The organism is Leptospira johnsonii, assembly GCF_003112675.1.
GTDB lineage: Bacteria > Spirochaetota > Leptospiria > Leptospirales > Leptospiraceae > Leptospira_B > Leptospira_B johnsonii.
The window spans coordinates 230,687-287,372 of record NZ_BFAY01000005.1 but is presented as its reverse complement, the minus strand read 5'-3'; the positions used below and the strand labels follow the sequence as shown (position 1 = coordinate 287,372).

At 41.2% G+C, this 56,686-nt stretch carries 59 protein-coding genes and 2 tRNA genes (2 of these 61 cut by a window edge); 26 read left to right on the top strand and 35 right to left on the bottom strand.

Annotation, left to right across the window (positions count from 1 at the left end; genetic code table 11):
* Positions 1–368: the 5' portion of a homoserine kinase gene (thrB, locus tag LPTSP_RS02585; protein ID WP_108927277.1), read on the bottom strand. It extends 607 nt beyond the left edge of the window; only the first 368 of its 975 coding nucleotides appear in the window; the start codon lies at positions 366–368; the stop codon falls past the left edge of the window.
* 120 nt (positions 369–488) lie between these two features.
* Here thrB and LPTSP_RS02580 point away from each other — a divergent pair, with 120 nt between their 5' ends.
* On the top strand, positions 489–1,946 hold the full coding sequence (locus LPTSP_RS02580; protein WP_108927276.1) for a sodium:solute symporter family transporter: 1,458 nt from the start codon (positions 489–491) through the stop codon (positions 1,944–1,946).
* On the opposite strand, the gene LPTSP_RS02575 is transcribed toward LPTSP_RS02580, so the two are convergent.
* The 5 genes from LPTSP_RS02575 to LPTSP_RS02555 form a co-directional block, all read right to left on the bottom strand.
* Positions 1,921–2,736 carry an alpha/beta fold hydrolase gene (locus LPTSP_RS02575; RefSeq protein WP_108927275.1) on the bottom strand — a complete coding sequence of 272 codons (816 nt, stop codon included), beginning with the start codon at positions 2,734–2,736 and terminating at the stop codon, positions 1,921–1,923. The two genes, LPTSP_RS02580 and LPTSP_RS02575, sit on opposite strands and share 26 nt — an antisense overlap.
* Complete coding sequence (locus LPTSP_RS02570) at positions 2,721–3,710, bottom strand: SH3 domain-containing protein (protein ID WP_174704415.1); 990 nt, start codon at positions 3,708–3,710, stop codon at positions 2,721–2,723. The genes LPTSP_RS02575 and LPTSP_RS02570 overlap by 16 nt, the downstream gene beginning before the upstream one ends.
* A gap of 4 nt (positions 3,711–3,714) precedes the next feature.
* Entirely contained in the window at positions 3,715–4,932 is a 1,218-nt protein-coding gene (locus LPTSP_RS02565) for a pyridoxal phosphate-dependent aminotransferase (RefSeq protein WP_108927274.1), read from the bottom strand.
* Between the two features lie 18 nt (positions 4,933–4,950).
* Positions 4,951–6,645: a DNA repair helicase XPB gene (locus LPTSP_RS02560; protein ID WP_108927273.1), complete on the bottom strand. Its 1,695-nt coding sequence runs from the start codon at positions 6,643–6,645 to the stop codon at positions 4,951–4,953.
* Positions 6,646–6,721: 76 nt separating this feature from the next.
* Positions 6,722–7,594 (bottom strand): aldose epimerase family protein, encoded by an 873-nt coding sequence (locus LPTSP_RS02555; RefSeq protein ID WP_108927468.1) that lies wholly within the window; start codon positions 7,592–7,594, stop codon positions 6,722–6,724.
* A gap of 169 nt (positions 7,595–7,763) precedes the next feature.
* On the opposite strand from LPTSP_RS02555, the gene sppA reads away from it, so the two are divergent.
* The 6 genes from sppA to LPTSP_RS02525 all read left to right on the top strand — a co-directional run bounded on the left by sppA (position 7,764) and on the right by LPTSP_RS02525 (position 13,538).
* On the top strand, positions 7,764–8,759 hold the full coding sequence (gene sppA / locus LPTSP_RS02550; RefSeq protein WP_108927272.1) for a signal peptide peptidase SppA: 996 nt from the start codon (positions 7,764–7,766) through the stop codon (positions 8,757–8,759).
* 23 nt (positions 8,760–8,782) lie between these two features.
* Complete coding sequence (locus LPTSP_RS02545; protein ID WP_108927271.1) at positions 8,783–10,201, top strand: MBOAT family O-acyltransferase; 1,419 nt, start codon at positions 8,783–8,785, stop codon at positions 10,199–10,201.
* Between the two features lie 103 nt (positions 10,202–10,304).
* Positions 10,305–10,922 carry a hypothetical protein gene (locus LPTSP_RS02540; protein ID WP_108927467.1) on the top strand — a complete coding sequence of 206 codons (618 nt, stop codon included), beginning with the start codon at positions 10,305–10,307 and terminating at the stop codon, positions 10,920–10,922.
* Positions 10,919–11,899 carry a PP2C family protein-serine/threonine phosphatase gene (locus LPTSP_RS02535; protein WP_108927270.1) on the top strand — a complete coding sequence of 327 codons (981 nt, stop codon included), beginning with the start codon at positions 10,919–10,921 and terminating at the stop codon, positions 11,897–11,899. The genes LPTSP_RS02540 and LPTSP_RS02535 overlap by 4 nt, the downstream gene beginning before the upstream one ends.
* Before the next feature lie 50 nt (positions 11,900–11,949).
* Positions 11,950–12,240, top strand: a complete 291-nt coding sequence (locus tag LPTSP_RS02530) for a hypothetical protein (protein ID WP_108927269.1) — start codon at positions 11,950–11,952, stop codon at positions 12,238–12,240.
* 17 nt (positions 12,241–12,257) lie between these two features.
* Positions 12,258–13,538 (top strand): hypothetical protein, encoded by a 1,281-nt coding sequence (locus LPTSP_RS02525; RefSeq protein WP_108927268.1) that lies wholly within the window; start codon positions 12,258–12,260, stop codon positions 13,536–13,538.
* On the opposite strand, the gene glpK is transcribed toward LPTSP_RS02525, so the two are convergent.
* Both glpK and LPTSP_RS02515 read right to left on the bottom strand, forming a co-directional pair.
* Positions 13,539–15,032, bottom strand: a complete 1,494-nt coding sequence (glpK, locus tag LPTSP_RS02520; RefSeq protein ID WP_108927267.1) for a glycerol kinase GlpK — start codon at positions 15,030–15,032, stop codon at positions 13,539–13,541.
* Between the two features lie 31 nt (positions 15,033–15,063).
* The gene (locus LPTSP_RS02515; protein WP_108927266.1) at positions 15,064–16,020 is read right to left on the bottom strand and encodes an MBL fold metallo-hydrolase; all 957 of its coding nucleotides are present in this window, start codon (positions 16,018–16,020) and stop codon (positions 15,064–15,066) included.
* 275 nt (positions 16,021–16,295) lie between these two features.
* Between LPTSP_RS02515 and LPTSP_RS02510 the strand changes: the two genes are divergently transcribed.
* The 9 genes from LPTSP_RS02510 (at position 16,296) to LPTSP_RS02470 (ending at position 21,913) form a co-directional block, all read left to right on the top strand.
* Positions 16,296–16,610, top strand: a complete 315-nt coding sequence (locus tag LPTSP_RS02510) for an STAS domain-containing protein (RefSeq protein ID WP_100766781.1) — start codon at positions 16,296–16,298, stop codon at positions 16,608–16,610.
* A gap of 28 nt (positions 16,611–16,638) precedes the next feature.
* The gene (locus tag LPTSP_RS02505; protein WP_108927265.1) at positions 16,639–17,454 is read left to right on the top strand and encodes a hydroxyacylglutathione hydrolase; all 816 of its coding nucleotides are present in this window, start codon (positions 16,639–16,641) and stop codon (positions 17,452–17,454) included.
* 165 nt (positions 17,455–17,619) lie between these two features.
* Positions 17,620–18,999, top strand: a complete 1,380-nt coding sequence (locus LPTSP_RS02500; protein ID WP_108927264.1) for a dihydrolipoyl dehydrogenase — start codon at positions 17,620–17,622, stop codon at positions 18,997–18,999.
* Positions 19,000–19,061: 62 nt separating this feature from the next.
* Complete coding sequence (locus LPTSP_RS02495; RefSeq protein ID WP_108927263.1) at positions 19,062–19,979, top strand: ABC transporter ATP-binding protein; 918 nt, start codon at positions 19,062–19,064, stop codon at positions 19,977–19,979.
* Positions 19,976–20,749, top strand: coding sequence for an ABC transporter permease (locus LPTSP_RS02490; protein WP_108927262.1), 774 nt, complete (start codon positions 19,976–19,978; stop codon positions 20,747–20,749). The genes LPTSP_RS02495 and LPTSP_RS02490 overlap by 4 nt, the downstream gene beginning before the upstream one ends.
* A 5-nt stretch (positions 20,750–20,754) precedes the next feature.
* On the top strand, positions 20,755–21,027 hold the full coding sequence (locus LPTSP_RS02485; protein ID WP_108927261.1) for a BolA family protein: 273 nt from the start codon (positions 20,755–20,757) through the stop codon (positions 21,025–21,027).
* Positions 21,028–21,092: 65 nt separating this feature from the next.
* The gene (locus LPTSP_RS02480) at positions 21,093–21,314 is read left to right on the top strand and encodes a BolA/IbaG family iron-sulfur metabolism protein (protein ID WP_100705987.1); all 222 of its coding nucleotides are present in this window, start codon (positions 21,093–21,095) and stop codon (positions 21,312–21,314) included.
* A gap of 25 nt (positions 21,315–21,339) precedes the next feature.
* Entirely contained in the window at positions 21,340–21,651 is a 312-nt protein-coding gene (grxD, locus tag LPTSP_RS02475; protein ID WP_108927260.1) for a Grx4 family monothiol glutaredoxin, read from the top strand.
* Between the two features lies 1 nt (position 21,652).
* Positions 21,653–21,913, top strand: a complete 261-nt coding sequence (locus LPTSP_RS02470; protein WP_108927259.1) for a glutathione S-transferase N-terminal domain-containing protein — start codon at positions 21,653–21,655, stop codon at positions 21,911–21,913.
* Here LPTSP_RS02470 and gshAB read toward each other — a convergent pair.
* From gshAB to LPTSP_RS02435, 7 genes are read right to left on the bottom strand one after another with little or no spacing between them, the layout of a single operon-like run.
* Positions 21,896–22,927, bottom strand: coding sequence for a bifunctional glutamate--cysteine ligase GshA/glutathione synthetase GshB (gene gshAB, locus LPTSP_RS02465; protein ID WP_108927258.1), 1,032 nt, complete (start codon positions 22,925–22,927; stop codon positions 21,896–21,898). The genes LPTSP_RS02470 and gshAB overlap by 18 nt on opposite strands.
* The gene (gshA, locus tag LPTSP_RS02460; RefSeq protein ID WP_108927257.1) at positions 22,924–24,465 is read right to left on the bottom strand and encodes a glutamate--cysteine ligase; all 1,542 of its coding nucleotides are present in this window, start codon (positions 24,463–24,465) and stop codon (positions 22,924–22,926) included. Before gshA ends, gshAB begins: the two co-directional genes overlap by 4 nt.
* 28 nt (positions 24,466–24,493) lie before the next feature.
* Positions 24,494–26,257, bottom strand: coding sequence for a gamma-glutamyltransferase (ggt, locus tag LPTSP_RS02455; RefSeq protein ID WP_108927256.1), 1,764 nt, complete (start codon positions 26,255–26,257; stop codon positions 24,494–24,496).
* Positions 26,257–28,500 (bottom strand): ATP-dependent Clp protease ATP-binding subunit ClpA, encoded by a 2,244-nt coding sequence (clpA, locus tag LPTSP_RS02450; RefSeq protein ID WP_108927255.1) that lies wholly within the window; start codon positions 28,498–28,500, stop codon positions 26,257–26,259. Before clpA ends, ggt begins: the two co-directional genes overlap by 1 nt.
* Complete coding sequence (gene clpS, locus LPTSP_RS02445; RefSeq protein ID WP_108927254.1) at positions 28,497–28,820, bottom strand: ATP-dependent Clp protease adapter ClpS; 324 nt, start codon at positions 28,818–28,820, stop codon at positions 28,497–28,499. The genes clpA and clpS overlap by 4 nt, the downstream gene beginning before the upstream one ends.
* Positions 28,817–29,989 carry a GNAT family N-acetyltransferase gene (locus LPTSP_RS02440; RefSeq protein ID WP_108927253.1) on the bottom strand — a complete coding sequence of 391 codons (1,173 nt, stop codon included), beginning with the start codon at positions 29,987–29,989 and terminating at the stop codon, positions 28,817–28,819. The genes clpS and LPTSP_RS02440 overlap by 4 nt, the downstream gene beginning before the upstream one ends.
* A gap of 3 nt (positions 29,990–29,992) precedes the next feature.
* On the bottom strand, positions 29,993–30,580 hold the full coding sequence (locus LPTSP_RS02435; RefSeq protein WP_108927252.1) for an RNA polymerase sigma factor: 588 nt from the start codon (positions 30,578–30,580) through the stop codon (positions 29,993–29,995).
* Positions 30,581–30,704: 124 nt separating this feature from the next.
* Between LPTSP_RS02435 and LPTSP_RS02430 the strand changes: the two genes are divergently transcribed.
* Positions 30,705–31,331, top strand: a complete 627-nt coding sequence (locus tag LPTSP_RS02430; RefSeq protein ID WP_108927251.1) for an NrsF family protein — start codon at positions 30,705–30,707, stop codon at positions 31,329–31,331.
* Between the two features lie 3 nt (positions 31,332–31,334).
* On the opposite strand, the gene LPTSP_RS02425 is transcribed toward LPTSP_RS02430, so the two are convergent.
* The 9 genes from LPTSP_RS02425 to LPTSP_RS02385 form a co-directional block, all read right to left on the bottom strand.
* Positions 31,335–33,218 carry an AAA domain-containing protein gene (locus tag LPTSP_RS02425; protein ID WP_108927250.1) on the bottom strand — a complete coding sequence of 628 codons (1,884 nt, stop codon included), beginning with the start codon at positions 33,216–33,218 and terminating at the stop codon, positions 31,335–31,337.
* Between the two features lie 5 nt (positions 33,219–33,223).
* Positions 33,224–34,225 carry a PLP-dependent cysteine synthase family protein gene (locus LPTSP_RS02420; RefSeq protein ID WP_108927249.1) on the bottom strand — a complete coding sequence of 334 codons (1,002 nt, stop codon included), beginning with the start codon at positions 34,223–34,225 and terminating at the stop codon, positions 33,224–33,226.
* Positions 34,226–34,258: 33 nt separating this feature from the next.
* Positions 34,259–34,885, bottom strand: coding sequence for a 3-isopropylmalate dehydratase small subunit (gene leuD / locus LPTSP_RS02415; RefSeq protein WP_108927248.1), 627 nt, complete (start codon positions 34,883–34,885; stop codon positions 34,259–34,261).
* A gap of 15 nt (positions 34,886–34,900) precedes the next feature.
* Complete coding sequence (gene leuC / locus LPTSP_RS02410) at positions 34,901–36,298, bottom strand: 3-isopropylmalate dehydratase large subunit (RefSeq protein WP_108927247.1); 1,398 nt, start codon at positions 36,296–36,298, stop codon at positions 34,901–34,903.
* 125 nt (positions 36,299–36,423) lie between these two features.
* Positions 36,424–37,899, bottom strand: coding sequence for an FHA domain-containing protein (locus LPTSP_RS02405; protein ID WP_108927246.1), 1,476 nt, complete (start codon positions 37,897–37,899; stop codon positions 36,424–36,426).
* Complete coding sequence (locus tag LPTSP_RS02400) at positions 37,883–38,671, bottom strand: ATP-binding cassette domain-containing protein (RefSeq protein WP_108927245.1); 789 nt, start codon at positions 38,669–38,671, stop codon at positions 37,883–37,885. Before LPTSP_RS02400 ends, LPTSP_RS02405 begins: the two co-directional genes overlap by 17 nt.
* A gap of 3 nt (positions 38,672–38,674) precedes the next feature.
* Entirely contained in the window at positions 38,675–39,262 is a 588-nt protein-coding gene (gmhA, locus tag LPTSP_RS02395) for a D-sedoheptulose 7-phosphate isomerase (protein WP_108927244.1), read from the bottom strand.
* A gap of 2 nt (positions 39,263–39,264) precedes the next feature.
* On the bottom strand, positions 39,265–40,044 hold the full coding sequence (locus tag LPTSP_RS02390; protein ID WP_108927243.1) for an LBBP_01157 family protein: 780 nt from the start codon (positions 40,042–40,044) through the stop codon (positions 39,265–39,267).
* 1 nt (position 40,045) lies between these two features.
* A complete protein-coding gene (locus LPTSP_RS02385) occupies positions 40,046–40,945 on the bottom strand; it encodes a glycosyltransferase family 2 protein (RefSeq protein ID WP_108927242.1) in 900 nt (299 codons plus the stop codon).
* A 106-nt stretch (positions 40,946–41,051) separates the two neighbouring features.
* On the opposite strand from LPTSP_RS02385, the gene LPTSP_RS02380 reads away from it, so the two are divergent.
* Entirely contained in the window at positions 41,052–43,028 is a 1,977-nt protein-coding gene (locus LPTSP_RS02380) for an O-antigen ligase family protein (protein ID WP_108927241.1), read from the top strand.
* A 2-nt stretch (positions 43,029–43,030) separates the two neighbouring features.
* Here LPTSP_RS02380 and LPTSP_RS02375 read toward each other — a convergent pair.
* Together LPTSP_RS02375 and LPTSP_RS02370 are read right to left on the bottom strand one after the other, a co-directional pair.
* Positions 43,031–43,117, bottom strand: a tRNA-Leu gene (locus LPTSP_RS02375).
* A gap of 17 nt (positions 43,118–43,134) precedes the next feature.
* A tRNA-Cys gene (locus LPTSP_RS02370) sits at positions 43,135–43,205 on the bottom strand.
* A gap of 59 nt (positions 43,206–43,264) precedes the next feature.
* Between LPTSP_RS02370 and LPTSP_RS02365 the strand changes: the two genes are divergently transcribed.
* A complete protein-coding gene (locus LPTSP_RS02365; protein ID WP_108927240.1) occupies positions 43,265–43,708 on the top strand; it encodes a DUF4505 family protein in 444 nt (147 codons plus the stop codon).
* Positions 43,709–43,712: 4 nt separating this feature from the next.
* Here the strand turns inward: LPTSP_RS02365 and guaA are convergent, their stop codons facing one another.
* Complete coding sequence (gene guaA / locus LPTSP_RS02360) at positions 43,713–45,524, bottom strand: glutamine-hydrolyzing GMP synthase (protein ID WP_108927239.1); 1,812 nt, start codon at positions 45,522–45,524, stop codon at positions 43,713–43,715.
* Between the two features lie 96 nt (positions 45,525–45,620).
* Here guaA and queF point away from each other — a divergent pair, with 96 nt between their 5' ends.
* Together queF and LPTSP_RS02350 are read left to right on the top strand one after the other, a co-directional pair.
* Positions 45,621–46,034: a preQ(1) synthase gene (gene queF, locus LPTSP_RS02355; protein ID WP_100710043.1), complete on the top strand. Its 414-nt coding sequence runs from the start codon at positions 45,621–45,623 to the stop codon at positions 46,032–46,034.
* Complete coding sequence (locus tag LPTSP_RS02350) at positions 46,034–46,297, top strand: SemiSWEET transporter (RefSeq protein WP_167396402.1); 264 nt, start codon at positions 46,034–46,036, stop codon at positions 46,295–46,297. Before queF ends, LPTSP_RS02350 begins: the two co-directional genes overlap by 1 nt.
* Before the next feature lie 56 nt (positions 46,298–46,353).
* Here the strand turns inward: LPTSP_RS02350 and lsa33 are convergent, their stop codons facing one another.
* The gene (lsa33, locus tag LPTSP_RS02345; RefSeq protein WP_108927237.1) at positions 46,354–47,283 is read right to left on the bottom strand and encodes a surface adhesin Lsa33; all 930 of its coding nucleotides are present in this window, start codon (positions 47,281–47,283) and stop codon (positions 46,354–46,356) included.
* Positions 47,284–47,538: 255 nt separating this feature from the next.
* Here lsa33 and LPTSP_RS02340 point away from each other — a divergent pair, with 255 nt between their 5' ends.
* Entirely contained in the window at positions 47,539–47,757 is a 219-nt protein-coding gene (locus tag LPTSP_RS02340) for a ferredoxin (protein ID WP_100766811.1), read from the top strand.
* A gap of 104 nt (positions 47,758–47,861) precedes the next feature.
* Here the strand turns inward: LPTSP_RS02340 and fliM are convergent, their stop codons facing one another.
* The 6 genes from fliM to LPTSP_RS02310 all read right to left on the bottom strand — a co-directional run bounded on the left by fliM (position 47,862) and on the right by LPTSP_RS02310 (position 53,387).
* Positions 47,862–48,887: a flagellar motor switch protein FliM gene (fliM, locus tag LPTSP_RS02335; protein ID WP_020768525.1), complete on the bottom strand. Its 1,026-nt coding sequence runs from the start codon at positions 48,885–48,887 to the stop codon at positions 47,862–47,864.
* Entirely contained in the window at positions 48,884–49,870 is a 987-nt protein-coding gene (locus LPTSP_RS02330; RefSeq protein ID WP_108927236.1) for a hypothetical protein, read from the bottom strand. The genes fliM and LPTSP_RS02330 overlap by 4 nt, the downstream gene beginning before the upstream one ends.
* 131 nt (positions 49,871–50,001) lie before the next feature.
* Positions 50,002–50,610, bottom strand: a complete 609-nt coding sequence (locus LPTSP_RS02325; protein WP_108927235.1) for a hypothetical protein — start codon at positions 50,608–50,610, stop codon at positions 50,002–50,004.
* Positions 50,610–51,479: a peptidylprolyl isomerase gene (locus tag LPTSP_RS02320; RefSeq protein ID WP_439956979.1), complete on the bottom strand. Its 870-nt coding sequence runs from the start codon at positions 51,477–51,479 to the stop codon at positions 50,610–50,612. The genes LPTSP_RS02325 and LPTSP_RS02320 overlap by 1 nt, the downstream gene beginning before the upstream one ends.
* 29 nt (positions 51,480–51,508) lie before the next feature.
* Positions 51,509–52,930: an argininosuccinate lyase gene (argH, locus tag LPTSP_RS02315; protein WP_108927233.1), complete on the bottom strand. Its 1,422-nt coding sequence runs from the start codon at positions 52,928–52,930 to the stop codon at positions 51,509–51,511.
* A 22-nt stretch (positions 52,931–52,952) separates the two neighbouring features.
* Positions 52,953–53,387 (bottom strand): heme-binding domain-containing protein, encoded by a 435-nt coding sequence (locus tag LPTSP_RS02310; RefSeq protein WP_108927232.1) that lies wholly within the window; start codon positions 53,385–53,387, stop codon positions 52,953–52,955.
* A gap of 72 nt (positions 53,388–53,459) precedes the next feature.
* On the opposite strand from LPTSP_RS02310, the gene LPTSP_RS02305 reads away from it, so the two are divergent.
* Genes LPTSP_RS02305 through LPTSP_RS02295 form a run of 3 tightly spaced genes read left to right on the top strand, consistent with a single transcriptional unit; the run spans position 53,460 to position 55,833 of the window.
* The gene (locus LPTSP_RS02305; protein ID WP_108927231.1) at positions 53,460–53,930 is read left to right on the top strand and encodes an NfeD family protein; all 471 of its coding nucleotides are present in this window, start codon (positions 53,460–53,462) and stop codon (positions 53,928–53,930) included.
* A gap of 32 nt (positions 53,931–53,962) precedes the next feature.
* On the top strand, positions 53,963–54,898 hold the full coding sequence (locus LPTSP_RS02300; RefSeq protein WP_108927230.1) for an SPFH domain-containing protein: 936 nt from the start codon (positions 53,963–53,965) through the stop codon (positions 54,896–54,898).
* An 8-nt stretch (positions 54,899–54,906) separates the two neighbouring features.
* A complete protein-coding gene (locus tag LPTSP_RS02295) occupies positions 54,907–55,833 on the top strand; it encodes an SPFH domain-containing protein (RefSeq protein ID WP_108927229.1) in 927 nt (308 codons plus the stop codon).
* A gap of 49 nt (positions 55,834–55,882) precedes the next feature.
* Here the strand turns inward: LPTSP_RS02295 and fliN are convergent, their stop codons facing one another.
* Positions 55,883–56,401 (bottom strand): flagellar motor switch protein FliN, encoded by a 519-nt coding sequence (gene fliN, locus LPTSP_RS02290; RefSeq protein WP_108927228.1) that lies wholly within the window; start codon positions 56,399–56,401, stop codon positions 55,883–55,885.
* Between the two features lie 81 nt (positions 56,402–56,482).
* Between fliN and LPTSP_RS02285 the strand changes: the two genes are divergently transcribed.
* Positions 56,483–56,686, top strand: partial view of an AAA family ATPase gene (locus LPTSP_RS02285; RefSeq protein WP_174704414.1) — the 5' portion only. 1,092 nt of this gene lie beyond the right edge of the window; 204 of the gene's 1,296 nt are visible here — the first part of the coding sequence; the start codon lies at positions 56,483–56,485; the stop codon falls past the right edge of the window.

Sequence of the window (56,686 nt, the reverse complement as noted above, 5' to 3'; positions counted from 1 at the left end):
ATACCTTGTGCAAACCTTGCTGCGGAAAATCCAGCAACGACAGCGCTCGCACTAGAGCCCAACCCTCCTTTTAAAGGAAGTCCAAGCTCCATAGTCACAGAATAAGGAATGGGAGAAGCACCCGACTTTTGTGAGGAAACAAATACTGAAAAATACGTTTTATAAGATTGTAAAACTAGATCCTCATCATCGGTAAACGTAGGAGAGGAAGATCCTTTGATCTTTCTAGTAAACTCGGAAGTTTTTCCGAATTCAAAACTGAACTCGTTGTAAATCTGAAAGGCCAATCCCAATAGATCGAAACCAGAACCTAAATTTGCGGAAGTTCCGGGGACCTTGATCTGGAATTTGTATTTTGGAGTGCTCATCTAACCGAGTATCCGGATTTTCTGCCATCTTTTGGGAAATTCTCCGATCGTCATTTGCTTTTCTAAAACAAAAAGAATTCTGATTTGCGCTTAGGTTCCTGGAAGAAAGAATGTTCGCGTATGCATTTTGGTTGGTCTGACGCTCTGGTTTTATTTTTCTACTTTGGGATCGTTCTTTATTCCGGTTATAAATCCGGGCGTAAAAGTTCCGAATCTAAGGAATTCTTCTTAGCGAACAGATCTCTTTCTTGGGTTCCACTTTCACTTTCCATTGTAGCGACGGAAACCTCTGCATTGACCTTTCTTTCCGTGCCAGGAATTGCGTATTCAGGAAATTTTACATTCTTACAAGTGGTGTTCGGATATATTTTAGGAAGAACTGTTGTTGCCTTAGTTTTAATCCCACTCACCTACCATCATAATTTTCTTTCGGTATACGAATGGGTCGGGACCAGATTCGGAAGAAAGTCCCAAAAGACAATGTCCGGTTTATTTTCTGTGACTCGAATTTTAGGAGATGGAGTCAGGCTTTACGCATCTACACTTCCAGTAGCAATGTTACTCGAGTTAGGACTTCCTAAAATTCTACCCTATTCATTCGGTCAATACTCGATCGGGGTCTGGACCCTAGTTATAGTCACCTTAATCACTGTTTTATATACCATGCAAGGTGGATTCAGATCTGTTGTCTGGGTGGATACACTACAATACTTTGTATATGTATTCGGAGGAGTATTCGCCTTAGTTCTTTTATACCAAGCAAGTCCAGAGCCGTTAGCTATTCTCTCTTCTGCTTGGGAAGGTAACAAGCTCAAGTTTATAGAATGGGAGAATAGTTCCGCAACTTACTTTATGCCATGGGCAGTGCTCGGAGGGGCCTTACTTAGCTTAGGAACTCACGGTGCGGACCAGATGTTTATCCAAAGATCACTCGCTGCCAGAAACGTAAAAGACGCGCAAAAAGCGATGATCGGCTCGGGGATTGCAGTATTCTTTCAGATGATCCTTTTCTTGGGAATCGGAACTTTCTTATTCTACAAATTTAACGGACAAACAATCGCTCAAGACAAGGTATTTTCCAAATTTCTAATAGAAGAAGTTCCTGCTCCGTTTTTAGGACTTTTACTCTCCGGGATATTGGCCTCTACTATGTCTACATTATCCAGTTCCATTAATTCACTCTCTTTGACTGCAAAAGCTGATTTTGGTTGGAATTTAGGCGGACAGAAGCTCTCTTCTGTATTCTTCGGGATCTTACTATTTTTTAGTTCCTTTTTCTTCTTCTCCCTTCCTGAAAATTATACAAAGGGACTCTTGGAATTAGGACTCAAAATTTCTTCTTTTACTGTGGGCTCTATGGTAGCGGTCTTTCTAACAGAAGTCATCCCGTTCTTGAGAAAAAGGATTACTGTTTCCGATCTGGGACTCGCTCTTTCTTTGGCTGGTTCAATCCTAGTGACTGGAATTTCCGGAACAGTGAAAAACTATAATTTTACAGTTCTTGTTCCGCTTGGAATGTTACTATTCTGGACTTTTGCGTTAATTGCAGGATTTATTTTTCCGAACCGGAAACAATAGAATCCATAAAGGAAGTTAGTATCTTACGAAACTCTTCTGCTTTTGTAAAATGGATATAATGATCCCCGCCAGGAATGGTTTCGAATTTTGCATTCGGAAAATATTCTAAACAAACGATCTTATCGCTTGTACGAAAATATTCAGAATCCCCACCTATTATAAATATTACCTTTCCGGAATATTGTTTGTCGGTACCTGAAAATTCGGATTGGAACATATTTTTAGAATTAGAAATAGCTTCCACATTCAGTTTCCAACGATATCCTCCGGATTCAGTCCTATCCAAGTTCATGAGTAGGAAATTCCGAATAAACGGATTTGTTACGAATTTAGAAGTAGCCGAATCTATCTCTTGCCTATTCTTAAAAGTAGAAAGATCCGTTCTTAAAACTGCGAGTTCCCCTTCGTATTTGAATTCGTAGTCTCTGGGGGCTATATCCTGGATGATCAGATCTTCTACCATTTCAGGATATCTAAGTGCAAATGTCATGGAGACGAGTCCGCCCATGGAATGACCGAGGAGGATTACTTTTTTAAGCCTACGATCTTCTATAAATTCTTTGATATCTTCCGCCATAGCACTCAGAGAATGTTCGGAAGAATGAGGAGAATCTCCGTGGTTCCGAAGATCTAAACTATACACTTTGGAATAATGGCTTAAAAAATCGGAAACACTTACCCAGTTTTTAGATGAACCGAATAAGCCATGTAGAATTAAAATAGGAGTAGTAAGAGTTGCAGTTTCTTTGGGCGGATATTCTTTAAAGAAAAGTTTCACTTCTTTAAACATTCCTCTTCTATCACTCTGAGTTTAGAATAGAACTTCTTTCCATATCTTGCTGGTAATTCTTGGACTTTATTCCTAAAATTCTTGAGTCCTGATTCTTTAGGAAGTTTAGAATCACATACCAAGGTCTCTCTATCCTTGGAAAAATGAAGAAGTCGTTTTTCTAAATGAGAGGAGAAGATGGGAGCATAGTTCCCATTCGGCTGCAATAGTAGATATTTTAATCTGCGGTTTTCTTCATCCTGCAAAACGCAAATTGGATCTCTTCCACATCGGATCTCAGGCGTGTATTTTACTGCTAAGTAAGCGGCAAAGTCACCAGGTTTCGAGTTTGGGTAGGCTTCCGCTACTTTCCAAAAAGTTTCGGGTCTGACTTTTAGTTTAGATCCTTCAGGTGCATTGGAGAGCGTATCCGTCCAATTTCCTGTTTTAGAGTATACACCTAATTCAGTTGGATTGTTTTTTAAAAGATCTTCCAACTTTTGTCTGGATTTGGATCTGTATTCTGGGGATTGTAAAACTTCTGCATATCTCTGCAGGACCACTAATCTACGGATCTTAAGGAACAAATACTCGTTTCCTTGGAAGATAGGACCTTCTTCTATTTTTGTTAAATAGGTAAAAACGGATTCTAATTCGTTCGGTCCTGAATCTTGGTAGAGTAGTTTTTCGATAGCCTTAGTGATAACTGGATAACTTCCCTTACTTCCCATTCGGAACAATGCACGGGAATCCACCCAACCTGTTAGCCCATCCTTGTCGGTAAGCAATTGGAATTTGGAGTCTGCCTCTTTTTGGTTTTCAGAAGAGAGTATCTCTCCAAAGGAAAGTCTACGCAGAACTTCCGATTTTTTTTCCGGGAACAGATAGAGCTCCGTTCCCGGATCTAAAACGATGTACTGTTTTTTCTCCTGAGAAGAAAGAGAGAATGTACAGCTTGCGATCAGTATGAGATATACCAACCGTCGTAAATACATTCTGTTAACGGGAAAAGTCCCTTACCATTTCGGAGATCCGCGAGACACCTTTTTTGATATCGTCTTCTCCCATCGCATAGGATAAACGAAGTGCATTATCGTCCCCGAATGCGATCCCTGGAACTGCAGCTACTTTGTATTTATCCAAAAGTTGAGCGCAGAATAATTTACTCTTGCTTGTCTCAGAACTTGCCGCCTGTAGTTTTTTGAAACCGTCAGTTTCATACACTCCAGTCAGGTAAGGGAATACGTAAAATGCACCTTGAGGCACATTCACTTCCACACCTGGGATTTCGTTTAAAAGTCCTACGATCAGGTCCCTTCTCTTTTGGAATGCTTTGGCCATTTCGGCTACACAAGCTTGGTCTCCAGTTAGCGCAGCTTCTGCGGCAGCTTGGGAGATAGAAGAAGGATTGGATGTGGACTGGCTTTGGATGGTATCCATGTTTTGGATAATATGCAAAGGTCCTGCACCGTAGCCGATCCTCCAACCTGTCATAGAATACGCTTTGGACACTCCATTTGCAACGAAGGTAAGTTCTTTCAGTTCAGGAGAAAGCATTGCCAGATTCGAAAATTGGAATCCGTCAAAAACGATACTCTCATAGATATCGTCGCTTAGAACCATGACCTTATGTTTTAAGACCACTTCTCCCAAAGCTTCCAATTCCTTTCTGGAATATGCAGAACCCGTTGGGTTGGATGGAGAATTGATGACCACTACCTTGGTTTTAGGTGTGATTGCTTTCTCCAATTGTGCAGGAGAAATACGGAAATTGTCCGCTTTGCTGGTAGGAACAATGACTGCCTTACCTTCTGCCAGACGTACTATATCCGCATAGCTTACCCAATAAGGAGCTGGGATCACAACCTCGTCTCCTGGATTTAAGGTAGCTAAGAAGAAATTATAGATAACCTGCTTCCCGCCTGTTCCTACAATGATCTGGTTTCTGGAATATTCCAGTCCATTATCTCTTTTAAATTTAGTAATGATTGCGTCTCGGAGTTCCACCGTACCGGAAACAGCCGTGTAACGAGTCTGTCCCTTATCGATCGCTTTTTTCGCAGCCTCTTTAATATGGGCCGGTGTCTCGAAGTCAGGTTCTCCTGCTCCGAAACTTACGATGTCTTCGCCTTTCTTTTTTAGTTCTGCCGCCTTAGCACTGATCGCTAGGGTGGGTGAAGGCTCGATCACATCTAGCCTTCTTGCGTTCCATTCCATTTGGTCCTCTCTTTTTAATTAAGCTCCGACTTTTTCTTCGAGGGATTCTCTGAATTGGTCTAGAGTGTATATTTCGTATTCGTAACCTTGTTCTGTAAGGAAAAGTTGTCTGTTCTGACCGAATCTTTCTTCATTCGTATCTCTCGAGATCAAAGAATAGAAAACAGCGGTATTATCCTCGCCTTTTGGTCTCAGAATTCGGCCCAAACGTTGTGCCTCTTCCTGACGGGAACCGAAAGTTCCGGAAACCTGGATGGCGATATTCGCATCCGGTAAGTCAATGGAGAAGTTTGCAACCTTACTGACGACTAGGGACTTGATCCTACCCGATCTGAACGCATCGTACAATTCCTGTCTTTCTCCCAAAGGAGTTTTTCCTGTGATCAGAGGAATTTTGAACGCTTTAGAGATCTCTTCCAGCTGATTGATGTATTGTCCAATCACGAGTAAATGGGATTCCGAGTGCTTCTTCATGATCATTCCGATCGCCTTCAGCTTCTCAGGATTTTCGGAAGCTAGGCGGAACTTCTCTCTATCGTCTGCGATAGAATATCTCATACGAAGATCGTCTTCCATGGAAACACGGATCTCTTTACATTTTGCTTCCGCGATCCAGGATTTACTTTCCAGTTCCTTCCAAGGTACGTCGTACTTTTTAGGTCCGATCAAACTGAATACGTCCTCTTCCAAACCGTCTTCTCGAACTAGGGTTGCTGTGAGTCCCAATCTTCTTTTTGCCTGTAATTCGGAAGTCATTCTGAACACAGGAGCAGGAAGTAAGTGAACCTCGTCATAAACGATGAGTCCCCAGTTATTCGCACTGAATAGATGGAAGTGGGTGAAATCCCCACCTTTTTTCTTTCTATGTGTGAGAATATTATAAGTAGCGATGGTAATCGGTTTGATCTCCTTCACTTCTCCTGAGTATTCCCCGATATCCGATTCAGGAATATCAGTTTTGTCTAAAATTTCGTTTTTCCACTGACGGATAGAAAGTGTGTTTGTGACCAGAATGAGAGTCTCTGCTCCCACGATTTGCATCACACCGATCCCTACGATCGTTTTACCGGCACCGCAAGGAAGAACAACGACTCCGGAACCACCTTCGTTCCCACCACCCGCGTGGAATACTTCCACAGAGGCTCTTTGGTAATCTCTCATTCCGAACTTTCTACCTGACTTGGTAGTGGGTTTTAAATTGAATCCGTATTTGTTTCCCTCGTCGTAACCTGCTAAGTCTTCTACCGGGAAACCGATCTTGATCAGGGCTTGTTTGATATGGCCTCTGAATTCTTTTTTGATATAGATCTTATCGTTCTCGGTCTTCTCTATATAAGGCTGGACCGCTCTATGATTAGAGATCTCTTGTAAAAATCCTTTTTCGTTGGAGATGATACAAAGATCTCCGTTCTCTTCCTTGACTAGTTTTACTTTTCCGTATCTTCCGATCTGTTCCTTGATCTCGTTGACTACGTTTTTCGGAACGGAGTATCTAGAATATTTTTCCAAACATTCTACGATCTCGTCCGCGCTCATCTTGATAGATGCAGCGTTCCATAAGGAAAGAGGAGAAATTCTATAAGTGTGTAGATATTCGGGACTTTTTTCCAATTCCGCGAATTTGGATACGACTAACTGACAGGCTTCGAATTCAGGATTGTCCACCTCTAAAAGCATAGTCTTATCACTTTGAACGATTAACGGTTTACTCACGGCGTGGAATCTCCCTTAAAACTTAGACTGAAAATGACCCCTTGCTTGTCAAGAAGAAAGCGATTATAGGACCGAATCATAACGATCTCACCAAAATCCTGAATTCTCCAAAGGTTTCAGAGTGACCTTTTAGCTCTTTTAGATCCTGTCCAGACAAGAGTGCGTTGCCAGGAGAGCTGCAAGGTTCGACTGCAATCGCAGAACGATCGGGTTTTGTATAAATTTGATAATAATTTAATGGAATTTGTCCTTCTTCCGGAGGAGGACTTAAGATAGTAATAGAATATTTTTTAGTTCTATTTTCTAAAACCACTCTAGGTTCTTTTCCGTAGAACAAATGATCTAGGGTTGGGATCTTCTCTCCTTCTAAAATGGAAGAGATTGGATTGGAAAGAAACGGTTGGATCGGAACTAAGTTCTCTCCTAATTCCAAATTTTTGTCCAACTTAAGATGTAGTTTCCATTCTTCATTATTTTTTCCTAAATTCAAATAAGGATGATAACCGTAGGCAAATCGAATAGAATCGGATCTCAAATTATTAAATCTAGTCTTCACACTTAGAAGAGTCCCGGAAGATGTCTCTTCGATTGAATATTCTTCTCGGATGGCGACTCCGGAAATCGGAGAATCCTTCCATTCTTCAGGAAACATGACTCTGAACTCTGCGCCCTTTTGGTTATTCTTGAGTTTCAAAAGTTTTCTTTCTAGAGAATGTACTAAACCGTGAACCGGAAATCCGTTGGGATCTCGGATCAATTCCTTTGCATTCCACTCTTTACCGTTTAAAATAAATTCAGATGAAGCATGTCGATTCACCCAGGGGAACATGAGAAAATTACCGGATTCGAATATACTTACATTTTTATCGTAAGGAAGAATAATCGGGAAACTTTCTTTGCTAATTGGATGGATCCAGTCCCAAGAAAACCACTGGGTACCGTCGGTCAAAAAACTAGAATTCTCTGTCCGAAATTCATACATTGCGGGAAGGAGGTTGGGAAAACTAGCTGAGAGGGAAAGTAAAAAACGGATCTGAGACTTTTTTTTGGACGCCAAACAGAAAGGAAAGGAATTGAAGCGATACCTAGGCCTCCCAGAATGGGCAGGAGGCTTGCAGATGAAATTCCTATTCCACAAATCCCTTCTATTTGTATTAGGAATCTTGTTCTTAAGCCAATGTTTGTTTCTTTCTTTCCCGAACCAGACTTCTCCTATTCCGAAAGAAAAACTAGTCACAGGTTCTTCTACAGAAAGCCCGGATAAAATATTACTCATCCCGATCGAGGGTGAGATCTCCGATAAAAAATCCTCAGGTGGACTTTTATCCGGAGAAAAGGACAGCATAGTCAGTAGGGTCAAAACCTATTTGTCCATGGCATCAAGAGATCCTGAGATCAAAGGAGTGATCTTAAAAATAGATTCTCCTGGGGGATCCGTAACTGCGAGTGATCTCATCCATCACGAAATTTTAGAATTCAAAAAGAAGAAGAATGTACCTGTCCTTTCCCTATTTATGGACACAGCAGCTTCCGGTGCATATTATTTAAGTATGGCCACAGACCATATCCAGGCTCATCCTACTACGATCACTGGTTCCATCGGAGTTCTTAGATTCGGGATCAATGTGAAGGAAGCATTGGACAAATTAGGAATTAAAAGTAGCACAATTCGTTCCGGTCCAAACAAGGCCACCGGAAACCCGGTGGAAGAATTCACACCTGAACAAAAGAAAGTTTTCCAAGACATTATCATGGAGAATTACGAAAGATTTTTGAGCATCATCAAAAAGGGAAGACCTAAGCTAAAAGAATCTGAGCTTAGAAAACTAGCTGACGGAAGAATTTACTCCGCAAACCAAGCATTGGAAACCGGACTCATTGATTCTATAGGTTATTTCGAAGATGCAGTTGTGCAAGTAACCAAACTTCCGGGTTATAGAGCTTCTTCTACGCAGACTCCAAGGATCGTATTCTATTCTTATAAAGGAGTTCAGCCGGAAAACTTCTACCAAATCGATAGCGATACCGAAACTGGCCCTACACTTTTGGAATCATTGTTGCCTTTCCGGATCTCTCCAGATCATAAATTGCATTATCTATTTTCACCCGAATAAGGTTTTCATAAAAAAATTCTAAAATGCTTTTTAACTCCCTACCCTATCTAGCTTTATTTTCGCTAACTTTTCTATTGTATTGGAGCCTTCCCCAAAAAGGAAGAAAACCTCTACTTTTAGTTTCTTCTCTTCTTTTCTATTTTTATTCTGGCGCTGCATTCTCCGTTCACTTTTTACTCGTGATCGCAGTGAACTTCTATTTTTCACTCAAACTTTGGGAGAAAAAAAGAGAAGGTAAATCCACATCTAAACTTCTGACCTGGATCATAGTCCTCAATTTCGTTAACCTAGCATTCTTCAAATATTTCTATTTCTTTTTGGATTCACTGGACTTCTTTACGGGTACTGTACAATTTTCCGAATTCGGAAAAGGGATCCATATTCCTCTTCCACTCGCGATCAGCTTTTATACATTCCAGTTGATCGCATTGCAGGTGGATATCCATAGGGACCATGTTCCGGAAAGGATCTCTGCATTAGATTATTTCTTATTCATTCTATTCTTCCCTCAGTTGATCGCAGGACCGATCATGAGGACTACAGACTTCCTTCCTAAACTGGACAAACCTGCAATCGATTTCAATCGGGTTCAATGGGGGATTTTTCTCATTCTTTCCGGTTTATTTAAAAAGGTTGTGATCGCTGATAATATTTCAGGGATCATTTCTGGGATTTACCAACACCCAGGCGAATATAATTTTTTCAGCCTGTATCTGGTAACATTCGGATTTGCATGCCAGGTATATTGTGATTTCAGCGGGTATACCGATATTGCAAGAGGTTCTGCTTACTTACTTGGTTACGAGATCCCTGAAAACTTTAGAGGGCCTTTCCTTTCTCCAAGTTTCAGAGAGTTCTGGGGACGTTGGCATGTTACCTTATCTACTTGGCTCAGAGACTATCTCTATATTCCGCTTGGTGGAAGCAGAGGCGGCTTCTGGAGAACTCAAGCGAACTCCATGATCACAATGACCCTGGGAGGTCTATGGCATGGTGCGAACTTCGGCTACGTGCTTTGGGGTGCTTATTTAGGTCTGATCTTGGGAGTCGAAAGATTTTTCTCCCCTGGAGATCCTAAAAAAGAAGAAGAGCCAAGAGGCTGGAAACGTTTTTGGAAAGTGGCTCTGATCATACATTTATTTGCAATCTCAGGTATCTTCTTCCGAACTGCGGCTGCCGGTAAAAATTCACTGAGTTTAGCTTGGGACTATTTTACAGGATTCTTAAATATCGTAGGTGGAAAGGCATTGGTCCGCTGGGAAGAATTGGCAGCATTCATTCTATTCACCTTTCTCTGGAATGCGGTTCAATATTACCCAAGCATCCGAGAAAAAATACAGATCCGATTTCGTTGGTTATTACCTTCCTTCTCCATCATTATACTTTTATTAATGGGTATATTCGGGGACGGAGGTGGAGAATTTATTTACTTCCAGTTTTGAGAATATTTCCGGTTTGCCTTTCTCCAGCCTTGCACGGATTTTGGAGAAGTAGAAGCTGGAAGAGAAACTTGCATATAATGTGTCTCTTTCTCTGGATTTTCCTATGAAAGACATACTGGCGATTCTAAGAATACTTGTACTTCTTTCTTTTTCCTTCGGCTGTTTTCCCCCTTCTTGGATCAGGGAACTTCCCGAAAAACCTGAGTCCTCCAGCGATATAATTCTGAAGGGAATCTATGCCAAAAAACTTCCTCCCTTCTCCCCTTTTACTTCCGTGACATATAAGGAAAACCAATCAGAAAGATTGGAATTTTCGAATTCAGAAAAATCTTTCCAAAAATACTACTTGAGGGAGATCGAAGAAAAGGGAGAAATCCGACGAATCCAAATAGAAGGATCCGGAACATACGAGTCCAGGGGGAATTGGCTTCTACTTATCACTCAAAAGATCAAAAAAGAAGAATCCATTTGGAAAGATGGAAAACAAATCTTAAGGCAGGAAATAAATTTCCTGGAATCTTCTCACAAACTATTGTATCATTACGATCCTTCTAACGATTCCCTAATTCCTATGATCTATGAGTCCGGATACAGAGAAAAACCTTTCGGTGTAGTAGAAGGCACAAATACACCGTATGCTGAAGACGAATTATTTCGGATCTCTCGCAGGAATTATTCCAAGAAGGAATACCAAGGCCATGCCTATTTTAAGATAAGATGAGAAGTTCTACTACGATCAAGCAGTACATGAAAGATGCCTGGCCGGTCCTGATCGTGCTGAATCTTTCTATTATAGGTTGTTTGGGAATAGGACTCAAATTTTATACTCCGCCTGTCCGAGTTCCGATTGTTTTACTTCTAGTATCTTGTTTTACATTATTCATTAATTTTTCTGCATTCGTTCTGTTTCTAACTGAGAAGATACTCCCAAGAGAACAGGAATTCGGAAAGATCATCAAACGTTTCCGTAGAGGGGACAGTAGGATGCAAAACTACGTTCTTCCTCTGGACTACGTTGACGAAAACTATGAGATCCGCGGAAGGTGTATGACCTATAACCCTATCGGTGGGGACTTCTATAATTTCCTAAAAGACAATGAGGGAAATTATTGGATGGGGATCGGAGATACTTCCGGTCACGGGTATGTGGCGGGCTTATTCAGCCTAATGATCATGAACCAAATGAGCCATCTGGTCCATAAATTCGAAACTCCTCATGAGATCATAGACCAGATATTGGAACAATTAGAAGAAAGAACAAACGCCTTCCCTCATATTCACAGAAGTTTGTATGCGACCTTCCTACTGATGAAGGCTGATAATAAAGGAAATTTTCACCATTCTGGGATCCACCCAAGTCTAGTTTTATATAAGAGCAAAGAAGACAAAACCTATGTACTAAGTACGGACGGCAAATTCCTTTCTACAGTGATGAATTCTCCTCTTAAAAAGCCGAAACCTTCCCAAAGTTTTAAAATGGATAGGGATGATATTCTGTTCTGTTTTACCGATGGTCTATTCGAACAAAAGAATAGAAGTATTGGCGGATACTATGGCGAGAACTTATACAAATTTTTAGAAACGGCTCCCAAGAAAAATATCCGCAAACTAATAGACGATCTATTTTCCGACGTTGTAAAACATACCGGCGGAAGAATCCAAGACGATATGACTCTTCTTGTGATCAGAAAATTTTAAGGTCCTAATTTACTCTTGAATAAAGAGAATAATTTTACGACTCTGTAAGAATGGACCATGAATATTGGGTCGTACGACTTTCAGGAATCCTACTCTGGAACGAGAGAGACATTCGTAAAATTTTAAGGGTCGTTTCCGACAGTAGTCTTGTAACAGGACTTACGGAAGAAGAGACCTTGGACTTTTTGCAATACGGTTTCGAAGAAGAGTTAGATTCCTTAAAAGAGACCTACGACTGGACCCAATTCAAAAAACAACTGGTTTCTAAACTTTCCAAAAGAGAGACAATAGCGCCAGGTCTTTCCGTTTTACATCCGGATCTACTAATAGAAGAAGATTAATCCTTTCGTAAGTTCCCATGATCTACTTCGAGGGAGAGAACTATCATTTTTTATTTTGTAATCCTGATTCTGTAGCAAGGGTGCATTCTAAAATTTCTCCCTTTTACGATTTTCCTTTAAGGGAAATTGAAGAACTTCCTTATTTATATTCGCAGGCAGCACTCATCCCAAAGTTTCTATATGAGTTGGAATACGATCGTAAAACCACTCAAAGTTCCGCAATCAAAACTCCTCCTTATTTAAAATTAGCAAACAGTTTGCTGTATTCTGAAGATTCTAAATTTCCAAAAGATTCCGAGGAAATTTTTCAAGGCTCTCGCTATACGATTCGTTCCAATCCTTATCCTATCGTAGGAAATCCAACTGCACCTATTCTCATTCTGAGAGAAAATCTACAGACCCAAATCGGAAGTATCCAAACCGGAAAGTTTACACTCTATAGAATGTTCCGAAAAAGAATGTTCTCCACAAAATATCTTTCTCTTAGAGATATTGTGAACCCTGAACTGAATGAAGAAGAAGTGATCAGAAAAATAGAAGATCTATATTTTGATCCGGAAAGTAAAACGTATTTATTTCGTTTGGTAAAGATCTTATACGCAGGTACTCCTAGAGAAGAACAGGAGCTGGTGTCTAACCTATTCACTTATGAGATTGAATTCGCAAAATTTTTAAGGGACCGGATCTTCTCCATTGAGATACTTCCTTTGATACATGGACCATTTTTAAATTCTATTCTAAATAAATTGGATGAAAGGATCTTAAAGTATTCGGTCGCAAAACTTTCTCCTCCGGTTCGTAAAATGGTAGAGAAGAATGTTTCCAAGAACAAATGGAGACAGATCTTAGATGGTCCGAGTAAAAAACCGGAACCAGGGGAATCCTTTCCAGAAATCGTGGAGAAAGAAATATTCAGACGCTTTTCCAGAAGGATCTATTATGAAGAAGGGAATTTCCCGGTATATAAAGATTCTGCAGAAGAGGAAACTTCCAAGACTCCAATAGAGTTCGAAGGAATACACTCAGAGAAGTTTAATCTGAATCGAACTTCTAACCAAATAGAACTTTATGCTGTCACAAAGGACAAAATCCTTTTTCGTATCTTGAAATATATGGAAGTCGTTCGAATCGATATCTATCTTTCCAAGAAGGAGAGAGACCAATATGAGTTTTTTAAAATTTCTGCGGATTCTATTTTAGAGATCCCTAAATACGATCAGGCAAAACTAATCATAGGAGCAGGCATCAACTCCGAAAGAAAACCCTTGGAATTTAGCCTGCTCTCTTTTTCTTACTAATTAAGATTCGGAAGTGAGTATTCTTTTTACGGAATTCTTCCAGACTCGGATCTCTTTTTCTCTCAAACTGGAACTTAGCTTAGGAGTAAATTCCTTACTTGTTTTTTGGTTTTTCTTCAGATCGTTTACGGAAGAATAAAAACCTCGTTCCAATCCAGCAAGATATGCCGCACCCAAAACGGTTGTATCCAGGTTAGAAGGCCTTACAATCTTCTTACCTAGTATATCCGCTTGGTATTGCATGAGCCAATTATTAGCAGTAGCTCCCCCATCCACTTTTAGGACTTTCAATTTCGAGCCAGTATCATTTTCCATCGCTTCCACTAATTCATAAGATTGTAATGCGATTGATTTTAATGCTGCCCTGGTGATCTGTTCTTGTGTGGTATCTCTAGTCAGGCCTAAGATCGCACCTCTCGCGTTCATATCCCAATAAGGCGCTCCTAAACCGGAGAATGCAGGCACAAAGACTACCTCATCGTCCTTGGTAACGGAAGCGGCCATTTTTTCTGAAAGTTTGGATTCCTTAAAGAATCTAAGATTGTCTCTGAGATACTGGATTACAGCTCCACCGATGAAAATAGAACCTTCTAGGCAATAGACCGTTTTTCCTTCCGGGCCGCAGGCAAGAGTCGTGATCAGATTGTTTTTAGAAATTTGTAATTTGTTTCCTGTGTTAAAAAGTAAAAAACATCCGGTTCCGTATGTATTCTTTGCTTCTCCTGGTTCCGTGCACAATTGTCCAAATAGCGCTCCCTGTTGGTCTCCTACTAAAGAAGAGATTGGGATCCCATCAGGCAGGCCTTTCACACCTTCCGTTCTTCCGAATAGACTACTGGAGTTATGGGTTTCAGGAAGAATAGCCTCAGGTATTTGTAAGATCTTTAATAGTTCCTTATCCCATTCTTTCTTTTCAATATTGAAGATAAGAGTTCTACTCGCGTTCGTATGATCCGTTTTATGGGATTTTCCGGCAGTCAAACGATACAATAAATAAGTATCGATGGTCCCAAACAGTACCTTTCCTTTTTCTGCTTTTGCACGAACACCTTTTACATTGTCCAAGATCCATCTGATCTTGGTCCCGCTGAAATATGCGTCTACTACGAGTCCTGTTTTTCTTCTGAATGTGGGCTCTAAACCTTCTCTCTTTAATCCGGAGCAGAAGTCGGAAGTCCTACGACATTGCCAAACGATCGCGTTGTAAACCGGTGCGGCAGTATCCTTATCGAATAATACGGTGGTTTCTCTTTGGTTGGTAATCCCTATCGCTACCGCTTTTTCCGGCTTTAACTTTCCGTTGCGAATTGCCTTAAGGATAAGCTTTTCAGTTTTTGCCCAGATCTCTTCAGGGTCATGTTCCACCCAACCGGGTTTTGGAAAGTATTGTTTAAATTCGGAATATGCGCTTGAGATCACGGTCCCGGATTTACTAAAACAGAAAGTACGTATACCGGTGGTACCGGCATCTATTCCGATGATATATTCACTCATTCGACTTCTCCCTGATCGATTGAATTAAAGATTAAATTTGGATTTCCAGACCTTCTCTTGCCATGATGATCTCTAATTGGTTGTCAGGATCAAACATTTCTTTGTATTTAATCGCACGCAGATACACTGCATCCAATTTTTCATCATCATAAGAAGGATCATGGTGAAACATTACTAATTTTTTAACATTCGCTCTAAGAGCTATGTCTGTCGCCATGGAAGCGGTGCTATGCCCCCAATCGATTTTCTGTAAAGACTCTTCGAAAGTATACTGGGTATCGAATACCAGAACGTCTGCACCTCTGAAATAGTTCAGATAATCTTCGATATTTTCCATCTCGTCCAAATTGAATTCCGCATCCGAGGCAAAGATAAGTGCCTTACCGTCTTCTTCAAACCTATAGGAAAAACTTCCACCCGGATGGCGGACCGCTTTAGAGATTGCGGTGATTGAATCCGTGACTCGGAAGGCCCTTCCCTCTGGAACATGTCGGAATGCTTTCTCTGCTTGGAAACCGTCGAAAGGAACTGGAAAATGTGTGAATGTATGTTGGTATCTCAATCTTTCTTCGAGATTTTCTACCGAACTTACGAACTCGAATTTATTCCCTGGAGTATACAAAGGAACAAAGAAAGGAATCCCTTGGATATGGTCCCAATGAGTATGGGTGAAGATCCAAATCGCCTTTCCCTTACCGACACCGTAGCCCTCGTGTAAGATGGAGTTTCCCAGTTCTCGGAGTCCTGTACCTCCGTCTATAATAACAAGTTTATCTTCCTTGTCCCGGATCTCTATGCAGGTAGTATTTCCACCGTACGTGCTCCAGTTGGAGAGTGCCAAGGAGTCCAAAAAATCTTCGATAGCCTCCGGACTTTGCAGGTCGGACGGAGACGCCAAGCTAAGGATCCTCAGAATTTTAGATCGAATCAGGTCGCCCTGAACGGGGGAAGAAATGGAGCCCCGCACTCCCCAGAATTTGATCCGCATACAGTTTTAAATATCGTCCGAAACCTTAAGTTCCGCTACAAAATCGAGCACTTAGTTTTACCGAATCAGTAGTTTTTGCGAGCTATTTCTTATTTTATTTGAAATAGATTTAGATCCCTTTTTGTTCTAAAAAAGAGTTTACCTCCGCTTTGCCACAAATTAGTCTATTGGCTCGGGTTCCCTCCCGGTTTGGAAATTTATTCTCAGTTTTCTGAGAAGATCCGTTGTTTTCTTAACCCGAGGATAGTCAGAGAAATAGAGATCGGAGCCACTCATTGGAAGGTTTTCAAACAGATGTATCCCTAGAAGAGGGGTCTTGCGTAGTTAAGATCCAAGGGAATGTAAGCCTAAAGAACGCATTTGCGTTAAAAGAACTCATCATTCGCCAGTTTGACGAGGGTCATAAGGATATTATCCTAGACTTCGAAGGGGACGTATACTTAGACTCTTCCGGGATTGGTGCCATCTTCAATACCCAAAAATACGTCACTGAAAGACATGGACATCTGAAACTTAGAAATCTGAGCAGAGATGTGATGACTATTTTAAGGATCGCTAATCTAGACAAACACCTAGACATTATCCAATAAAACCAGCTTCTGTCGTTTTCTATAACCTATGTTGGAAGTTCTTAAGTATTACACGGATAGTCCTCTCCGAAATTTTACCTACCTAGTCAGAGAACCGAATTCAAATAAAACTCTCTCTATAGATCCTTACGATCCGGATCAAATTTCCCAAGTTTTGGAGAATAAGTCCTGGGGTCTGGACTATATCCTAAACACTCACGAGCATAATGATCATACGTGCGGAAACGATGGACTTGTTTCCAAATACGGGGCTAAAGTATTATCTCATCCTGCGGGGCTCGGAAAAATCCCTCATGCTTCTCACGCTTTAGAAGAAGGAGAAAAAATTTTACATAGTCCGGATGGGAATTCTTATCTAAAAGTGATTTATACTCCCGGCCATACTTTTGCGCATGTTTGTCTTTTGCAGATAGAAAATGGAGCTCCTTACGCGGCATTTACGGGAGATACGATCTTCAATTCAGGTGTAGGAAATTGCACCCGAGGCGGAGATCCTAAAACACTATATGAAACTGTCTTAAAGGAATTCAAAGATCTTCCAGGAAACGTTAGATTGTATCCAGGTCACGATTACCTCAAAAACAATCTAAAATTCAGTCTTTCTATTGACCCTAAAAATCAAGCCGCCGCCCAAGCATTGTCCAAGGCGGAGAAACTAAAAGAAGACCAAGAATTTTGGACCACGAACTTTTCGGAAGAAAGAACATTCAATCCATTCTTCCTTGTGTTTGACCCAAAAGAAAATCTGGTCTCCGGTATACGAAATAAAATGAAAAACCTCACCTTGGCTTCTGACCCTCAAACCCTGTTCATTGCGTTGCGATCTTTGCGGGATAAATGGTAGAAGTTACTAATATCTTCTTTTTATTTTTCCGAATCCAGTACAAACAATATCTAATATTTTGTATGTAAGAGAGAATACTCTGTAAATTTTTGAGATTTATCTGAGACTCTCTCCAAAAGAATCCTTTTCCTATAGAAGCATCTCGTTCTCCATTGAATTAACCGCATGAAAAAGTATGATATTCTCGTAATAGGCTCCGGAGGAGGAACAAAACTAGTCACACCTCCTTCTAAACTTGGTTATAAGGTAGCTATTTTAGAAAAAGATCGTTTGGGAGGGACCTGCTTGAACAGAGGTTGTATCCCTTCTAAAATGCTCATCCATCCTGCGGAAATTTTAGCCCAGGCAAAAGACGCTTCCAAATTCCAGTTAAGCATCCCGGGTCCATTCTCCGTAGATTTTAAGACATTGGTAGAACGGGTCTCCGCAACAGTGGATGCAGATTCTGATAGCATCCTCCCCGCTTACGAAAAAAATTCCAATATAGACTTTTATCCTCACGAGGGAAGATTCGTGGAGAATAAGGTAGTAAAAGTAAACGGTGAACTACTTACCGCGGATCGTATCTTTATTGCTGCGGGATGTAGACCTTCTATCCCTGATATTCCTGGTCTTGCAGGAACTCCTTATATGACAAGCAGAGAAGCTCTCAGAAGAACTGAACTTCCGAAAAGGCTTTTGGTCATTGGCGGAGGTTATATAGGTCTGGAACTTGGATTTGCATATTCTGCATTCGGATCTAAAACCACTTTTATCGCTCGCAACAGATTGCTTTCCCATGAAGACAAAGACATCATAGACGGTTTCGAAAAAGCATTCTCCAAAAGAGAAGATGTTCGTTTGGGAACGGAAGTGAAGAAGGTAGACTATAAAGATGGGATCTTCCGTTTAGAATGTAAAAATTCTAAGGAAACCTATACATTAGAAGGAGACGCTCTACTCGTCGCAACCGGGATCAAACCGAATACAGATTGGTTGGATCTCCAACACACGGATATCCAAACCGATGAAAAAGGTTATATCAAAACCAACGAATATTTGGAAACCACTGCAGACGGGGTTTATGCCTTGGGAGATATTATTGGAAAGTATTTCTTCCGACACTCGGTAAACTTTGAAGGAGAGTCCTTATTCCAATCTCTCTATGTTGACAAACATAGAACCCCGGTCGAATATCCTCCGGTTCCTCACTCAGTATTCACCCATCCCCAAGTAGCAGCTGTGGGAAAAACAGAACAACAATTGAAGGAAGAAGGCACCGAATACATCTCGGCAATCAATCCATATTCCAGCAGTGCGACAGGAATGGCTAGACTATCCGAAGACCAATTCGTCAAAATATTAGTAAGTCCTAAAACCAGAAAAGTCCTTGGAGCCCATATCCTAGGGGAAGAGGCTTCTAACCTAATTCATCTTTTTATACTCCTTATGACAATGGGTGGGACTCTAGAGGACTTGCTAAAGATGATTTATGTTCATCCCGCTTTGCCTGAAATTGCAAGAAACGCTGCCAGGAAAGCAAGAGAAATCTTAAGCTCTTCCTGAAGCCAAAAGATTGTCTAAACAGGGCTTGTTCAAAATCATAGAATTGGAGCGGTTTTTCGCGGATGAACAAAGCCTTAGAGATAAAAAATTTGGTGAAGACCTATGCCGGAGGGGTGCAGGCCTTAAAAGGGATCGATCTAACCGTGGACGAAGGGGACTTTTTTGCCCTTTTAGGTCCGAACGGTGCGGGGAAGTCCACTACGATCGGTATCCTCAGTTCGCTAGTAAATAAAACTTCGGGAGAAGTGAAAATTTACGGAGCGGATATAGATACTCAACTTACATTAGCAAAATCTTATATTGGGGTTGTGCCCCAGGAATTCAATTTTAATATTTTCGAAAGAGTAGAACATATAGTTATCAATCAGGGAGGATATTACGGTCTTTCCAGAAAGGTGGCAGTAGAAAGAACTCATAAGTATTTAAGCCAACTAGGACTGTACGAAAAAAGAAAAGAAGGTGCAGGTAGACTTTCCGGGGGAATGAAAAGAAGGCTCATGATCGCAAGAGCCCTAGTCCATAATCCAAAAGTTTTGATCCTGGATGAACCCACTGCGGGAGTGGACATAGAGTTCAGACGTTCACTTTGGGACTTCTTAGTAAAGCTAAACGAGTCCGGGATCACGATCATCCTCACTACACATTACTTGGAAGAAGCAGAAAATCTTTGTAAGAAGATCGCAATCATCGACCAAGGAAAGATCGTAGAAAATACTTCCATGAAGGAACTTTTAGTCAAACTAGACTCCCAGACATTCGTATTGGACCTAAAACAGCCTATGCCTTCTCTTATTGATCTAAATGGATTTCATTTGAACAAAGTGGATGATCTTACTTTAGAAGTGGATATAGGAAAGAATAATTCATTAAACGAGCTTTTCCGTCTTTTGGATAAGAGCGGGATCCAAATATCAAGTATGAGAAACAAGTCCAATCGTTTAGAGGAATTATTTTTGAAACTGGTGGAGAAAAAATTATGAACTTCCAAGAAAAATTCAACGCATTCTCCACAATCGTTCGAAAAGAAACAGTTCGTATCCTAAGGATCTGGATCCAAACGTTGATCCCTCCTGGCATTACGATTTCCTTATACTTTCTGATTTTCGGAAAACTGGTGGGATCTCAAATTGGAGATGTAGGAGGTCATACCTATATCCAATTTATCGTTCCGGGCCTTGTAATGATGTCGGTAATACTGAACGCTTACAATAATGTGGTCTCTTCTTTTTTTGGAGCAAAATTCGGGAAAAATATCGAAGAACTTTTAGTGTCCCCTACTCCTGCTTATTTGATCGTGCTCGGTTATTCCATAGGAGGAGTGATCCGCGGGGTTTTAGTGGGATTTATTGTAACACTAGTTTCATTATTCTTTACCGAATTGAAATTGTATGATGCTGGGATCGTAATCGTCACGGTAGCGCTTTCCGCTTTGATGTTCTCTATGGGTGGATTTTTGAATGCATTGTATGCAAAAAAATTCGACGACGTAACCATCATTCCAACATTCATTCTGACTCCTTTGACCTACTTGGGTGGAGTATTCTATTCGATTAAAATGCTTCCGGATGCTTGGCAGATCGTTTCTAAGTTCAATCCTATTCTTTATATGGTGAACGCATTCCGTTACGGATTTTTAGGAGTAAGCGATATCGACCCTTTAGAAGCGATCGGGCTTTTAGTGGTAGGTACAATTCTGCTCTATTCTCTCTCCGTATTTTTGCTCAGCCGCGGATATGGAACGAGGACTTAAAAGTTATGCAAGATATATTTGTAGAAATGGAAAGACTTTTGAGAAATGGACTTTCTCCCTCCGAATTAAGGATAGAGGATTTTTCGGAACAACATGCAGGTCATTCCGGAAACCCAACCCGCAAAAAAAGAGGGACCCATATCCGGATCTTCATCACGAGTCCTGCGTTCCAGGGAAAATCCCTTTTGGAACAGCATCGGTCGGTATACCAGATCATGGATCCATTCCTAAAAGAATGGGGAGTCCATGCTCTAGAATTAAAGACCTCTATCCCTTAGAAAAAAGATTGTCCGGGAAGAGATTCTAAAAAGAGCTGATACTATACGAGTCTAAGAAGTAAAAGATGACTGTCCAAGAAATTCGGGAAAAAATCCAAGCAGGACTTCCGGGCTCGGAAGTAGAGATCCAAGATCCGTACAACGACGGAGTACATATCAAAGCGATCGTAAAGTTTTCCGGATTTGCCGGAAAGTCCATCGTGGAACAACACAGAATGGTGTACGCCACATTAAAGGACGAATTGAAGGCAGAGGTCCATGCTTTAGGACTGGAAACCAAGGTATAATAAATAACAGATAGGAACAAGTATCATGGATAAAGAGTTACAAGATAAGATCAAAGGGTTGATCGATTCTAAAAAAATATTTCTGTTTATGAAGGGAACTCCTGACGCTCCTATGTGCGGTTTTTCCGCAGGGGTGACCAATGTTCTCAGAAGTCTGGGTGCGGATTATAACTCGTTTAACGTTCTATCCGATCAAAACGTGCGAGAAGGGATTAAAGAATTCGCAAACTGGCCTACTATTCCTCAGTTATACATTGACGGAGAATTTATAGGCGGTCACGATATAGTCGTGGAAATGGCAAAAAGCGGAGAACTCCAAAAAAAGATCGGTGCCTAATATGATGAAACTCTTCCAATACGATACATGCCCTTATTGCGCTTACGTTCGAGGGCATTTTTCCGAATTAGGCCTGAAAGAGGGTAAGGATTACGAATTGGTAGAGGCTAGCAAAGGCACACCGGGCAGAGAGGAGGTCCTACGTTTAGGAGGCCTCTCTCAGGTTCCTTTCTTAGTAGACGGTGATATCAGAATGTACGAGTCCAGAGACATCGTGGACTATGTAAAAAGTAAGATCCAAAAATTAGGAAGTGTATCCTAATACGTCCAAAATTTTCTCTCCCACCTTTCTATTCTTACCAGAATAAGGATAATTATGAATGTATAATACAGGATTAAAGTTCAACTCTAAGATCCTATAATCTCCTTCAGACTCCAGATCTTTTACTATAATATCCACACCACAGATCTTCGCCTCAACAGCTTTTGCAGCTTCCACAGCCAGTTTTTTGTAAGAAGAATGCGCGATATCGGTCACGTCTACTGAATCCCCACCTGTGCTGATATTAGAGTTTTTACGGACAAAAACTTTTTCTCCGGTACCTGGAATGGATTCGGGAGTTCTTCCAGATTCTTTTAGTACGTTTATTTCAGTCTCATCCAATCGGATCTTTTCCAGTGGTGTAATATGCCCTACCCCTCTTCGGAGATCAGAGTTCTTTTCTTCTATCAATTCTCTGATGGTTTTTTTTCCATCACCCGTAACATTCGCAGGAATACGATTGCAGACCGCAACACATTCGTCTCCAATCACTAAGAACCTGTATTCGTTTCCTTCCGCAAATTCCTCTACGATAGCGGTTTCTGAAAATCCGAGTGCGATTTCCAATGCCTTCTTCTTTTCTTCTACGGAAGAAGAAGGTGGAAGAATACTAATTCCAATCCCAAAATTCGTAGTCACCGGTTTTACAACCATCTTTCTATCCGAGTTTTTGTTTAAGAATTCCAATCCGGAGTTCAGATCGGAAACTGCAATTCCTTTTGGTACAAGTATATTCGACTCTTCTAAAATACGTTTAGTGATGGTTTTGTTTTCCATTACTAAGAAGGTCATATAGGAATCCAGTTCCGTTTTGGAAGCTTCTTTTATGAGTCTTGTGACTCCTTTGCCTTTCAGTCGGATAAAATGGCTGGGACGATCCAAAACTTCTACTTCTAAACCTCGATTGAGAGCGTCTCGGATCACGATCTGAGTGGAAATTTCCAGATCCTCGAATCCTTTTAGGATAAATTCATTCGGATCTAGTTTTTGTCCCGGTTCCAGTTTATATTTCAATGGTTACAGATCCTTGCAGTAGGATTCTTTCTTACTTTTTCGGATTCTTCTATTTTCTCTTTTTCTGCCAAAGACTTTTGCACTTCTTTGACGAACATATTAAATTTCCCCGGAGTAAGTTCCATCTGAGATTGATTTCTATAATTTTCTTTCGCCAAATGAATTCCAAGGTCCCGAAATTCCCAACCTTCGTTTATGATACGATCCATCAATTTACCGGAAGGAGTATATTTGGGATCTTCCCAACGTTTATTCATTATATTTAATATTTCTTGGTAGAATCTTTTACCAGTATGGCGATCTAACTCTTGAGCGATAGGTAATAGGCTTTGGGTGAATTCTTTTCCTCTAGTTAGAAAATCCTCTTCCTCTCCATCGTCGTCCAAAACCTTTAATCCCGGTTTTCTTCCTTCCCAAATGATCCTTTTTGTATTTTCTCTGATCCTAAGTCTTTCCTTTTGGTCTATGGACTTACTTTCTTTCAATAGGCCGTCGAGTAACACCATCTGTATATAGCCAAGGCTTGGCTTATGAATTCCAGTGGGAGATTCAGGTTGAAGATCCAAACAACGGATCTCAATATATTGGATTCCTCTACTTTGGAGCGCATCTAAAGGTCTTTCGTCGTTTTTAGGGATCTGTTTTGGTCGGATCGGCGAATAAAATTCATTCTCTATCTGCAGATAATGATCGTTGAGCTGGTTTGGAATTCCGCCAAACGGTTGGTATTTAGAATAAGGAGTACTGACAGCGTAACACATCCCGTCAATATATTCCTTTAAGGAATTATAATTGATAGGAAGTTCGTCTTGCACCTTACTAGTGTATCCGATCTCACTCATTCTCAAAGAAGTAGCATAAGGCGCGTAGTAGGTATGCTCTTTATGTTTTACAAAAGGGAAATCGCTAGGCACCGGCAAGAATGTTTCGTCAAAAACAGGAGTAGCCCCAGTTAAATATAGAATTTCGGGAACCCTTCTCATGAAATTGCGAGTAACTGAAAGATATAACTCCGAAATTTCCTCTTTCTTGAACGCCTGAATCTCTTTTCCTAAAATTTGTTTTAAGAACAGATTAGAAAATGAAAAATTATAATGAACTCCTGAGATCGTCTGCATCCTTCTTCCATAACGAAGACCCAAACCATTTCTATAGACCGTTTTCCATTCTCCAGAAAAAGAATGACCATACTGTCCGAGAGGAATGTCTTTATCTTCCTTAGGAAGAATCGGAGGCATACTGAATGGCCAGATCCACTCTTCCTTTAAATGTCTAGATGTGAATATATGCAGATCTTGTAATTCTCTTACGATAGCTTCGATCCGAGGCCTAGGATTTGTCGCAAATTCAAGTTGAGGTTCCGAAAAATCAGTCTTGATAAAATGGTTGGTCAGACTGGAACCTAAGGATTCCGGATGAGGAGTAGTGGCAATCCTTCCGTCGAAAAATATGCGCATACTTTCCTTTTCCAAACCGTGTTTTGCTTTTACAGCATGACGCAGATTCGGACATACCGGAGTTTTGGCGGATCGATTCATTTTATATTCCTAAGTCTTTTCTTTAATATTATTCTCCCAAAGGGATTCCATCTCCCCGTGGGTCTGCCGCACCATACAATGTTCCGTTCTCTCTTTTTACGCAAAACAGTTTTGCCATATTATTTCCGAGTCGAACTTCGTGTTTTTTCGCCTTCAATTGGTTGAAAGTTGCAGTATCGGTCGCCGGTCCTTCTATAGAAAGAGCATCCGGGAAAAATTGATGGTGAATTCTTCCCCTGGCAACTGACTCGTACAATGTAAGATTTAAATCTAAATTAAACAATATAGATTGTAAAACTGCATTTACTATGTAAGACCCACCAGGAGCACCTGTGACTAAAAATGTTTCTCCATTTTTCAGAACAATAGTAGGAGACATGGAACTCAAAGGTGTTTTTCCAGGCTGGATAGAATTTGCTTCAGCCCCAATGAGACCATATACGTTAGGCTCTCCAGGTGAACGACTGAAATCATCCATAGTATCATTTAGAACAAAACCATATCCTTCCAATACAACTGCAGCACCAAATCTATAATTGATAGAATGTGTGGTAGAAACAGCATTACCTTCCGCATCCACTACCGAAATATGAGTGGTTTGAGGAGATTCCGCTCTTAAATTCAATCTACTTAAGTATGTGGAACTAGGAGTGGCTTTACCAGGATTAAAGTCCGAAATTTTTTCTTTTGCGTATTCGGAAGAGATTAATGTATTCACAGGGATCTTAGTAAATCCGGGATCTCCGCCAAGAACAGCTCGATCAGAATATCCTCTTCTCATGACTTCCGCCAAGAAGTGATAATAATCGCTCTGAGAAAAATCGAACATTGAATGAAGTTCTTTCGTTTCCAACATCTTCAACATGGTAAAAAGATGAACTCCGGAAGAAGGAGGGAACATCGTCCGAATATTATAATTTCTGTAAGTGATTTCTAAAGGTTTTTCTTCCCTTACCTTATAGTTTCTCAGATCGTCGAAATGAATGGAGCCACCATTTGTAGAGACTTCTGTAGAAAGTGCTTTTGCGATCGCCCCTGTATAGAAGTCCTTATCTCCCGTTTCAGAAATGATCTTAAGGGTCTTGGCAAGATCTTTCTGAACGAATTTTTCACCAGACTCAGGAACCTTTCCTCCAGGAATGAAAATCTTTTTCATTCCTGGACTCATGTCTTGTTCCGATTCTTGGATCGCTTCCGAAAGATCCGGATATACTATGAATCCTTCTTCTGCTAATCGGATCGCAGGTGCTAAAACCTCCTTTAAGGGAAGTTTTCCGAACTTTTTATGGATCTGAACAAGACCGGCCACCATCCCGGGAACACCCACGGATTTATATCCGAGTAAGGATTCTTCCTTAGGACGGCCTTTATACATATTACGATTCGCTAATGAAGGTGCCCTTTCCCTGAAATCAAAAGCGTATGACTTTCCGGATTTTGCGTGATGATAGACTAAAAATCCACCACCGCCAATCCCTGTGGAAGAAGGACGAGTAACGGAAACTGCAAAGGAAGAAGCCACAGCCACATCGATTGTATTTCCTCCCTTTTTGTAAATTTCCAGTCCCACCTTGGAAGCATCTATGGAATCCGTCGAGATCATGATCTTCTTGGATTCCGCAAATAAGGTGTTTGGATCTATCCCGAACTTAGGAGCCACAAGGCTCTGGGTAGATACTTCCCTTCCTTCGATGAATAGTACATTCTTCTTACAAGAACCAAAAACAAGAAGGACTAGAATCGAAAATAGTAAGAAACTTTTGGGACTAGGTCTAACGGTTCTAAAAGACATTATTTTTCTCTAGAACGGAAGACTAATTTAAGTTCCTCGTTTTGTATTTCCAAATTCACATCCCCACCGTTTTTTAATTCTCCGAACAGGATCTCTTCGGAGAGTTTTTTGGAAATATTAGAGTCAATCCACCTTTGGACAGGCCTTGCACCGAACAAAGGATCATAGGATTTTTTAGCGATCCAAATCAGCACATCTTCTCCATAATGAAGTTGAATATTTTTCTCTTTCAATCTGATTTCCAGAAGTTCCAGTTGTTTACGGACCACCTTAGAAACTGTTCCTTCATCCAGAGCAGAGAACTCAATAATAGCTGTAAGCCTATTTCTAAACTCGGGAGAAAACTGTTTTTCAATAGCCTTTAATCCTCTGTCAGTCAAAACGGTATTATCGAATCCTAATGGATTAGAAGCTCTTTCTCTTGCACCTGTATTTGTGGTCATAATCAGAATGACTTGTTTGAAATCCGCTTTTCTACCATTATTATCCGTGAGAGTGGCATGGTCCATGATCTGCAAAAGAATATTATATATATCTTCGTGAGCCTTTTCAATCTCATCCAATAGAAGAACACAATGAGGGGTACGAACGATCGCATCCGTCAATTGACCACCCTGCTCGAAACCAACATAACCAGGAGGAGAACCGATCAGTCTAGAAACAGTATGTTTTTCCATGTACTCGCTCATATCGAATCGGATGAATTCCACACCCAAAATAGCAGCGAGTTGTTTGGATAATTCCGTTTTTCCAACACCTGTAGGTCCTGCGAACAAGAAAGAACCCACAGGTTTTCCCGGCTCTGACAAACCACTTCTGGAAAGTCGGATTGCTTGCACGAGTTCAATTACTGCCTGGTCCTGCCCGTAAATTTTGCGTTTTAATTCCTCGTCTAGGTTTTTGAGTTTTTCTCTATCATCCGCCTTTACAGTTCGTGGAGGGATTTTAGAAATTTTTGCGACAAGTTCTTCAATCTCTTTTACACTTACGATCTTTGACTTGGAACTTTCTCTGAGTTTTACCTTTGCGCCAGCTTCGTCTATGAGATCGATTGCCTTATCAGGAAGTTTACGATCTAGAATATAACGTTCTGCAAGTTTTGCCGCTTCTTCTACGGCCCCTGAAGAATATTTTACGGAGTGGAATTGTTCGTATTTAGGAAGAAGTCCTTTTAAGATCTGGATGGTCTCTTCTACACTTGGTTCATTCACTTCTAGTTTTTGGAATCTTCTAGATAAAGCATGGTCTTTCTCGAAGATCGCTTTATATTCCTTATATGTTGTAGTTCCAATACAACGAAGTTCCCCATTCGAAAGTGCGGGTTTCAAAAGGTTAGAAGCATCCAAGGATCCACCTGAAACAGCACCCGCACCTATGATCGTATGGATCTCATCCACAAATAATACATTATCCGGATCGGAAGAAATTGCCTGCACAACATTTTTCAGTCTTTCCTCGAACTCTCCTCTGAACTTGGTTCCGGCAAGAAGAAGTCCCATATCCAAGGAATATACTTTCGTATTTTTTAATATATCCGGGACCTTTCCGTTTACGATCTGAAGTGCAAGTCCTTCTACGATCGCTGTTTTTCCGACTCCCGCATCTCCAACGAAGATAGGATTGTTTTTTCTTCTTCTGGCAAGGATATGGATCGTTCTTTCTATCTCCTCTGCTCTTCCGACCAAAGGATCTAATTTTCCTTGGCTTGCTTTTTCAGTCAGATTCACACAGAAATCAGACAGAGGATCTCCGCTTTGTTTTTTGGAAGATTCGTCCGTGGAATTGCCTTCTCCTACCTTCTCGCCTGACTTTTTGATCCCATGAGAAATATAACGCACCACATCGAAGCGGGAAATATCCTGTCTTCCTAAGAAAAAGACCGCATGCGACTGATCTTCTCTGAACAAGGAAGCGAGCACATAACCTCCATCCAATTTTTTCTTTTGGGTGGACTGAACGTGAAATGCCGCTAACTGAAGAACTCTTTGAGCACCAATCGTATATTCAGGCTCTATCTCTCCGAAAGATTCCGGAACCGATTCCATTTCAGTATCTAAATATTCTTTTAACTCGGAACGTAACTGTTCTAAGTCCGCTCCGCAGGCAATCAGAACCTCAGCTGCGATCGGATCATTTGTTAAGGAGAGAAGAATATGCTCAAGCGTGATGTATTCGTTCCTTCTTTTGAGAGCCTCGGTCCTTGCTTGGCCCAGAGATTTTTCCAGTTCTTCTGATAAGGTCATGATTCTTCCCCCTCTTCTATTTCCATCTGGCAATGCAAAGGATGTCCATGCTCCTCTGCGAGTATATGAGTCTCGTTCACTTTTGTCCTGGCAACATCATGAGAATAGACTCCGCAAAGAGCCTTTCCGGTTGTATGTGCTTGTAGCATAATTTGTTCGCTCTCGACCTGGGTCCGATAAAATACCACTCGCAAGATCCAAACCACGAATTCCATAGGAGTGTAATCGTCATTCAAGATCACCACCCTATACTTAGCCGGTTTTTTAAGTTTCAGTTTCTCTTTTGTGAGAACCTGTTCTTCGGTCTTTAAATTGCTCATTGGTCTTCGGATTCTCCCCTCAGAGCCTCATCTTTCAATGGGGAAGAAAGATTGGTTTCCCGAATCATTTCCTGCATATGCATTCTTTCGCTTTCTAAAAAACGTTCAATCGCATTTCGAGCTTGGTTATGGAAAATAAAATGAGAGCTATAAGTAGGAACGGCAGGAAATCCTCTTAAAAACTTCTGCTCTCCCTGGGCGCCGGCTTCAAAAATTTCGAAACCATTCCTGATCGCGTATTCAATTGGAGCATAATAACAACATTCGAAATGTAGAAAAGGATAATGTGAAGAAGAGCCCCAATATCTTCCATACAACTTCTTTCCCTTTTTCAGATTAAATGTTCCGCCTATCGTGTTTCCGTCCTTCTCCGCTAAAAATAAAACCAGATTTTGGGAAAATTTTTCCAAAATGATCTTAAAAAATTTGCGGTTCAAATAGGGAGATCCCCATTTTCTGGAATAGGTCTCCGCATAAAAATTATAGATGGAATCCATATCATTTTCAGAAATTTCTTTCCCTTCTTTGCATATGATCCGAATGCCAGATTCTCTAATAGTTTCCCTTTCCTTTTTGATCTGTATCCTTTTTTTGGATCTAAAGTCCCCCAGAAAATTATCGAAACTTGTATAACCTCTATTCTTCCAATGAAATTGATGAGTGATCCGAGTGGAAAATCCCCTTTTCTCTAATGCCTTAGCTTCTTCTTCCTGTAAAAAAAGAAAATGAATACTGGAGAGCCCTTCTTTCCTTGAATTCTCCAATAAAGGAGGAAGTAGGAGGTCCAACGCCTCTTCTGCAGACACATTATTTCTTCTTAAAATTTTCTTACCGTTTACCGGGGTGAAAGGATAAGCCACGAGCCCCTTGGGATAGTAAGAAAGTCCGTTCTGAGAGAAAAAATTAGCCCAAGAATGATCGAAAATATACTCACCATAAGAATCGTATTTATGATAAAAAGGGAGGGAAGAATGTATCCCGCTCTCGTCTTCCGCCAGCCAATACTCTGGATGCCAACTAGTCCTTCCACCTACGCAGGAAGAAAGTTCCAGTGAATATAAAAATTCATGATTGGAAAAAGGATTTTCTGGATCGCCTAAAAGATTCCATTCCTCTGCCGAAATTTCTTGGAGAGAGGACATCCTGGTGATCTTCGTTTGATTGGGCATTTTCTATTTCTTGGACGTCTTGGAGCCTTCTATCGTTCTCTCAGACTCGGAAAAAAAACGTTTCAACTTTTCCAGAGAACGATGGACAATCACTTTTACGTTGGATTCGGAAAGGCCAGTGGTTTCGGAAATCTCTCGAACCGATTTCCCTTCCAGTTTTGCCATGGTCAGGATCCTTCTTTGTCTGGGTTCTAGAACGTTTAACCAGGATTCCAGTCCTTGTTGGACCTCCCACTTGTCTTCAATAGAAGTTTTTACTTCCTGGGCAAAACCTTCCATCTCCGTGGAAACCATTCTATCCCTAGTCCCTTTCCTTCGGATATAGTCTATGGTCTTGTATCTGGCGATGGAGAAAAACCAGGGTGCAAACGGTTTTTCCCTTCGATAAGTTGCTCTGGCCTTATGAATACCGATCAGAATATCCTGAATGAGATCCTCTCGATCTTCCTTGTCACGAACCTTATAGCTCAGATGATTGTTTAAAATTTCCCTGCATTTGGAAAGTAGGAGTTCGTATTCCTTGGAATCTCCGTCTTGAGCTAAGCGCATTCTTTCCGAAAGAATTTGCCAGATATCTTGCTTTTCCGCCATGTAACCTTATGCAGTTTGACTCGAATGGATTTGTGAGTCGTATAAAGAAAGCTATTGGACTGGATTTTTTAAGGATGTCCAATCTTTCTTACAATCATATGGAAAATCTAACCTGGGAGGAAGCATGTCAAATTCAGAATCGGACAAGACCAAAAAGCTGATCCAAACATTAAGTTCCGACCTGGAAAAAGGGAGTCTGAACATTTTTACCCTTTTTCTTTCCTGTTTGGGGTTAGTGTTTTTGGGAATCCTAGTTGGATGGGCTGCTTCCAATTTATCAGGTAGACTAAACACATTCCCGGGTTGGTGGCCAGAACCTGCATTATTATTGGTGTGGGGAATTTTCTCCGCTTATCTTTTGAGTAAACTTGCCTTTCCTGAGGAAACTTCGACTTGGATCTTCTGGGCGGCAGGTGTTTTTCTATTCGCTTGGATCGCATTGATCCTAAGTCGGTTTTTTACGGAAGAAGTTCCGTCCCATATTCATCTGGGACTTTGTCCCGCAATTATAGCGAGTACTTCGATCTTCTTTGGAGCCGGGGCTTGGTTTCTTTTTAAAAATACTGCGAGTTCTAGACCGGGACTTTCCGGATTCTTGTTTTTAAATCTTTTATTAGCAAGTTCTAATCTATGTCTGAAGTTTGTATGCTCCGTCCAAGATCCTTCCCATATTTTGATCTCTCATCTTGCATTCACTTTGGTTTGGATTGGCGCATTATACATTCCGATCCGAAAAAAATTCAGTTGGTAAGCTTTAATCCAAAAACTCCCAAGCGGTCCTAAGCTCTCCCGCCAATTCAACTGTCTCTAGTAGATCTTTGAAAAATTCGTTTTGCCCTAGAGTGGAGCCGTCGCCCACCATCACTAAAAGTTTTTTGGCTCTAGTCATTCCTACATTCCATCTTCTGGTCTCTGATAAAAATCCGATCTGACCTTCCGGATTGGAACGAACCAAGCTGAAAATTACTGCATCAGATTCTCTGCCTTGAAAAGAGTCAACAGTCTCTACTTCCAACTGAGAAGAATGTTCCGGGATGATTTCCTCTAATTTTTGTTTTAGAAGATATCTTTGGTATCTGTAAGGGGAAAGTAAGATAAGATTTTTAGGATCCCATCCAGAATCCAAAATTCTTTTTACTATGTTTACCGTAAACTCTGCTTCCCAAGGATTTCCTAAACTACCTTCCGAATTTTCTTCCGAAGTATCCGTTCCGGAACTATCTAAGAAGACTAGGCTTGAACCGAATGGCTCTCCTGAATCGAAAGGAACTTTTTCTCTAAGGTTTTGTTCCAGTCCGGATCTTAGTTTATTCTCATAAAACATCTGATTCGGGAATGTCTGGATCGGATCAGTCATTCTATACTGAGTATCCAATAGAAACACTCTTTCCTTGTCCTGGAAAATAGGAAGAAGTCTCTCCATTAAAGAAACCTTAAGTAGTTTATCTTCCGAGATCACCGTAGGAGGAAGTTGAAATGGATCTCCGGCAATCACAAATCTCTCCGCTTTTAAGATAGGGATCCAAGAAGAAGGTTCTATCGCCTGGCTGCCTTCGTCCAAGACCGCATAATCAAAATCCAAATTATGCAATTGGTAAGAAGAAGCGCCAGTATGTGTACATACTATAACTGGATGCGACTCCAATAAATATCTGATCAGAACCTTCTGCCTTTCTTTGATACTTTTTCTTAATGCGTCTGCTTCTTTATAGAGACTTCTTCTTTCCTCCGCTTCTTCTTTACCAAAACTTCTTTTGTATTTGCGGGCCTTCTTCAATAATTCCTGGACTTCTTTTCTGTCCCTTTCTATCAATTTTGCTTCCGGAGAATGATTTAATTTCATCTCCAAAGAGTTCTGAAGAATATCAGGATGCATCCGAGCAGGATGACCGATCCTTAAAACCGGAACTTTTAGTCTTTCCAATGATTCCACAAGTAGATCGGAAGCTGCATTCGTGGGAGCAGAAGCGAGTATCCTTTTACCTTCGGAAGCCAAGATACGAATTGCTTCTACGATCGTTTTGGTCTTTCCCGTGCCGGGAGGACCATGTACTAAAATAAAATCTTCCGTTTGTAAAATTGCGGAGACTGCCTTCTTTTGGGAATCGTTCAGAGTATCAGGAAGATTAGAGAGAGGTTTAAAATTCGGTTTAGAAACTTCCAATTGATTGGAAAATAGATCCGCAAAATATTTCTCTCTGGATCCTTTTTTAGCGGAGATTACTTTTTCTAAGGCTCGGTCCCATTCTTTAAAACTAGTCTCATCGGGAAGAATTTCGAGAGCAAGTTTTCCCTCTTCCACCCAATCCGGAACTTCTTCCATATAAACCAGATAAGAGTCTTCGTTTGCTTTGAGTAGAACGGAGATATATTCTTCTGCTTCCTTAACGATACGAACAGGTGTACCAGATCTGAATAGTTCCGGAATATTTTTAGACTTTGTGGGTTTAAGTAGCACCTTCCAGTTTCCGTCAGCACCAAGTTCGGCGTCTTCGAATACTAAAGGGAATACTGTGAATCCGTCTTGGACTCTTTTGTTTAGATCAGAAGAAGAGATTTCTTCCTTAAACTTATCTAGCTCTGCCTTTCTTTCTTTTTTTAAAGATTCACGTAAGGCGGAATAGTAAGATTCTTCCATTCCAATTAGAGTCGGTCCGGAGAAAGTACTACGATCTTATAGCTAGGAGTTTTTTGGTCCTCTCGAGTGGGAAGACTTTCCGCGTAATGGATAGCCGATGCTAGTGTGGTTCCCGTAGTCAGTCCCGCAAAAATTCCTTCTTTTTGGTAGAGCTCGGATTGGTAACGAAGAGCCTCGTCCCTATCCACTCCAATATATTGGTCCGTAACTTTTGGATCGAAGGACTCTGGAAGTCGGATGCTGGAATCTCCTTGTACCATTTTACGAATGAAGCGAGAATTCTTGCTCACTCCCATAATGACCCTTAAAGAAGGCTTTTTACTTTTTAAATATCTTCCTACACCGGAAAGAGTTCCGCCGGAACCTCCGCCTGCAACAAACGCATCCACATTCCCGCCAAGATCTCTCCAGATCTCGGGGCCGGTAAATAAAAAGTGTGCATTCGTATTTGCCATGTCCTTGAATTCATTCAGGATCACGCTGTTTTTCTCTCTGTCCTTTGCTGACTTTGCAGTTTCCAAAAGAGAATCGTCCCAATTACCTTTTGCAAGCTGGACCACTTCTACAGTGGCACCGTAGGATTTCAGTTCTTTGATCTTTTCCTGATCCGTATCAGGAGCTAAAAATACTTTGAACTTGTATTGGCGAAGAGTAGAAATCCATGCTAAAGAAATTGCAGTAGTATTGTATCCCGCTTGGAAAATAGAACCGCCAGGTTTTAGCTCCCCTCTTCTTTCTGCGGCAAGCACCATAGAAAGTGCGGTCCTATCCTTTACGCTTCCAGTAGGATTGCAGAACTCCGCCTTGAGATAAATTTCCACATTCGGAATATGGGAACCGATCTGGTTGAGTCGGATGAGAGGAGTGTTCCCGATCATTTGGAGAACATTCTCCTTGATCGGTTTAGCTACGCTTAATTCCCTTCCGAACGCATTTTGTACATTATTCAAAGCCCCAAGAAGGCTATTGCCGAATTCATCGATGGAACGGGAAATTTCGTCGAACATAGTCTTCTAGGGTCCTGTGATCTATTTAGAAAATTACTTTAAAGAAGCGTACAACCAAGGAACATCTTTTCGATTTTTCTCCTCATAAGAAGAGATCTCTGCAGCATGCTTCAGGGTTAAACCGATATCGTCCAAACCGTTAAATAAACAATACTTACGGAAAGAGTCCACTTCGAAATTGTATACGTTTCCGGAAGGACTGATCACATTCTGTTTGTCCAGATCGATCTTAATTTTGGCTCCCGGAGTCTTATCTACGATCTTGAAAATTTCGTCCACTTCTTCCGCCTTTAAAACAACCGGAAGCATACCGTTTTTGAAACAATTATTGTAAAAAATATCCGCGTAAGAAGGAGCAATAATCGCTCTAAAACCATAATCTTCCAAAGCCCAAGGAGCATGCTCTCTGGAAGAACCGCATCCAAAATTGTCTCTGGTGACAAGGATAGAAGCTCCCTTGTATCTATCTAGATTCAGACTAAACTCAGGATTCGGTTTGGTTCCCTCATCGTCCAGATATCTCCAGTCATGAAATAGATGGATCCCGAAACCGGTACGTTCAATCTTTTTCAAAAATTGTTTCGGGATGATTGCATCCGTATCTATATTTGGGCGATCAATTAGAACCGCTAAACCTTCGTGTTGGGTAAAAGCTTTCATATAAATCCAGTATCCTTATTTCCAATTCCGAATATCTACAAAATGTCCTTCGACCGCAGCGGCAGCTGCCATTGCAGGACCGACTAAGTGAGTTCTTCCACCTTTTCCTTGTCTTCCTTCGAAGTTACGATTGGAAGTAGAAGCACATCTGTCTCCAGGTTGTAAAACGTCATCATTCATAGCAAGGCACATGGAACAACCCGGTTGTCTCCATTCAAAGCCTGCTTCTATAAAAATTTTATCTAGTCCTTCCGCTTCTGCTTGGCGTTTCACTCTTCCGGAACCAGGGACTACGATTGCCTGGACCTTATTGGAAACCCTTTTACCTTTTACGGTACTAGCTGCCACTCTTAGGTCTTCAATTCTAGAGTTTGTGCAGGAACCGATGAATACCTTATTTACAAAGACTTCTTCCATCTTTTGTCCAGGTTTCAGGTCCATATATTTAAGTGCATTTTCTATACTTGTCTTTTCTACAGCATCCGGCGCATCTTTTGGATCTGGAACAATACCTGTCACAGGAACTACTTGTCCTGGAGAAGTTCCCCAAGTCACTTGAGGAGCGATCTCTTCTGCTTTTAATACGATGCTAGTATCGAATTTTGCTCCATCGTCTGTCACATAACGTTTCCATTTTTGGACAGCCAGATCCCATTCTGCACCTTTAGGTGCGAAATCTTTTCCTTTCAGGTAATCGAAAGTAGTTTGGTCCGGAGCGATCAGTCCAGCTCTTGCTCCCGCCTCTATCGACATATTACAAACAGTCATACGAGCTTCCATACTTAAGGAAGAAATTGCTGAGCCTCTGTATTCGATTACGTATCCGGTAGCGCCACCAGTACCGATCTTTCCGATAATCGCAAGAACGATATCCTTTGCGGTCACATGTGGAGAAAGTTGACCATCTACTCTGATCTCCATTGTCTTTGCTCTTCTTTGCATAAGAGTCTGGGTAGCAAGCACATGCTCTACTTCGGAAGTTCCGATCCCAAAAGCCAGAGCTCCAAAAGCCCCATGAGTAGAAGTATGGGAGTCCCCACAAACGATAGTCATACCAGGATGAGTGAGTCCCATCTCAGGAGCGATCACATGGATAATCCCTTGGTCCGGATGGTTTAAGTCATAAAGAGTAATTCCGTTCTCTTTACAATTCTTGATAAGAGTTTTCATCTGATTGGCAGAGATCGGATCGGCCAGTTCCAGGTCACGAATCCTAGTGGAAACGTTATGGTCCATGGTAGCGAAAGTAGCTTCTGGACGTCTCACTTTTCTGCCGGCCATACGAATCCCGTCAAAAGCCTGGGGACTCGTAACCTCATGGATCAGATGTCGGTCTATATAAATAAGATAGGACCCTCCGTCCATTTCACCGACCAGATGGTCTTCCCAGATTTTTTCGAACATCGTTTTCATGGTTTGCAGGTCCCCCAGGGGGTAATTCAAGAGTAAAGATTAGACTTCCTTAAGGAAGCTCTCTTCCATGCTAAAAATCAGGGGTTTTTCGTAAAGAAGGTTCCGGGAAGAAGGTCCCGAATCTATCATTTGCCTCGGAAAACTAGCAGAGCTTTGCCGATTCCGATCTCATCAAAATCGTATAAGATCCTAGGTCTCAGAATTTTTTTACCATTTAAGAAGGTTCCTGACTCGGAAACCAGATCATATAAAATATAACGGTTACGTACCTTTCTGATCCTTGCATGATTTTTACTGACAGATTGTTCATATAAGACTAGATCGCATAGATCCGAATTTCCAATATTTGTCTCTGCTCTTGCAAGTGAGTATTGTTTACCTGGATTTCTCCCCTCTTTAAAAACGAGGGTGGCTTTTTCGTAAGATTCACCTTGATCGAATTCTTTTAGAGCGACTGGGGCTGCCCTTTCTGTCTCGATCCGATCTTCTTCGGAGTAAACAAGCTGGTATTGGTTGCCGTACATCTTTCGGTAAGCATCTTGTTCGAATTCGATTGTATGAAGTCTCTCTTCAGCGCTTACAGTTCCTTCTGGATACTGCTTTTTCCCTTTTTTCAGAACTACGATGAGAGCCACCAAAGTAAGAACCAATAAGAATGTAAAGCTGGGAAGAAAGATAGAAGGATGTAATAAGAATACAGCAAGTCTTGTTTGAAAAGGAAGATCATAAGAAAAACTGAGTCTTCTGGAATTTTTAGTTTCCAGTTCCACTTCTAAATTACCACTTCCTTGGAACTGCCATTCGTCTTGGAAAGGAGACTCATATACCAAGGACCAAGGTTCTTTTCTGAAATAATCTAGGTCCCCAAAAACTTGGGTCCTGAAATCTGGACTATTCAAAGAGTAGAATGTCCCACCATATCTTTTTGCCAAAAACTTTCCCCCATTGGAAGGAAAGGAAAGAACATGAATTGGAATATTCGGAGTGTATTCCCCATTCTGAGCTTCGTTGGACGGGATGAGATCCAGGTCGTAAAAGATGGTCAAAATATAATCAGTCTCTTTCAAACGAGGAGAGATCTTTTGGAAAACATAGTCCAGGTTTGCAGAAGTATTCCTGTTGGACTTCCCACCTGGGACCTTAGCTTCTTTTAAGGCATCTGATTTACTCAGGTCGTCTTTGGAGAAGAATACATCATCCGTAAAAAATACAAAACTGAACCTGTCTGCAGAATCCGCTCTTTCTACGATAGTTTTTAAGATCTCTGTGGCCTGTACATTATGATCGAATGAATTCGTCATCTGGGTGATCAGATAAATATGAACTGGCCTTGTGCCTTCCGGTCTATGGATCTTGAGAGGACCTACTCTTCTAGAGCGATTTTCTTTTTGTTCTGAAACAGTAAGAATCTCCTGATCTAAGGATACACCTTTACTAGCTCTCAGTTTTAATTCCACTTTAGGATATCTGGAAATATCATATTCTTCCAAATGGATACTTTCTGCACCGACAAACGACGGATAAACGTTAGCCGCTAAGATCAGAAAGTAGATGAAGAAGGACCGGATCATAAGATTTTGCAATTCAAGCGGGATTTTCATCCAAAGTAAACAGTTTTCTGGAATACTCCAAATGTGGTTTCCAAGACCCGTTTTGGCTTTTTAGGGTCTCGAGTTTTTCTCCACTTTTCATCACAGTTATAGTATCGGCCAGGTCCCTGGCAGAACTAAGATCATGGCTGATAAATAGAAGCCCTGCTCCCAGATCTTTCACCCTGGTTTTCAAAAGTTCCAGGATCGCTTTTCCGGTAGTCGGATCCAAAGCGGAAGTGGGTTCGTCCGCCAGGATAAGTTCCGCTCCCGAATACACCGAAAGTAGTATCAAAATTCTCTGTCTTTCTCCTCCGGAAAGTTGGTGAGGCCTCGCCTTCCAGGCAGCCCCCGGATCAGAAAGTCCGAATTCTTTTAATAACCGGATGCAAGTTGCTTCGTTTGCAAACTCAGGTTGGAGAAGCGAAAAATATTCCAGGATCTGGGAGCCTATGCTAAGGAATGGATGAAGTCCGATCGCTGCAGATTGGGGGATTAAACTGATACGTTTTCCTCGCCAATTTTTCCAAAGAGAAAAATCCCCACTTGGTATGTTTTGGTCGAAGATTGAAAATTTCTTCCAGGTTACGGAAGCTTCTTCATTTAGAAGTCCGAGGACAGTACTTGCAAATGTGGATTTTCCGCTTCCGGATTCTCCTACCAAAGCATGTATTTCTTTTTTAGAAATTTGGAAATCGAAGTTTTTAAGAATATGAGAAGACCCGATTTTTACATTCAGGTCTTGTATCGAAAGAATTGGTTCGGTTAGGTGTGGACTCTCCAAGTTTTATCCCAACTGAAAAAGTTCGTATTCCACAATGGAACAAAGAATATGACCGATCAGAATATGAGATTCTTGGATACGAGCGGTTTCTTTCCTTGGAATGATCAGATCTAAGTCCGCCATTCCTTTCATTTTTCCACCGTCTCCTCCTAAGAAAGAGATCGTTTTCATGCCGGCTTTCTTGGCGGCTTCCAAGGCAGCGATCACGTTTTTGGAATTCCCACTAGTGGAAAGTCCTACAAGCAAATCTCCCGGCTTTCCAAATGCTTCTACCTGGCGGGAAAACACGAATTCGTACCCGTAATCATTGGAGCAGGCAGTCAGAACCGCTGAGTCAGCGGACAATGATATAGCAGGGAGTGCCCTTCTTTCGTTCCCTGATTTATAACGGACCACAAGTTCTGCGGCAATATGAGAGGCATCACAAGAAGAACCGCCATTCCCGCAAAAAAGGATCGTATTCCCTTTTTTTAATACTTCAGAAGCGATTCTTCCTGCTTCTTCAATCTCCGGAAGAAGTGTATCCAATACCGCTTTTTTGGTTTCTATAGAGTCCTCTATCTGTTTGGATGCGATCTCTTTTAAGTTCATTCTCATTTATCCTTTTTAGACCGAATTTTAGAGAGCACTGACTCGAATTCCTTTTTGGCGGAATCGAATTCGTAGAGTGTCAAATTTTCGGAATGCGGAGAATTCCTGTTCCCGCTTACGTTTAAAAAATAGAGTTCTTTGGATACGATCTGTTTCACTCTTTCAGAAGAATTTGCCTGGAAGATATCCTCGAATTCTTTTCCCAAAAATACCAGTAATACAGCGATGGTACTGGGCCTGAGATGGATCAATATCTGTTGTTTCCAAATCGGATCCCAACTTAAAATTTCTTTCCAAGAATCAGAAGAACGTTTTAGGTCAGGCTCTTCCTGCAGTACTGCCCAAGATTCCTCGTCCCAATTCGGAGTATTGATCCCGGATAAGATACTTTTTAGACTCTTATGGTCCCCACTCAATAATCGGTTTAGTTCTGCTTCTCCTAAGAAAATCACTCCGCTGATCTTGTCACCTTGTTCGGTTAGATAGTTCCCGGTGGAGACAACTAAAGAATATTCCCTTCCTGATTTTTCCTTACCTTCTAAACGAAATAGATTGCGGTTGTTTTTAGTCAGCTTTAGAGAAGGACTTTCGAAAATAGTACCGGAAGGTTTTTTACGGGTCACAAAAAAACGATCCGCTTTTTCTCTCAGATCTTTTAATTCCCAGGTATATCCTCTGCTATCTCTAACTACTTCTTTTTCAGATCCTGTAGAGATCGTCTTTTTCTTTCTCCAGAAAAAGAGCTTATTCCAAAACCCGGATTTTTGTTTGCCCTTGGCCATCTTATTTCCCGTAATCTTTTCGAAGATTAGAAGGTCGTTCTATCAATTTTTTGCCCAACTCATAGACCTTTGCCTCTTTTAGAAAAGTAGAATATGCGGAAGAGATCGCGATCGTAAATCCAGGAAACCCATCCAGAAATCCTAATTTGAAAAAGTAGATCTCTACAAATTTTCCGAACGGTTTGGTGATTGTACGTGCAAGGGAAAATTTTTTATTCTTCTTCCAACGAGTCCAAGAAACGATAGATGAGAATTTATTGATCGTATCGACTTGTTGGGCAAGATCTGCAAAACTATAATGTAGGATATCCCCTTTTATCTTTTTGCCCTTACCTTCCACCACCAAATAGTCGTGAGGATTTTCCCCGGTCCATTTGGACTTGGACTTTCGGATGATCCTATACTTGGTCTGAGGATACCATCCTGAAAAACGGATAAACCTTCCCATATGAAAAGTAAGCCTGGAAACTTTGAGTCCGTTTAAGGAAGGATCTTCCGGACTTTCTAAAAACGCACGGAGAGAATCTCTTAGCTCCTCACTCAGTCGTTCGTCTGCATCCAGAGACAGGATCCATTCATTCTTACAGAGTGAGATCGCATCGTTTTTCTGTTCTACATGCCCCTTAAAATTCTGGGAAGAGAACCTCACCTCGGGAAAGGACTCGCTGATCTCCTTAGTTTTATCCGTACTATTCGAATCTAAAACAACGATCTCGTCTGCGATATCTCTGCAGGATTTGATACAGTCCCCGATATTTGCTTCTTCATTATAAGTGATGATAGCTACTGAAAGTTTTTTTAAAAACCTTTCCCGGACCTCGTTTCTGCTCAGAGGTGCCTTAGCTTTAGATTTCTTTTTTTTAGGGGAAGAAGATTCCTTGGTTTTAACGGATTCTGCCATAAGTGAATATCGCCGGAAGCGAATGAATTCCTAAAATAGGAGGTTTTCCTTCTTTGTCAGCGGTTTTTTCTGGAAATCTGAGAGGAAAAGGAAACTCTGGGGACCGGTGAAACCTAGCTTCCTTTCTAATATTTCTGAGACCTCGGGGAAGATCTCCCTATATTCCTTATTATTCTTCTTACTAGCATTTCCACTTTCTGTTTCCGCTTCTCAAATCTTAGCAGGCCTGAGTATTTTCTGTTTTATCTTCTCACCTAAGGAGAATTTCCAAAAGATCAGAACCTACCTTCTCCCCTGGGCATTCATTTTAGGAGCCTATGCTCTTGTATTCATTTCCTCTTTGGCCCATTGGGAAGAATATTCCAATTTCTGGAAAACATTTACGAGACAATCCGAGGCTGGGGATTTCTGGCTTTCGATACTCTTTCCGATAGCGGCAGTACATTCTTCAGAGGAAAAGAATAGAAGGCTGATCTATAAATATCTATGGATCTCTTTTTTACTCATTTTGATTTCGGGGATTGCTTCGGTATTCAGCGAATATAGACTCGGAAAATTTATCTCGAACGGGTTTACTCCAGCTCCAGGAGATAGGAGGCAACATCCTGCCGGGCCACTTTTCGGTTTGGAGACTTATCTTCCGATCGGGTTAATGAATACTCATTTGACCTACGGCGGATTAATTTCTTTTTATATTCCGGGGCTTTCACTTCTACTTTTACGAAAGATAAAGGAAAAGGAAAAGGATCTAAAACGAACACTCGGATTCGGCATCCTTCTTTTATTAGCGCTTTGGGTATTTCTACTCAACCAAAGTAAGTCCGCATGGTTAGGAGTTCTTGCAGTAACAGTCTATTTCATTCTAAGCAAATGGAAAGACTTCTATGGTAAACTTCCAAGGGTTACATTGGCAAGAGTTTCGATCGTAGTCATACTCCTAATCGGGCTCGGTGGGACAGTTCGATTCTTCTACCAAAAGAACTGGTTATTACAAAGGACTCTTGCCCAACTCAGAGAGATCCAGACCCCGGAAAACCAAAGATATTGGATCTATAAACTTAGCCTTCCCTTACTGGCTAAAAATCCAATCCTGGGAACAGGAGGAGGAAGATTTAAGGAAACTAGTTCCGAAGTTTCTAAAACTTTCATCCAAAAGAACGAACAGCTTTGGTACGAATTGTTCATCACACCGAATAAACATGCTCATAATGATATTTTAGAATTTGCGATCGTGGGAGGATGGCTTTCCGGAATTTTATGGATCGGATTCTTCTATCTTTTGTTTAGAAAGATCGCGTCGTCTAGTTTGGACGAAGGGAATTTTCCATTGATAGGAGTTGGATTTATCTGGGTGGCAGGATTTTTCCAATGTTATCTTTTAGACGACGAGGTCGCACTTCCCTTCTATGTATTGGCGGGACTTTTATGGGGAAGAGAGAAGGAAACCACTTCTCAATTTTCCAAAGCTTCGGTAATCTTCTTAAGTTTTACGTTTCTTTTAAACACTTCCTTTTGGATCTGGAGACTTTCTATCCCGGCTGAACTTGCATATGGAAGACAGGTTTTTGCTTCTTCTTCCCAGCTTGCTAGAAAGATAGAAGGAAGGATCCTTCCTTTTAGAAACCAAACAGAGGAAAGAGAAAAAAGAATTTTAGAAACTATATCGGTCTCCCCTTCAGAAGGAAATTCAGAGTTCTCTGTAGAAGGTTGTCTCACTCATAGATATCCGAATCCTGCAAAACTAAGAGAGGAGGATTATTCTTTCGGGATCTACATTTCTCCTGAATGGAAAAATCCACCTACTAAGATCGGAGTTACTGTATTTTCAGAAGAATCTTTTGATGAGGACAAACTTTACTGGTCTCATCGAAAGTACGATTTAGGAATTCATGAGATGGATCTAAAACCTGGTTGGAATTCCTTTGTTTGGAAAGAGACTTTGGGGCTTTCTAAAATTACGATCTTTCCAGATATCGTATTTTTTAGGAGTTTTAAGATCCGTTTTGGAGGTTTTGATCCGGAAAGATCGATGAATCTCCCTGTCTTAGATCTAGGAGATCTCTGCGATTTTAGGTCAGAGTAAGTTGGTACCTGGAGCGGGACTTGAACCCGCACGAGCGTGAACTCACAGGATTTTAAGTCCTGGGTGTCTACCGATTCCACCATCCAGGCGTTTTAGAGACTCTGCCAGGCGTCGCCCGGATTCGAACCGGGGATCAAGCTTTTGCAGAGCCATGCCTTACCACTTGGCCACGACGCCGATATGAGGTATGATTTTGTGTACCTGCAAGGTGTCAATAGAAAAGTGGAGGAAAGACTTTGAGGATCTATTTCTATCGAATCGACTCGAACGCTAGACTTTTCCACGAGGACTCCGAGCTAACGGATAAAAAGTTTTTAGACTTCTTTTTCGCTCATCTAGAAAAAAATCGGACCGGCAAATATCCGGAATATTCCTATATCTCTCCTTGTGGAAAAGAAATGAATTTCGTTCAAACGGAACATTACCCGGTTCTATTTAAACACAGGATAGAAGATAAACTCTATTATGGAGGAGAAAAAGGGATCTTATTCCAACCGGAAAATTTAAAATTCGATACTTTTGGAAATCTGCTCCATCCTTTTCAAAAAGAGATCTGGGGAAGGATCTCTTCTGAAATCCTTTTGGATCCTGAGTTAGAATGGAGAGAAAATTCTGAAAATTGGGATCTGATCTGGAAAGGAAAAGAATTCCGTATCCCAAAATTCAGGTCAGAACTTTAAGATCTTATTCCCACTCTATAGTGCCGGGAGGTTTGTTTGTTAGATCGAAAAACAGATACTCTATTTGAGGAATTTTCAAGACTTCGGAAACCAACTCGTCCAGAACATCTTTTTTCAATCGGAAGAAACTCGCAGTCATCGCTTCCTGAGAATCCACCGGTCTAAGAACGATACTTCTTTTTCCGGATTCGGAGCCCAAAGGAAGAAGTACCACAGGCATCTGCCAGATCTGGTCGTAGATCTTTCTTTTTTGTAGGACCTTCTCCACTGCTGCATCTGCTTCTCTCAAAATGTCTGAATCTTTTTTGTCCAAATCGATTTCTTGGAATTTGAAGTTTGCGTTTTGGAAATCCTGCGACTTTCCTAAGAATAAAACGACTCGATTTACGGAAGAAATTTGGTTTGTGATGGCTGTGGAAATTTTATCCAACTCGTCCCAGGTCTTGTCTCCTGAGATCGCAGCACAATGCGCATAAGACCTTTGGTCCCCTTTTACCCCAACGGAGGCTACAGGAAGAAGTTTAGCTTGGAGAGAAGCCTCCCTTTCTACCAACTCATCCAGTTTTTTTTGGACGGATTCCTCTATCGGTTTTTCTTGGGCGATCATTCTCACCACAAGTCCCGGTCCAGGGAAAGGATGTCTTCCTGTCCATTCTTTGGGAAGTCCTAGGTAATTTCCAAGTTCTCGAACCTCGTCCTTGTATAGGTCCTTGATGGGTTCTACAACTTTTCCTTCTTCCATTAATTTTTGGATGGCTTCAACTCGATTATGATGGGTCTTGATAGTATGAGAATGTTTTGTCCCACCACTTTCTATAGTATCAGGATAGATGGTTCCTTGTCCGAGTAACCATTCATCTGCGTTCAGTCCTAAACTTTTAGCGCAGTCTGCCTGAGCTTGTAAGAATAGATTTCCTACAATTTTACGCTTTTCTTCCGGATCTTTTTTCCCTTTTAAGCTGGAATAAAAAAGTTCGGAAGAATCGTGCACATGCAATTGGATACCTTGGGGAGAAAGTTTGGACTGCAAGTCTGCGACCTCGTTCTTTCTCATAAATCCGGTATCGATTAGAACACCCTTAACTCTGTCTTTTCCCAAAGCTCTGGAGAGAAGAAGGTAGGAAACAGTAGAATCCACTCCTCCTGAGACGAGTAAGAAGATCTTTTTGTCTGGAGGAACAATAGAATGTAATTCTTCTTCTTTTAGATCTAAAAATTGTTTTAGGTTCCAGGTGCCTTCTGCTCCTGAAATTTTTACGAAGTTTTCTAAAAGAACAGATCCTTTTTCGGTATGAGTCACTTCCGGATGGAGCTGTATCCCGAACCATTTTTGGGTAGGATTTTCCACCACTGCATATTCACAGTCCTGGCTAGATGCTGTGCGAGTAAATCCGGAAGGCAAACGAGTCACCTCGTCCCCATGGCTCATCCATACAACTTCCCCACCTCCGAAACCTTGGAGTAATTGGGTTTTGGATGTATCAATAAAATCTAAAGCGGCTCTACCGTATTCTGCAATGCCTGCTTTTTTAACTTCACCACCTAAAAGTTTCATCATGAGTTGGTGGCCGTAGCAGATCCCTAAAACAGGGATCCCGAGCTTTAAGACTTCGACAGGTAAAGAAGGAGAATCCGGTTCGTATACACTTTCCGGTCCTCCGGAAAGAATGATCCCTGAAAGTTTGGAATAGGTTTCGATAGGCTCATCGTTGCCTAAAATTTCAGAATATGCCCCCAAACGACGAATTCTGGACGCGATCAAATGGGCGTACTGCCCTCCAAAATCCACGATCCCAATTACATTTTGGTGCTTCATTCCAAGGTATCCTTAACGTTTCCTTTTAAAATAGAGATGTAAAAAGATTCCCAGAGATAAAGTCCGGAAAACTCTGGTTTTATTAAAGAGGGAATCATGAGCCATCAACAAGAGTCGATCGGAATTTCCGCTTATGAGGGAAGACAGGACCATATCCCCAGTCTGAAACTTCCCGAGATAGAATCTTTCGCCAATGTGTACGAAGGTAAAGATTACACAATCGATTTTACCATTCCAGAGTTCACGGCGGTTTGTCCTAAAACCGGACTGCCAGATTTTGGGGTGATAGAGATCAGCTATATACCAAAAGCAAAATGTATAGAGTTAAAGTCCCTAAAAGAATATATTCTCGCCTACCGGAATCTCGGAATCTTTCATGAGAATGTGGTAAATCATATTCTAGAAGATCTGATCCAATCAGTGGATCCGAAATACATCAAGGTCAAGGGTGATTATAACCTAAGAGGTGGGATCAAGACAATCGTCACTAGGGAGTATACAAGCAAATGATGGACCCTATCTCCTTACTAGGATTTATGGCTTGTACTTTGACTACTCTGGCGTTTCTTCCTCAGCTCATCAAAGTGATCCTAGAAAAAAGGACCAGGGATATTTCCAGAAACATGTATCTGGTACTTTCCGTGGGAGTGTTTTTCTGGCTTTGTTACGGAGTTTTAAAGAATGATTTTCCGATCATTCTTGCCAACTCATTCACTTTACTTTTTACCACTACAATTCTCTGGTACAAACTACGTTCAAAAGAAGAAGAATAAAAAAAAGCCGCTTCCTTTCGGAAACGGCCCTTTCTTTTTCAGAATGGAAATCAGAATTATTTAGGAGCTGCCTGGTCTTTTAAAGACTTACGCTGGTTTTCCAATTCCTTCTTGGCATCGTCCATAGAAGATTTTACTTTTTCTTTCTCTTCTTTGCCTGCCTTTTGGATAGCTTCTTTTTCTTCTTTTCCGGCGCTCTTAGCTTCTTCTAGAAGTTTACGATTTTCTTCTTTTGCGCCTTCGATCAGTTCTCTATTTCTTTGTTTTTGCTCTTCCAAACCTTGGAGGATACGAGCTTTATTCTCTTGGAAATCTTTCAGGATCTCTTGGATACGAGCTCTTTGTTCTTCCGTAATGGATTGGATGGTAGCAGAATCATCTTTCAACTCTTGGATCTCGTCTTCGGTTAAAGGTTCTTCTTTGAATGTATTTCCGTCTGTGCTTACTTCTTCTCCTGCGTCCGCAACTGCTTGGTTTTCAGGATTGTCTGCATCTGCTACTTCTACGGAACCGTCGGAAACTCTAGTGCTTGTTCCTTTGCCGGATTCTTCTACGATGAACTCGGTTCCTCGAACGGAAGCAACGGCTGTAGGAGTAGAAACGGTGAACTTGGAAGTTTTGGTAAGCTTACCCGCAACCTTGGTGAAAATTTTTCCCTTGGTCAGGCCCATATCCGCGAAGGTTTCTCCGTTTGCAGAATCTATAAAAATCTTCTTCAAAGTAAGACTTGTGTTTTCTTTGATCCTAACAAGAACTCCTTCAGTCAACTGAAGGTCCGCATAAGATTCTTTTCCAGTTTCTATCTTATCTTCCGGCAGAAGGAAAGTATCCACCGATACTGGTTTTTCTTTTCCGGCTTTATCGAAAATTTTTACTGTTCCTTTGGTGAATGTGATCACTCCGCCTTGGAGATCTTCTTTGGCTTTCTTACAATCTACAAATACAATGCTGAGGGCCAGAAAGAAGGTTATGGCAATCCGTTTCATTTAGTTCTGATTCTCCCTTGAAATAGGTTTAGGAAGAATATCGATGAAAGAAATTTCCGTCCACATTTTTCCTCCGATCGACTGAATTATTCGGGAAGGATCTTGTCTAATTCATAGAGAGTCGTAAATCCCGCTGAGACTGGCAATCAATGGGGTAATCTGGAATGAAAATATATTGCGCCAGAGCCCCAGTCTAGAAATTGTAGCCCTAGACCGCCAAATAGACGAACTATTAAGTTCCAAAGGAGTGACAGAATGACCAAAATAGCCTACGTAGATAAGGACAACTGTACTTCTTGCAACCAGTGTGCAGACAATCTACCTAAGTACTTTCAAATGGACGATAACGATACTTCCGAAACTCATATCGGAGGAGAGAATGTAAACCAAGCTCAAATCCCTGAAGAAGATTGGAAAACAGTTCAGAAAGAGATGGATGAATGTCCCGGTGAATGTATTCACTGGAGAAAGTAATCGTTTTCCGATTTCTATATTCTTTAAAAAAGGAAAAGCGGGATAAAACTCCCGCTTTTTTTGTGCCTCGATCTAAGCCAAGAAGTCTGTAAGAAATTCTTAGATCAGTATTCTTGTTCGGATCTGGTAGACCCAAGTAATTCGTCAGGAATATCTTCTACTCTATCTCCGATCTGAATAGCGAGTCTATTTCCCACGCGTCCAGGAAGGCATTTAAACTTCTTGCGTTCCCCTACTTTTACAAGCATATCGGATCTGGTAGTGGTGTTCTCTAATTTAACAACATCGCCAACGGTTAAATTCATAAAATCGAGAATAGAAATATCTACGGAACCAACTTCTGCGATTACAGGGATTTGCACCTGATCCAAACGTTCTTGGATGATCGCTCTGTTCTCGTCCAACTCACCTTTACGGATGGAAGAATACCAATACTGAGCGGACAGCTTATTAATGATAGGTTCGATCGTGATGTAGGGAATACAAAGGTTGGTTAAACCTTCTACCTCTCCGATCTTTGTCTCTAAGTTGATCAAAACCACCATGTCATTCGGGGGAACAACCTGTGCGAACTGAGGGTTCGTCTCAATATTCCCCAAACGAGGTCGAAGGTCAATCACAGTAGACCAAGCCTCTCTCATGTTTCCTAAGATACGAACGATAATCCCTTCCATTACACTCATTTCTATCTCGGAAAGTTCTCGGGAGATCTTTGCAGTCTCTCCCTTACCGCCGAATAGACGGTCTATGATCGTAAAGGAAATAGAAGGGTCTATTTCTAAAATTGCGGAACCTCTGAGCGGGTCCATATTGATAACCGCAAGTGTTGTCGGGTTCGGAATGGAACGGATGAATTCCTCGTAAGTTAACTGGTCCACAGCGGCCACGTGAACATGAACTAAGGCTCGTAACTGAGCGGAAAGTCCTGTCGTTGCCAAACGAGCAAATGTCTCGTGCATCATCTGGAGAGTACGGATCTGGTCTTTAGAGAATTTGTCGGGACGTTTGAAGTCGTAAATTTTGACCTTCTTTTGTTCCCCTACGGAAGAATACTCATCCTCCGCTACCTCTCCACTGGAGATCGCGTTTAATAATGCGTCTATCTCGTCTTGGGATAATATCTCGGTCATTTTCTTACCTTCGCTAATAGATTAGCCACTTTCCAAAACATTCCGGTTTCTTCCGGCATTCTTCTCAAAGTAAATTCGTATTCGTATCGAACAGGGACTTTGTTCACTCTTCTTTCCACTGCAACTCTTACCTTAGAAAGATTTGAATTTACCTTTTCCGTTCCCAAGATCTTATAGTATTGTAACATACCGGATCTGTTTTCCGCTAGATAATTTCTGAATTCTTCCAGAACAAAATCCTTTTCGGCTTCTTCCGATTGTTGCCAATCTCTTGCAAATCTGTCATAAGCTTGTATGTATTCCGGGAAATGGATCCATTTAAAATGAAGTTTCCAGTTTTTCTTCTTTTCTGCACCTAAGAATAGATGAATCACTTCTTCCGGTTCAAGACCGTCTGTTGCAGGATCTTGGTATGGAACCCCGGGAAGCACCCAATCTTTTTTGCGTTCTTCTACGCTAAAATATGGATGGGTTTCAGATCTTACAAAATGATCCCCGTATTCTGAGATATTAGGATAGAAGTAAGCGGTTACGAAATATTTTTTACCAGGCTCTAACTCGTATAGATGATCGATCCGGATCTCTTTGGAGAATGTCTCGTCCTTGTGAAGAATGATCTCTTTTACTTCATCCCCGACCAGGTTCTCAACTTTGTTCCTTCTTCTTAAGACTGGATCCTGTTTTCTTTCTTCTTCTATTCTTGTGACGGTTCTACCGTCTTCATCTCTTACGATTACCTGGAAGGAACGAAGATCTTTTCCATAAGGGAAAATTCTAAGGACCTCGTTTCCTGTGTTTCGAACGGAAAGTACAGCGGAGATTGGTTCCTTTTCTCGGAACTGCATTTTAGGAAGTTTGATATCCACGATCCCTTGGGCCTGGATATAATTTTCGGAAACTTCTCCCCTTGCGTTTCTGTTCGGATAAGATCCGAGGTCGAATACAACATTCAGAAGAATAAATATGATCAGAATTCGTTTCATTCTAAAATTTCAGTCCCGGCCCAGGTTTCGATACTTCGGACCTAGGAGCAACAGCGCTATATTTTAGATTTCGGCAAAAAGAGACAAAACCTACGAAAAAATACGGGAAATTATGTAGGAAAGGAAGGCTTTCAGCCTTCTGCGTCTTCTATAATATAGTCTGCGATCCGGATTAGTCGCCCAAGAACAGGTTTCAGCTTACTGTATTCCTGGTAACATTCCTCGTATTTTTCCAAAATTGGCCCGATCTGGGCAACGGATTTAGGAGATAAGTTCAAACTAGATATATTGGATTCGGAAAGTTTTTCTGCGGATTCCAAACTATCGAAAAAACGAGTGATCTCTTTTACAATGGACTCGTCGGCCCTATCGTTTTTTTCAAAATTGGATTCTATTTTTAGGATATAGTCCGTAAGAGTTTGTTTGAGTCTGACTTCTTCTTCGTTTGCTTTTCGTTTCGCAGTTAGGTTATTTACCTTACTGTAACGCGCCATTGCTTCTTCATAAGAATGGCCGACTGATTGTCTGTATTGTTGGATCAAACGCACAAGTGCAACTACTGAGCGGAAATCCCAGGCAGTGTCTTTTTTGTTCCGGATCTCAAGGAACATTTCTCCACCTTTGGAGTCGTCCACCTGTAATCCGGAAAGTTTTTCCAAAACTCTTCCCGTAGACCCAGCGCCCTGTATCTCTCGGGCTACCGAAAGAAAAATAGGATTTTGGTCCAGGGAAGTACTCATTACTTTGTCCTCTTATCGTAGATGGAAACTTTGCGAATGGTAGTTTTACCGTTTCCAGAAGCGATGATCTTATCTACTACATCAGCACCTTGGATGATCTGGCCGAATACAGTATGAAGTCCGTCCAAATGAGGAGTGTCTACTTGGTTGATGAAAAATTGAGAACCGTTTGTATTCGGTCCTGCGTTTGCCATTGCCAAGGCTCCCTTGATCGCTTTCTTACTTTTGACTACATTATTATAACGATAGCCTAATCTGTATAAAATCTCCATGACGGAAAGATTCTTAGCCTTTTCTAAATTGCTTTCTAGCTCTTCTCTTCTCTCGTCTGCTTCTCTTTGGCTGCGAATACCGAGTTCTCCGCCAATATATCTGTACAAATAACCTGTATAAAATTGGGATTGTCCGATCTTAACCTGATCCAGACCTAAACTTGCAGCATTGATCTCATCGGCAAATCTGTATCCTGGAGTACCGGAGCCATCACCATAAGGGCATCCGCCCTGGATCATAAAACCTTCGATCACTCTATGGAAGGTCAATCCATCATAGAACGGTCTTTTCTGAGGTTGGCCGTTCCTAAGAGTGAATTCCTTCTCTCCTTGGGCTAAGTCGATGAAGTTTTGAACAGTCTTAGAAGCATCCTTATCGAATAATTCGAAAAGCATGTTTCCTTGGGTAGTTTCTATTAGAGCATAAATAGCAGGTTTTTCGGGAAGAGCTACACGAGGCTTTTCCTCTTTTTTGACGATTACTTCGACAGGGCTATATGCTTCCGGAACATATCTTTGCTCAGCATATGGATTTGCCTTGCAGGCAAAAGAAAATAATAAGATCGTAAACCATGCTAAAGATCCTATAATTCCGATCTTAGATTTCGATCTTACATTCAGATAATTCATTTCGTATTCCTTTGGATTGATTTGATAGATTGTTTCGCTAATTCCAATTGTTCTAACTGTCTAGTTCTGGAAGTTCCGCCATAACTAGATTTTTTGTCTGTAGAAAGTTCCAGGCTCACGGCATTGGAATATTCTTCGCCCGTAAAATAAGGTGAAATACCTTTCCGAACCTCTTCTGAGATTGTGAATAAATTCTCTTTTCTTTCCACACATTCTGAGACAAGTCTTCCTACAAGTTCGTGGGCAGTTCTGAATGGTACATTTTTTTGTCCCACAAGAAAATCTGCCAGGTCGGTCGCGGTGGCAAATCCTTCCTTCAAGGATCTTTCTCCCCTTTCCGGTCTGAATTGCATTTCAGAAACCATAGCTTCTAAACCTTCTAAACTTAAAAGAACGGTTTCCACAGCATCAAAAACGGCTAACTTGTCTTCTTGTAAATCACGATTGTAAGTAAGAGGCAATCCCTTTAAGAGCCCGATTAAATGATTTAAGTTACCCGCCACCCTTGCGGATTTCCCTCGGATTAGCTCCGCTATATCCGGATTTTTTTTCTGGGGCATGATAGAAGATCCGGTGGTTAATGAATCAGGCAGTTTTACAAGACCAAATTCTTGGGAAGAATATAGAACGATATCCTCGCAAAAACGAGAAGCATGGGACATGGTTTGGACTGCAGCAAATAAGAACTGAAGAAGGTGATCCCGGTTCGAAACACCGTCCATACTATTTGGAGAAATTGAATCCGCTTTTAATTCAGAAGCCAAAAACTCTCTGTCGTTCTGGTAATTCACTCCAGCCATCGCACCGGAGCCCAACACTAGAATGTTAGCAGTCTTTTTAGCGAATTCAAAAAATTCCAGATCGCGGGTGAACATCCAAAAATAAGCCAATAGAAAATGAGAAGCGCGGATCGGTTGAGCAACTTGTAGATGAGTATAACCCGGAATGATAGTATCTATATTTTTAGAAGCTTGTTCGTAGAGAGCTTCTCTTAAGGAATCCAAACGGAATAAAATTTCTTGGATCCGATTTCTTACATAGAGCCTTGTGTCTTGTGAGACTTGGTCGTTCCTGGATCTGGCAGTATGTAATTTTTTTCCTACTTCTCCCTTCAATTCTGTGAGTCTGGATTCCACATGCATGTGGATGTCTTCTAACTCTGAACTGAATTTGAAATTTCCGGATTCTATTTCTACTTCTACCTGATTTAATCCATCCAGTATGTCTTTTAATTCTGTAGAGTTTAAGATGCCCATTTTCTCAAGCATCTTGGCATGTGCCCTACTTCCTTCTAGATCTTCTTTGTATAATTTTCGATCGAAGGAAATGGACTCTCCAATTCTTTCCATGATGGAAGAAGCTTTTTCTCTAAATCTTCCTCCCCAAAGTTTAGCGTTCTTGTCCTCAGGTGTGTTCATTAAAATGATCTAGATTGCCTTATTATTTTTCCGCAAAAGTTTGGAGCCAGTCTTTTAGGACCTCTATTTCTTCTTGATCCAGTTTAGAATTAGAATGTAGGAAAATATAATCCTTAGGAGGCATATGACCTTCTTCCACTTCTTCTAATATTTCTTCCGCTAGATCCGCCTTTTTTTCCGGTTTTAAGGTTTCCCATTCCGAAAAATTCAATTCTTCCCTGCCTTCTTCTATATGATGAGAGATATATAAAGAAACCGGAAAAACCTTGGAATACCAAGGCCATTGCACTAGATCCGAATGGCAGTCATAACAAGACTTTCGAAAAATCTTTTTGACGCGTTCTTCCGTTTTGATTTCATTAGCATTCTTTCCTAACGGAGGCTGTACGGGGATTAACTGAAGAGCAAGGAATACGACTAGTAGTCCGATTCCCAGACGAATCCAAAATTTTCTCATCACTCCCGCTAAGAATGCAGACGGGAATGTTTTTGAAAATAGAATTTTTCCTCTTTCTTCAACCTAAAAACCATGGACTTTTTGCAAGACGGACATAACCTTTCTTATCTTTGGATCGCCTCAGGGATCATTCTCATGGTGGCGGAACTTTTTGTCCCTGGAACCTTCGTATTCTTTTTAGGACTCTCTGCGACGATCGTGGGAAGTGTTTCCTATTTTTTTGAGATAGGATTTTGGACCCAAGCGATCGTTTGGGCCGCTCTTTCCGGAATTCTGATCTGGGTGGGAGGAAGTTTCCTTAGGAAATTCTTTCCTTCTTCTTCAGAAAGAGTCGCCCTCAATCCGGAGGAAGGTCCCGGAAGGATTGTTTTAGTTTCCAAGGATATACTCGTGGAAAGGAAAGGCGGAAGGGTCGTATTCCAAGGAACGGAATGGGATGCGATCAGCAAATCCAAACGTATTGCTGCAGGTAAAAGGGCTAGGATCTTGGAGAGAGAAAATCTGACCTTCGTTGTGGAACCTATCGAGCTTCCGGAAATATAATCATTATTGAATAGGAGTTAGAAACAGACAAAATGGACCCATTTCTATTTTTTACGCTGATCGTTATCGCAGCTATTTATCTCATTATGAAAACCTGTATTGTGGTTCCGCAAACGTATAGTTTCGTAGTGGAAAGACTTGGAGTGTTCCGTGGAGCGCTTGGTGCAGGTTTTCATTTTCTTATCCCGATCATGGACCAGATCAGATACAAACAGCTCTTAAAGGAAATCGCTATCGATATTCCTCCCCAGACCTGTATTACAAAGGATAACGTTTCCATTTTGGTGGATGGTATCCTGTATATCAGGGTCATGGATCCTTACAAGGCTTCTTACGAGATCGAAAACTTCCGAAACGCAACCATTCAGTTGGCTCAAACTACTCTTCGTTCGGAGATAGGTAAACTAATACTGGATCATACATTCTCCGAAAGAGACGATATCAATGCGAATGTGGTGAGAGCTTTAGACGAGGCAACAGATCCTTGGGGGATCAAGGTGACTCGTTACGAGATCAAAAACATTTCTCCGCCTAAAGAGATTCTTCATGAGATGGAAGAGCAGGTAAAAGCGGAACGTGTAAAACGTGCAGAGATCACGATCTCAGAAGGAGAAAAACTCTCTCGTATCAACCGTTCCATGGGAGAAAGACAGGAAGCGATCAATCTTTCCGAAGGTGAAAAGATCAAAAAGGTAAACGAGGCCGAAGGTAAAGCAAAAGAGATCGAATTCATTGCAAAAGCTAAAGCAAAAGGGATCCAAATGATCGCAGAAGCCACCGGAAACGAAGGTGGACCAGAAGCAGTCAATCTTCAGATCACAGAAGACTATCTCTCAGGCCTAGGACTCATTCTAGAAAAAGCAAAAACCACAGTTCTTCCTACTGAAATGGCAAACATAGTCGGTTTCTTTGAAGGAATTTCCAAGGTGACCAATAAATTTCCGGGACTAGATTCGGAGAAGGAGTAATATTCAAGATGTTTGTTTCATTATTTTTATGGATATTTTGGCTCGGGTTTTTACTCTACTTAGCCTATAAACTCTATCGTTCCTTGAGAATTGTTTCCGCTCAGGAATGTATCATTATAGAAAGACTCGGAAAATACAGCAGGACCCTTCATGCAGGGTTTCATATTCTCATTCCTTTTATAGATTATGATGCATACTATCATACTCTAAAAGAGCAGGCAATCGACGTTCCCCCTCAAACTTGTATCACAAAAGACAACGTTAAGGTAGAGATGGACGGTATCCTTTATTTGAGAGTTCTTGATCCTCAGAAAGCAAGTTACGGGATAGAAGACTATAGATTCGCTGTCACTCAGCTGGTACAAACCACTATGAGAGCGATCATTGGAACCATGGATCTGGATACTACATTCGAGACCAGAGAAGTGATCAATAGCAAGATCTTAGAAGTGCTGGACCAAGCAGCAGAACCTTGGGGAGTCCGAGTAAATCGTTACGAGATAGTAAACATCGCTCCTCCTAAATCCATTATCGAAGCAATGGAAAGAGAGAAAAAAGCGCAGATCACCAAGAAGGCACAAATCTCTCTTTCCGAAGGAGATAGAGATTCCAGGATCAACCGCTCCTTGGGTGTTAAAGAAGAAGCAATCAACAAATCCGAAGGTGAAAAACAAAAAAGGATCAATGAGGCAGAAGGTCTAGCCGCTGAAATTGAATCCATCGCGACTGCAACCGCAAAAGGGATAGAACTACTTGCCTCTTCCATCAAAACGAAAGGTGGAAAAGAAGCGGTAAAACTCAGGATCGCTCAGAGATTTATCAAAGAGGTAGAAAAAATCGGACAGGACGGAACAGAACTTGTTCTTCCATTGAACCTATCTAATTTTAAATCTGTGATGAAGTCAGTACTCGGAAACGAGGACAAAAAAGCTTAAGAAGTTCAGACGACCGTATCCGGAAGTTTTTCCGGATACGAATATTCCTTTAGATCATTCTTCTAGAAGGATCTACTATCTCGGTGATTCGAATTCCGTAGTAATCATCCAATAGAACCAGTTTTCCCTTCCCAACCAGTTTACCGTTTGCTAAAATATCCAAATCTTCTCCGACGGCATTGTCTAGTTCTACTACTGCGCCTTCGTTCAGACCTAGAACATCTTTAATGAACATGTTGGTCCTGCCTAATTCCACAGTAAGTGCAACATTTACATCTAGTAAAAGATTTAGGTTTGCAGTATTGGAAGAAACAGAACTAGAACGAGCACTTGCTTTTGGAGGAGCAGGAGTAGAAGAAGGTCCCAAGGCCGCAGCAATATCTGCGAAAGAAGGAGTGCCTCCGGAAGCAGGAGTTGTAGAAGCACCTGCCCCACCACCGGAATCTCCTAATAGGGAATCCAATTCTCCGCTTAGATTAAAATCAGCAGAGCCTCCGGCCCCACCTCCCGGACCCGCTCCGGTTAGTAATGCGTCTATATCGTCTTGTGAAAGGGAGCCTTCACCCATTAGGACTTGCCTCCAAAGGTTCTTTCTAAATTCTTCGACAGAACCGAAAGATTATACAAGAGAAATTCTAGGGAAGAAAGAATGAAACCTGAAGATTTGACCCCTGCAGTCCCCCGAAATTCCGGAAATATACTGGATTTCACCCAGGCAAAAAACCTGCTTTATTCGGAACTAAAAGGTTTAGGTGTCAAAGATCCCGAACTTCCTGCATTTGTACCAGACAAAAAAGATCTCAGAATAGAATTTCCCATCCCAGGCGCGGACAAGGGCCAACTTTTGGATTGT

What these genes read in the sequence shown, in the direction of transcription:
- LPTSP_RS02580 (WP_108927276.1), top strand. Translation starts at nt 489, where the DNA reads ATGCATTTTGGTTGGTCTGACGCTCTGGTTTTATTTTTCTACTTTGGG.
- LPTSP_RS02575 (WP_108927275.1), bottom strand. Translation starts at nt 2,736, where the DNA reads ATGTTTAAAGAAGTGAAACTTTTCTTTAAAGAATATCCGCCCAAAGAA.
- LPTSP_RS02570 (WP_174704415.1), bottom strand. Translation starts at nt 3,710, where the DNA reads ATGTATTTACGACGGTTGGTATATCTCATACTGATCGCAAGCTGTACA.
- LPTSP_RS02565 (WP_108927274.1), bottom strand. Translation starts at nt 4,932, where the DNA reads ATGGAATGGAACGCAAGAAGGCTAGATGTGATCGAGCCTTCACCCACC.
- sppA (WP_108927272.1), top strand. Translation starts at nt 7,764, where the DNA reads ATGAAATTCCTATTCCACAAATCCCTTCTATTTGTATTAGGAATCTTG.
- LPTSP_RS02545 (WP_108927271.1), top strand. Translation starts at nt 8,783, where the DNA reads ATGCTTTTTAACTCCCTACCCTATCTAGCTTTATTTTCGCTAACTTTT.
- LPTSP_RS02540 (WP_108927467.1), top strand. Translation starts at nt 10,305, where the DNA reads ATGAAAGACATACTGGCGATTCTAAGAATACTTGTACTTCTTTCTTTT.
- LPTSP_RS02535 (WP_108927270.1), top strand. Translation starts at nt 10,919, where the DNA reads ATGAGAAGTTCTACTACGATCAAGCAGTACATGAAAGATGCCTGGCCG.
- LPTSP_RS02530 (WP_108927269.1), top strand. Translation starts at nt 11,950, where the DNA reads ATGGACCATGAATATTGGGTCGTACGACTTTCAGGAATCCTACTCTGG.
- LPTSP_RS02525 (WP_108927268.1), top strand. Translation starts at nt 12,258, where the DNA reads ATGATCTACTTCGAGGGAGAGAACTATCATTTTTTATTTTGTAATCCT.
- glpK (WP_108927267.1), bottom strand. Translation starts at nt 15,032, where the DNA reads ATGAGTGAATATATCATCGGAATAGATGCCGGTACCACCGGTATACGT.
- LPTSP_RS02515 (WP_108927266.1), bottom strand. Translation starts at nt 16,020, where the DNA reads ATGCGGATCAAATTCTGGGGAGTGCGGGGCTCCATTTCTTCCCCCGTT.
- LPTSP_RS02505 (WP_108927265.1), top strand. Translation starts at nt 16,639, where the DNA reads ATGTTGGAAGTTCTTAAGTATTACACGGATAGTCCTCTCCGAAATTTT.
- LPTSP_RS02500 (WP_108927264.1), top strand. Translation starts at nt 17,620, where the DNA reads ATGAAAAAGTATGATATTCTCGTAATAGGCTCCGGAGGAGGAACAAAA.
- LPTSP_RS02495 (WP_108927263.1), top strand. Translation starts at nt 19,062, where the DNA reads ATGAACAAAGCCTTAGAGATAAAAAATTTGGTGAAGACCTATGCCGGA.
- LPTSP_RS02490 (WP_108927262.1), top strand. Translation starts at nt 19,976, where the DNA reads ATGAACTTCCAAGAAAAATTCAACGCATTCTCCACAATCGTTCGAAAA.
- LPTSP_RS02485 (WP_108927261.1), top strand. Translation starts at nt 20,755, where the DNA reads ATGCAAGATATATTTGTAGAAATGGAAAGACTTTTGAGAAATGGACTT.
- LPTSP_RS02480 (WP_100705987.1), top strand. Translation starts at nt 21,093, where the DNA reads ATGACTGTCCAAGAAATTCGGGAAAAAATCCAAGCAGGACTTCCGGGC.
- grxD (WP_108927260.1), top strand. Translation starts at nt 21,340, where the DNA reads ATGGATAAAGAGTTACAAGATAAGATCAAAGGGTTGATCGATTCTAAA.
- LPTSP_RS02470 (WP_108927259.1), top strand. Translation starts at nt 21,653, where the DNA reads ATGATGAAACTCTTCCAATACGATACATGCCCTTATTGCGCTTACGTT.
- gshA (WP_108927257.1), bottom strand. Translation starts at nt 24,465, where the DNA reads ATGAATCGATCCGCCAAAACTCCGGTATGTCCGAATCTGCGTCATGCT.
- ggt (WP_108927256.1), bottom strand. Translation starts at nt 26,257, where the DNA reads ATGTCTTTTAGAACCGTTAGACCTAGTCCCAAAAGTTTCTTACTATTT.
- clpA (WP_108927255.1), bottom strand. Translation starts at nt 28,500, where the DNA reads ATGACCTTATCAGAAGAACTGGAAAAATCTCTGGGCCAAGCAAGGACC.
- clpS (WP_108927254.1), bottom strand. Translation starts at nt 28,820, where the DNA reads ATGAGCAATTTAAAGACCGAAGAACAGGTTCTCACAAAAGAGAAACTG.
- LPTSP_RS02440 (WP_108927253.1), bottom strand. Translation starts at nt 29,989, where the DNA reads ATGCCCAATCAAACGAAGATCACCAGGATGTCCTCTCTCCAAGAAATT.
- LPTSP_RS02435 (WP_108927252.1), bottom strand. Translation starts at nt 30,580, where the DNA reads ATGGCGGAAAAGCAAGATATCTGGCAAATTCTTTCGGAAAGAATGCGC.
- LPTSP_RS02430 (WP_108927251.1), top strand. Translation starts at nt 30,705, where the DNA reads ATGTCAAATTCAGAATCGGACAAGACCAAAAAGCTGATCCAAACATTA.
- LPTSP_RS02425 (WP_108927250.1), bottom strand. Translation starts at nt 33,218, where the DNA reads ATGGAAGAATCTTACTATTCCGCCTTACGTGAATCTTTAAAAAAAGAA.
- LPTSP_RS02420 (WP_108927249.1), bottom strand. Translation starts at nt 34,225, where the DNA reads ATGTTCGACGAAATTTCCCGTTCCATCGATGAATTCGGCAATAGCCTT.
- leuD (WP_108927248.1), bottom strand. Translation starts at nt 34,885, where the DNA reads ATGAAAGCTTTTACCCAACACGAAGGTTTAGCGGTTCTAATTGATCGC.
- leuC (WP_108927247.1), bottom strand. Translation starts at nt 36,298, where the DNA reads ATGAAAACGATGTTCGAAAAAATCTGGGAAGACCATCTGGTCGGTGAA.
- LPTSP_RS02405 (WP_108927246.1), bottom strand. Translation starts at nt 37,899, where the DNA reads ATGAAAATCCCGCTTGAATTGCAAAATCTTATGATCCGGTCCTTCTTC.
- gmhA (WP_108927244.1), bottom strand. Translation starts at nt 39,262, where the DNA reads ATGAACTTAAAAGAGATCGCATCCAAACAGATAGAGGACTCTATAGAA.
- LPTSP_RS02390 (WP_108927243.1), bottom strand. Translation starts at nt 40,044, where the DNA reads ATGGCCAAGGGCAAACAAAAATCCGGGTTTTGGAATAAGCTCTTTTTC.
- LPTSP_RS02385 (WP_108927242.1), bottom strand. Translation starts at nt 40,945, where the DNA reads ATGGCAGAATCCGTTAAAACCAAGGAATCTTCTTCCCCTAAAAAAAAG.
- guaA (WP_108927239.1), bottom strand. Translation starts at nt 45,524, where the DNA reads ATGAAGCACCAAAATGTAATTGGGATCGTGGATTTTGGAGGGCAGTAC.
- queF (WP_100710043.1), top strand. Translation starts at nt 45,621, where the DNA reads ATGAGCCATCAACAAGAGTCGATCGGAATTTCCGCTTATGAGGGAAGA.
- LPTSP_RS02350 (WP_167396402.1), top strand. Translation starts at nt 46,034, where the DNA reads ATGGACCCTATCTCCTTACTAGGATTTATGGCTTGTACTTTGACTACT.
- lsa33 (WP_108927237.1), bottom strand. Translation starts at nt 47,283, where the DNA reads ATGAAACGGATTGCCATAACCTTCTTTCTGGCCCTCAGCATTGTATTT.
- LPTSP_RS02340 (WP_100766811.1), top strand. Translation starts at nt 47,539, where the DNA reads ATGACCAAAATAGCCTACGTAGATAAGGACAACTGTACTTCTTGCAAC.
- fliM (WP_020768525.1), bottom strand. Translation starts at nt 48,887, where the DNA reads ATGACCGAGATATTATCCCAAGACGAGATAGACGCATTATTAAACGCG.
- LPTSP_RS02330 (WP_108927236.1), bottom strand. Translation starts at nt 49,870, where the DNA reads ATGAAACGAATTCTGATCATATTTATTCTTCTGAATGTTGTATTCGAC.
- LPTSP_RS02325 (WP_108927235.1), bottom strand. Translation starts at nt 50,610, where the DNA reads ATGAGTACTTCCCTGGACCAAAATCCTATTTTTCTTTCGGTAGCCCGA.
- argH (WP_108927233.1), bottom strand. Translation starts at nt 52,930, where the DNA reads ATGAACACACCTGAGGACAAGAACGCTAAACTTTGGGGAGGAAGATTT.
- LPTSP_RS02310 (WP_108927232.1), bottom strand. Translation starts at nt 53,387, where the DNA reads ATGAGAAAATTTTGGATTCGTCTGGGAATCGGACTACTAGTCGTATTC.
- LPTSP_RS02305 (WP_108927231.1), top strand. Translation starts at nt 53,460, where the DNA reads ATGGACTTTTTGCAAGACGGACATAACCTTTCTTATCTTTGGATCGCC.
- LPTSP_RS02300 (WP_108927230.1), top strand. Translation starts at nt 53,963, where the DNA reads ATGGACCCATTTCTATTTTTTACGCTGATCGTTATCGCAGCTATTTAT.
- LPTSP_RS02295 (WP_108927229.1), top strand. Translation starts at nt 54,907, where the DNA reads ATGTTTGTTTCATTATTTTTATGGATATTTTGGCTCGGGTTTTTACTC.
- fliN (WP_108927228.1), bottom strand. Translation starts at nt 56,401, where the DNA reads ATGGGTGAAGGCTCCCTTTCACAAGACGATATAGACGCATTACTAACC.